The organism is Acinetobacter sp. ANC 4648 (genome assembly GCF_002135345.1).
In the GTDB taxonomy this organism is placed as follows: Bacteria; Pseudomonadota; Gammaproteobacteria; order Pseudomonadales; family Moraxellaceae; genus Acinetobacter.
The window spans coordinates 1-57027 of the sequence record NZ_NEGI01000004.1; the positions used below are offsets into that span (position 1 = coordinate 1).

Annotated in this window: 63 protein-coding genes and 4 pseudogenes (1 of these 67 only partly in view); 22 read left to right on the forward strand and 45 right to left on the reverse strand. The window is 36.3% G+C overall.

The genetic code is table 11. From position 1 onward, the window contains the following. Both B9T27_RS07710 and pcaD read left to right on the forward strand, forming a co-directional pair. Window positions 1–304: pseudogene (locus tag B9T27_RS07710) on the forward strand (acetyl-CoA C-acyltransferase); the annotation flags it as partial. Continuing rightward, entirely contained in the window at window positions 304–1080 is a 777-nt protein-coding gene (gene pcaD / locus B9T27_RS07715; RefSeq protein ID WP_086206269.1) for a 3-oxoadipate enol-lactonase, read from the forward strand. The pseudogene B9T27_RS07710 and the gene pcaD, both read left to right, overlap by 1 nt. 124 nt (window positions 1081–1204) lie before the next feature. Here pcaD and B9T27_RS07720 read toward each other — a convergent pair whose 3' ends face one another. Then, window positions 1205–1423 (reverse strand): hypothetical protein, encoded by a 219-nt coding sequence (locus B9T27_RS07720; RefSeq protein ID WP_086206270.1) that lies wholly within the window; start codon window positions 1421–1423, stop codon window positions 1205–1207. A gap of 109 nt (window positions 1424–1532) precedes the next feature. Here B9T27_RS07720 and B9T27_RS07725 point away from each other — a divergent pair, with 109 nt between their 5' ends. Further along, window positions 1533–2150 (forward strand): TetR/AcrR family transcriptional regulator, encoded by a 618-nt coding sequence (locus tag B9T27_RS07725; RefSeq protein ID WP_086206271.1) that lies wholly within the window; start codon window positions 1533–1535, stop codon window positions 2148–2150. A gap of 20 nt (window positions 2151–2170) precedes the next feature. On the opposite strand, the gene B9T27_RS07730 is transcribed toward B9T27_RS07725, so the two are convergent. The 9 genes from B9T27_RS07730 to hrpA all read right to left on the reverse strand — a co-directional run bounded on the left by B9T27_RS07730 (window position 2171) and on the right by hrpA (window position 16003). Then, a complete protein-coding gene (locus tag B9T27_RS07730; protein ID WP_086206272.1) occupies window positions 2171–3100 on the reverse strand; it encodes a LysR family transcriptional regulator in 930 nt (309 codons plus the stop codon). Between the two features lie 212 nt (window positions 3101–3312). Then, a complete protein-coding gene (locus B9T27_RS07735; RefSeq protein WP_086206273.1) occupies window positions 3313–4140 on the reverse strand; it encodes an SDR family oxidoreductase in 828 nt (275 codons plus the stop codon). A 316-nt stretch (window positions 4141–4456) separates the two neighbouring features. Further along, the gene (locus B9T27_RS07740) at window positions 4457–5293 is read right to left on the reverse strand and encodes an SDR family oxidoreductase (protein ID WP_086206274.1); all 837 of its coding nucleotides are present in this window, start codon (window positions 5291–5293) and stop codon (window positions 4457–4459) included. Between the two features lie 41 nt (window positions 5294–5334). Beyond that, window positions 5335–6849: a flavin-containing monooxygenase gene (locus tag B9T27_RS07745; protein WP_086206275.1), complete on the reverse strand. Its 1515-nt coding sequence runs from the start codon at window positions 6847–6849 to the stop codon at window positions 5335–5337. Window positions 6850–7221: 372 nt separating this feature from the next. After that, window positions 7222–9501 carry an Ig-like repeat protein Blp2 gene (blp2, locus tag B9T27_RS07750; RefSeq protein ID WP_086206276.1) on the reverse strand — a complete coding sequence of 760 codons (2280 nt, stop codon included), beginning with the start codon at window positions 9499–9501 and terminating at the stop codon, window positions 7222–7224. A 295-nt stretch (window positions 9502–9796) separates the two neighbouring features. Next, entirely contained in the window at window positions 9797–10195 is a 399-nt protein-coding gene (locus tag B9T27_RS07755; protein WP_086206277.1) for a GFA family protein, read from the reverse strand. Between the two features lie 8 nt (window positions 10196–10203). After that, entirely contained in the window at window positions 10204–10992 is a 789-nt protein-coding gene (locus tag B9T27_RS07760) for a 1-acyl-sn-glycerol-3-phosphate acyltransferase (protein ID WP_086206278.1), read from the reverse strand. Window positions 10993–11019: 27 nt separating this feature from the next. Beyond that, entirely contained in the window at window positions 11020–12135 is a 1116-nt protein-coding gene (locus B9T27_RS07765) for a beta-ketoacyl-ACP synthase III (protein ID WP_086206279.1), read from the reverse strand. 46 nt (window positions 12136–12181) lie between these two features. Then, the gene (gene hrpA / locus B9T27_RS07770; protein ID WP_416224396.1) at window positions 12182–16003 is read right to left on the reverse strand and encodes an ATP-dependent RNA helicase HrpA; all 3822 of its coding nucleotides are present in this window, start codon (window positions 16001–16003) and stop codon (window positions 12182–12184) included. Window positions 16004–16407: 404 nt separating this feature from the next. On the opposite strand from hrpA, the gene ahpC reads away from it, so the two are divergent. Further along, the gene (gene ahpC, locus B9T27_RS07775) at window positions 16408–16971 is read left to right on the forward strand and encodes an alkyl hydroperoxide reductase subunit C (RefSeq protein ID WP_086202749.1); all 564 of its coding nucleotides are present in this window, start codon (window positions 16408–16410) and stop codon (window positions 16969–16971) included. A gap of 90 nt (window positions 16972–17061) precedes the next feature. Here ahpC and B9T27_RS07780 read toward each other — a convergent pair whose 3' ends face one another. Continuing rightward, on the reverse strand, window positions 17062–17835 hold the full coding sequence (locus B9T27_RS07780; RefSeq protein WP_086206281.1) for a glucose 1-dehydrogenase: 774 nt from the start codon (window positions 17833–17835) through the stop codon (window positions 17062–17064). A 450-nt stretch (window positions 17836–18285) separates the two neighbouring features. Between B9T27_RS07780 and B9T27_RS07785 the strand changes: the two genes are divergently transcribed. After that, window positions 18286–18492 carry a KTSC domain-containing protein gene (locus B9T27_RS07785; RefSeq protein WP_086206282.1) on the forward strand — a complete coding sequence of 69 codons (207 nt, stop codon included), beginning with the start codon at window positions 18286–18288 and terminating at the stop codon, window positions 18490–18492. A 38-nt stretch (window positions 18493–18530) separates the two neighbouring features. On the opposite strand, the gene B9T27_RS07790 is transcribed toward B9T27_RS07785, so the two are convergent. The 5 genes from B9T27_RS07790 to dusB all read right to left on the reverse strand — a co-directional run bounded on the left by B9T27_RS07790 (window position 18531) and on the right by dusB (window position 22032). After that, window positions 18531–19124: an O-methyltransferase gene (locus B9T27_RS07790; RefSeq protein WP_086206283.1), complete on the reverse strand. Its 594-nt coding sequence runs from the start codon at window positions 19122–19124 to the stop codon at window positions 18531–18533. A 79-nt stretch (window positions 19125–19203) separates the two neighbouring features. Further along, window positions 19204–19422: a DUF1653 domain-containing protein gene (locus B9T27_RS07795; protein ID WP_086206284.1), complete on the reverse strand. Its 219-nt coding sequence runs from the start codon at window positions 19420–19422 to the stop codon at window positions 19204–19206. Window positions 19423–19529: 107 nt separating this feature from the next. Further along, window positions 19530–19886 carry a hypothetical protein gene (locus tag B9T27_RS07800; RefSeq protein WP_086206285.1) on the reverse strand — a complete coding sequence of 119 codons (357 nt, stop codon included), beginning with the start codon at window positions 19884–19886 and terminating at the stop codon, window positions 19530–19532. A gap of 389 nt (window positions 19887–20275) precedes the next feature. Continuing rightward, the gene (locus tag B9T27_RS07805) at window positions 20276–20683 is read right to left on the reverse strand and encodes a roadblock/LC7 domain-containing protein (RefSeq protein ID WP_086206286.1); all 408 of its coding nucleotides are present in this window, start codon (window positions 20681–20683) and stop codon (window positions 20276–20278) included. 329 nt (window positions 20684–21012) lie between these two features. Continuing rightward, window positions 21013–22032, reverse strand: coding sequence for a tRNA dihydrouridine synthase DusB (gene dusB, locus B9T27_RS07810; protein ID WP_265733418.1), 1020 nt, complete (start codon window positions 22030–22032; stop codon window positions 21013–21015). 147 nt (window positions 22033–22179) lie between these two features. Here dusB and B9T27_RS07815 point away from each other — a divergent pair, with 147 nt between their 5' ends. Next, entirely contained in the window at window positions 22180–23799 is a 1620-nt protein-coding gene (locus B9T27_RS07815; RefSeq protein ID WP_086206288.1) for a tyrosine-type recombinase/integrase, read from the forward strand. A 32-nt stretch (window positions 23800–23831) separates the two neighbouring features. After that, entirely contained in the window at window positions 23832–24098 is a 267-nt protein-coding gene (locus B9T27_RS07820; RefSeq protein WP_086206576.1) for a phage protein NinX family protein, read from the forward strand. A 238-nt stretch (window positions 24099–24336) separates the two neighbouring features. Here the strand turns inward: B9T27_RS07820 and B9T27_RS14865 are convergent, their stop codons facing one another. From B9T27_RS14865 to B9T27_RS14870, 21 genes and pseudogenes are all read right to left on the reverse strand, one after another. Next, the gene (locus tag B9T27_RS14865; protein WP_171263362.1) at window positions 24337–24474 is read right to left on the reverse strand and encodes a hypothetical protein; all 138 of its coding nucleotides are present in this window, start codon (window positions 24472–24474) and stop codon (window positions 24337–24339) included. 315 nt (window positions 24475–24789) lie between these two features. Then, window positions 24790–26106, reverse strand: coding sequence for a PQQ-dependent sugar dehydrogenase (locus B9T27_RS07825; RefSeq protein ID WP_086206289.1), 1317 nt, complete (start codon window positions 26104–26106; stop codon window positions 24790–24792). 313 nt (window positions 26107–26419) lie between these two features. Further along, complete coding sequence (locus tag B9T27_RS07830) at window positions 26420–27571, reverse strand: OmpW/AlkL family protein (protein ID WP_086206290.1); 1152 nt, start codon at window positions 27569–27571, stop codon at window positions 26420–26422. A 167-nt stretch (window positions 27572–27738) separates the two neighbouring features. Further along, complete coding sequence (locus B9T27_RS07835) at window positions 27739–27879, reverse strand: hypothetical protein (protein WP_322853572.1); 141 nt, start codon at window positions 27877–27879, stop codon at window positions 27739–27741. A gap of 4 nt (window positions 27880–27883) precedes the next feature. Next, window positions 27884–28252, reverse strand: coding sequence for a hypothetical protein (locus B9T27_RS07840; RefSeq protein WP_086206292.1), 369 nt, complete (start codon window positions 28250–28252; stop codon window positions 27884–27886). After that, window positions 28252–28761: a glycoside hydrolase family protein gene (locus B9T27_RS07845; RefSeq protein WP_086206293.1), complete on the reverse strand. Its 510-nt coding sequence runs from the start codon at window positions 28759–28761 to the stop codon at window positions 28252–28254. Before B9T27_RS07845 ends, B9T27_RS07840 begins: the two co-directional genes overlap by 1 nt. Continuing rightward, complete coding sequence (locus B9T27_RS07850) at window positions 28745–29026, reverse strand: hypothetical protein (RefSeq protein ID WP_086206294.1); 282 nt, start codon at window positions 29024–29026, stop codon at window positions 28745–28747. The genes B9T27_RS07845 and B9T27_RS07850 overlap by 17 nt, the downstream gene beginning before the upstream one ends. 83 nt (window positions 29027–29109) lie before the next feature. Further along, window positions 29110–29322, reverse strand: coding sequence for a hypothetical protein (locus B9T27_RS07855; RefSeq protein ID WP_416224394.1), 213 nt, complete (start codon window positions 29320–29322; stop codon window positions 29110–29112). Continuing rightward, the gene (locus tag B9T27_RS07860) at window positions 29315–31327 is read right to left on the reverse strand and encodes a hypothetical protein (RefSeq protein WP_086206295.1); all 2013 of its coding nucleotides are present in this window, start codon (window positions 31325–31327) and stop codon (window positions 29315–29317) included. Before B9T27_RS07860 ends, B9T27_RS07855 begins: the two co-directional genes overlap by 8 nt. A gap of 14 nt (window positions 31328–31341) precedes the next feature. Then, window positions 31342–31737: a hypothetical protein gene (locus B9T27_RS07865; RefSeq protein ID WP_086206296.1), complete on the reverse strand. Its 396-nt coding sequence runs from the start codon at window positions 31735–31737 to the stop codon at window positions 31342–31344. Further along, on the reverse strand, window positions 31734–32090 hold the full coding sequence (locus tag B9T27_RS07870; RefSeq protein WP_086206297.1) for a hypothetical protein: 357 nt from the start codon (window positions 32088–32090) through the stop codon (window positions 31734–31736). The genes B9T27_RS07865 and B9T27_RS07870 overlap by 4 nt, the downstream gene beginning before the upstream one ends. After that, the gene (locus B9T27_RS07875; RefSeq protein WP_086206298.1) at window positions 32080–33294 is read right to left on the reverse strand and encodes a hypothetical protein; all 1215 of its coding nucleotides are present in this window, start codon (window positions 33292–33294) and stop codon (window positions 32080–32082) included. Before B9T27_RS07875 ends, B9T27_RS07870 begins: the two co-directional genes overlap by 11 nt. Window positions 33295–33347: 53 nt before the next feature. After that, window positions 33348–34964 carry a hypothetical protein gene (locus tag B9T27_RS07880; protein ID WP_086206299.1) on the reverse strand — a complete coding sequence of 539 codons (1617 nt, stop codon included), beginning with the start codon at window positions 34962–34964 and terminating at the stop codon, window positions 33348–33350. A 3-nt stretch (window positions 34965–34967) separates the two neighbouring features. Then, on the reverse strand, window positions 34968–36938 hold the full coding sequence (locus tag B9T27_RS07885) for a hypothetical protein (RefSeq protein ID WP_086206300.1): 1971 nt from the start codon (window positions 36936–36938) through the stop codon (window positions 34968–34970). 127 nt (window positions 36939–37065) lie between these two features. Continuing rightward, window positions 37066–37269: pseudogene (locus B9T27_RS15200) on the reverse strand (hypothetical protein); the annotation flags it as partial. A gap of 11 nt (window positions 37270–37280) precedes the next feature. Beyond that, window positions 37281–38684 carry a phage terminase large subunit gene (terL, locus tag B9T27_RS07895; protein ID WP_086206301.1) on the reverse strand — a complete coding sequence of 468 codons (1404 nt, stop codon included), beginning with the start codon at window positions 38682–38684 and terminating at the stop codon, window positions 37281–37283. Beyond that, window positions 38674–39144 carry a DUF2280 domain-containing protein gene (locus B9T27_RS07900; protein WP_086206302.1) on the reverse strand — a complete coding sequence of 157 codons (471 nt, stop codon included), beginning with the start codon at window positions 39142–39144 and terminating at the stop codon, window positions 38674–38676. Before B9T27_RS07900 ends, terL begins: the two co-directional genes overlap by 11 nt. A 51-nt stretch (window positions 39145–39195) precedes the next feature. After that, the gene (locus B9T27_RS07905) at window positions 39196–39837 is read right to left on the reverse strand and encodes a putative metallopeptidase (protein WP_086206303.1); all 642 of its coding nucleotides are present in this window, start codon (window positions 39835–39837) and stop codon (window positions 39196–39198) included. After that, window positions 39797–40273 carry a hypothetical protein gene (locus B9T27_RS07910; RefSeq protein ID WP_086206304.1) on the reverse strand — a complete coding sequence of 159 codons (477 nt, stop codon included), beginning with the start codon at window positions 40271–40273 and terminating at the stop codon, window positions 39797–39799. Before B9T27_RS07910 ends, B9T27_RS07905 begins: the two co-directional genes overlap by 41 nt. A 60-nt stretch (window positions 40274–40333) precedes the next feature. After that, window positions 40334–40690 carry a hypothetical protein gene (locus B9T27_RS07915; protein ID WP_086206305.1) on the reverse strand — a complete coding sequence of 119 codons (357 nt, stop codon included), beginning with the start codon at window positions 40688–40690 and terminating at the stop codon, window positions 40334–40336. Between the two features lie 634 nt (window positions 40691–41324). Next, the gene (locus B9T27_RS14870; protein WP_171263363.1) at window positions 41325–41474 is read right to left on the reverse strand and encodes a hypothetical protein; all 150 of its coding nucleotides are present in this window, start codon (window positions 41472–41474) and stop codon (window positions 41325–41327) included. A gap of 386 nt (window positions 41475–41860) precedes the next feature. On the opposite strand from B9T27_RS14870, the gene B9T27_RS14875 reads away from it, so the two are divergent. Beyond that, window positions 41861–42022, forward strand: coding sequence for a hypothetical protein (locus B9T27_RS14875; RefSeq protein ID WP_171263364.1), 162 nt, complete (start codon window positions 41861–41863; stop codon window positions 42020–42022). Between the two features lie 349 nt (window positions 42023–42371). Next, on the forward strand, window positions 42372–42572 hold the full coding sequence (locus B9T27_RS07920; RefSeq protein ID WP_086206306.1) for a hypothetical protein: 201 nt from the start codon (window positions 42372–42374) through the stop codon (window positions 42570–42572). An 83-nt stretch (window positions 42573–42655) separates the two neighbouring features. On the opposite strand, the gene B9T27_RS07925 is transcribed toward B9T27_RS07920, so the two are convergent. Together B9T27_RS07925 and B9T27_RS07930 are read right to left on the reverse strand one after the other, a co-directional pair. Then, window positions 42656–43081 carry a hypothetical protein gene (locus B9T27_RS07925; protein ID WP_086206307.1) on the reverse strand — a complete coding sequence of 142 codons (426 nt, stop codon included), beginning with the start codon at window positions 43079–43081 and terminating at the stop codon, window positions 42656–42658. Between the two features lie 238 nt (window positions 43082–43319). After that, entirely contained in the window at window positions 43320–43589 is a 270-nt protein-coding gene (locus B9T27_RS07930; protein ID WP_086206308.1) for a hypothetical protein, read from the reverse strand. 356 nt (window positions 43590–43945) lie between these two features. On the opposite strand from B9T27_RS07930, the gene xseA reads away from it, so the two are divergent. Both xseA and xseB read left to right on the forward strand, forming a co-directional pair. Then, window positions 43946–45208 carry an exodeoxyribonuclease VII large subunit gene (xseA, locus tag B9T27_RS07935; RefSeq protein ID WP_086206309.1) on the forward strand — a complete coding sequence of 421 codons (1263 nt, stop codon included), beginning with the start codon at window positions 43946–43948 and terminating at the stop codon, window positions 45206–45208. After that, the gene (xseB, locus tag B9T27_RS07940; protein WP_086206310.1) at window positions 45201–45395 is read left to right on the forward strand and encodes an exodeoxyribonuclease VII small subunit; all 195 of its coding nucleotides are present in this window, start codon (window positions 45201–45203) and stop codon (window positions 45393–45395) included. Before xseA ends, xseB begins: the two co-directional genes overlap by 8 nt. 101 nt (window positions 45396–45496) lie before the next feature. On the opposite strand, the gene B9T27_RS07945 is transcribed toward xseB, so the two are convergent. Next, on the reverse strand, window positions 45497–46360 hold the full coding sequence (locus B9T27_RS07945) for a hypothetical protein (RefSeq protein ID WP_086206311.1): 864 nt from the start codon (window positions 46358–46360) through the stop codon (window positions 45497–45499). A gap of 315 nt (window positions 46361–46675) precedes the next feature. Between B9T27_RS07945 and B9T27_RS07950 the strand changes: the two genes are divergently transcribed. The 4 genes from B9T27_RS07950 (at window position 46676) to B9T27_RS07965 (ending at window position 49961) form a co-directional block, all read left to right on the forward strand. After that, window positions 46676–47233 carry a TetR/AcrR family transcriptional regulator gene (locus tag B9T27_RS07950; RefSeq protein ID WP_086206312.1) on the forward strand — a complete coding sequence of 186 codons (558 nt, stop codon included), beginning with the start codon at window positions 46676–46678 and terminating at the stop codon, window positions 47231–47233. 230 nt (window positions 47234–47463) lie between these two features. After that, complete coding sequence (locus B9T27_RS07955; RefSeq protein ID WP_086206313.1) at window positions 47464–48588, forward strand: HNH endonuclease; 1125 nt, start codon at window positions 47464–47466, stop codon at window positions 48586–48588. After that, complete coding sequence (locus B9T27_RS07960) at window positions 48578–48943, forward strand: MazG nucleotide pyrophosphohydrolase domain-containing protein (protein WP_171263365.1); 366 nt, start codon at window positions 48578–48580, stop codon at window positions 48941–48943. Before B9T27_RS07955 ends, B9T27_RS07960 begins: the two co-directional genes overlap by 11 nt. A 91-nt stretch (window positions 48944–49034) precedes the next feature. Next, window positions 49035–49961 carry a hypothetical protein gene (locus tag B9T27_RS07965; protein WP_086206315.1) on the forward strand — a complete coding sequence of 309 codons (927 nt, stop codon included), beginning with the start codon at window positions 49035–49037 and terminating at the stop codon, window positions 49959–49961. Between the two features lie 24 nt (window positions 49962–49985). Here the strand turns inward: B9T27_RS07965 and B9T27_RS07970 are convergent. Then, a pseudogene (locus tag B9T27_RS07970) lies at window positions 49986–50231 on the reverse strand (hypothetical protein); the annotation flags it as partial. A gap of 20 nt (window positions 50232–50251) precedes the next feature. Between B9T27_RS07970 and B9T27_RS15010 the strand changes: the two are divergent. Together B9T27_RS15010 and B9T27_RS07980 are read left to right on the forward strand one after the other, a co-directional pair. Then, window positions 50252–50812: pseudogene (locus B9T27_RS15010) on the forward strand (AAA family ATPase); the annotation flags it as partial. Window positions 50813–50980: 168 nt separating this feature from the next. Then, window positions 50981–51268, forward strand: a complete 288-nt coding sequence (locus tag B9T27_RS07980; protein ID WP_086206318.1) for an HTH domain-containing protein — start codon at window positions 50981–50983, stop codon at window positions 51266–51268. Here the strand turns inward: B9T27_RS07980 and B9T27_RS07985 are convergent. Continuing rightward, a complete protein-coding gene (locus B9T27_RS07985; RefSeq protein ID WP_086206319.1) occupies window positions 51265–52284 on the reverse strand; it encodes a tyrosine-type recombinase/integrase in 1020 nt (339 codons plus the stop codon). The two genes, B9T27_RS07980 and B9T27_RS07985, sit on opposite strands and share 4 nt — an antisense overlap. A gap of 281 nt (window positions 52285–52565) precedes the next feature. Between B9T27_RS07985 and tusD the strand changes: the two genes are divergently transcribed. The 4 genes from tusD to B9T27_RS08005 are packed head-to-tail and all read left to right on the forward strand — an operon-like array spanning window position 52566 to window position 54020. Further along, window positions 52566–52934, forward strand: a complete 369-nt coding sequence (gene tusD, locus B9T27_RS07990; protein WP_086206320.1) for a sulfurtransferase complex subunit TusD — start codon at window positions 52566–52568, stop codon at window positions 52932–52934. Window positions 52935–52977: 43 nt separating this feature from the next. Further along, window positions 52978–53328, forward strand: a complete 351-nt coding sequence (locus B9T27_RS07995; protein WP_086206321.1) for a hypothetical protein — start codon at window positions 52978–52980, stop codon at window positions 53326–53328. Window positions 53329–53340: 12 nt separating this feature from the next. Then, window positions 53341–53628: a DsrH/TusB family sulfur metabolism protein gene (locus tag B9T27_RS08000; RefSeq protein ID WP_086206322.1), complete on the forward strand. Its 288-nt coding sequence runs from the start codon at window positions 53341–53343 to the stop codon at window positions 53626–53628. Between the two features lie 56 nt (window positions 53629–53684). Beyond that, the gene (locus B9T27_RS08005) at window positions 53685–54020 is read left to right on the forward strand and encodes a TusE/DsrC/DsvC family sulfur relay protein (protein ID WP_086206323.1); all 336 of its coding nucleotides are present in this window, start codon (window positions 53685–53687) and stop codon (window positions 54018–54020) included. Between the two features lie 32 nt (window positions 54021–54052). Here B9T27_RS08005 and B9T27_RS08010 read toward each other — a convergent pair whose 3' ends face one another. The 3 genes from B9T27_RS08010 to B9T27_RS08020 all read right to left on the reverse strand — a co-directional run bounded on the left by B9T27_RS08010 (window position 54053) and on the right by B9T27_RS08020 (window position 55620). Then, complete coding sequence (locus B9T27_RS08010; protein WP_086206324.1) at window positions 54053–54532, reverse strand: winged helix-turn-helix transcriptional regulator; 480 nt, start codon at window positions 54530–54532, stop codon at window positions 54053–54055. A gap of 360 nt (window positions 54533–54892) precedes the next feature. Then, window positions 54893–55237: a hypothetical protein gene (locus B9T27_RS08015; protein ID WP_086206577.1), complete on the reverse strand. Its 345-nt coding sequence runs from the start codon at window positions 55235–55237 to the stop codon at window positions 54893–54895. Between the two features lie 44 nt (window positions 55238–55281). Beyond that, a complete protein-coding gene (locus tag B9T27_RS08020; RefSeq protein WP_086206325.1) occupies window positions 55282–55620 on the reverse strand; it encodes a hypothetical protein in 339 nt (112 codons plus the stop codon). Window positions 55621–56823: 1203 nt separating this feature from the next. On the opposite strand from B9T27_RS08020, the gene aroQ reads away from it, so the two are divergent. After that, a protein-coding gene (gene aroQ / locus B9T27_RS08025) for a type II 3-dehydroquinate dehydratase (RefSeq protein WP_086206326.1) crosses the window boundary here: on the forward strand, window positions 56824–57027 show its 5' portion. 252 nt of this gene lie beyond the right edge of the window; the window shows 204 of its 456 coding nt (coding positions 1–204); the start codon lies at window positions 56824–56826; the stop codon falls past the right edge of the window.

Consider the following 57027-nt stretch of genomic DNA (forward strand, 5'->3'; position numbering starts at 1 on the left):
AGCACAAACGAGTTTAACCCTTGAGCAAATGGATGTCATTGAACTAAATGAAGCCTTTGCAGCACAAGCGTTGGCAGTGACACGTGAATTGGGTATTAAAGATGGCTCAACACAAGTCAATCCCAATGGTGGAGCGATTGCTTTGGGTCATCCTTTAGGTGCATCGGGTGCACGTTTGGTCACGACAGCATTGAATCAGCTTGAAGCAACGGGTGGAAAATATGCATTGTGTTCGATGTGTATTGGTGTCGGGCAAGGGATTGCTTTGATTATTCAACGGGTGCAAAGTGAAGGATCTATCTAATGGCAACTTTTCAATCCAATGATGCGCTCATTCACTATCAAACTTTTGGTGATGTAACTAACCCTGCTCTCGTATTTTCCAATTCATTGGGTACTAACTTTGGCATGTGGCAAAAACAGTTTAATCATTTTAAGCATGATTTCTTTGTAATTTGCTATGACACTCGTGGTCATGGCTCGTCATCTGCACCACAAGGCCCTTATACGCTTGATCAATTGGGCCAAGATGTCGTGAATTTACTTGATCATTTAAATATTGAAAAGGCTGCATTCTGTGGTATTTCAATGGGTGGGCTCACTGGTCAATGGCTAGCGATTCATTACCCACAACGTTTTAATCAGGTGATTGTCTGTAACACTGCTGCCAAAATTGGTCAAGAACAAGCTTGGCTCGATCGTGCAGTTTTAGTTCGTACGCAAGGCTTAAGCTCAATTGCCGCGACCGCAGCATCACGCTGGTTTACCGATCCCTTTATCCAAAGCCAAACAACACTTGTGGAAACGCTGAGTAACGACCTCGCAGCTAGCAGCGCAGAAGGTTATGCAAGTTGTTGTGAAGCTTTGGCTAAAGCGGACCTCCGTGCACAGTTACAACAGATTACCGTACCTGTACTAATTATTGCGGGTCTACAAGATCCTGTCACCACTGTCACCGATGGACAATTTATGCAGGCTCAAATTTCAAATAGTTCTCTATTTGAAATTGATGCTTCACATATTTCGAATATTGAAGCTCCAGAAGCGTTTAATACCGTAGTAAAGCAGTTCTTAAGTTAAAACCAAACACACATCCTTAAAAGGAACTCCTTAGGAGTTCCTTTTTTATTAATACCCATCAATTTGATAAAAAATGTTAAAAATAACCTTGCTTTCCAAAAACAATTTTATCTCAATATTTAGCTCATCCTACGCTGCTTGATTTTTTGTTATACCAAACATTTTCTTGGCTATTCATTATTTTCGCCAAGACCAATGCCACAACACCACGGTATTTCAAACCTATCAAGCAAAAAAATTCTTTTAACTTCTGCATAAAAATTAAAATTAAAATTAAAATTTTTATCTTTAAATCGTATTTATGCAATATTTTTAAATCTTTTTCATGTGAATTAAGTTGCATTCTTAAGTCTTATTTATTGCTCAAATGGCTGACGTTTTATTCATTTTACTGATACGATACCTGATATAATTCAAGTGTTCTTTTATAGATATTTTATGGAACTTATAAAATGATTTCAGTACGCCAACAAAATTTTCTTTTACGTAAGGAGAAAATTTTAGCGATGGCAGAAACACTATTGCTTGATAACAACCAAGATATAACTTTAGGTGAACTTGCAACAGAACTCGATATTGCCAAGGGAACCATTTATAAACATTTTAAAAGTAAAAATCAGCTGTATTTAGAGCTAATTATTCTGAATGAACAACGCTTATTAGATATTTCAAAAATATATCATGATGATATTAAAACCTATGTTTCACAATACATGCTATATAACATGCTTAATTCTAATCGCACCATTCTGTTACATGTCATTGAAGAACGTTTGACAAATAATGAAAAAAAACTCAAAGACTTATTTGAAGAACTCTATCGAATTCGTGAAGCACGAATTATGGAACTTAAAGATATGTTTGGCGAACATCTAAAAGCATTAAATAGCACAATGTCAATTCGAGATTATTTGTCCTATATCTGGACGGTTACCTACGGCGCATCATTACTCTTAAATTCAACGCATTATCAAAAATCTATTGGTTCTAGAGAGCGTTTGATCAAACTATATGTGAATCAAGCCCTCATGACACCAGATAAACTGTCTGAACCTGAAAAACAGACTTAATTGGCTCAAGTGAATACTTTTTAAGTCGTAGGCGGATCAATTAAAATTGGCGTATTCACTTGACTAAAAATTTCATAAAACATATGTCTTAACCATTGGTGGCTAGTTTTATGATGGCAAGACATGTGCCAATATTGCTTGACTGCATAGGTTGGAAAAGCAATTGGCGCATCAAAGATTTGTAAATTACCTCGTGAAAGTAATACTTCACTTAAATAATAAGGCACCGTTGCAATCGCATCAGTCTCTTGCACCACTAAACCCACTCCCAAATAGCTAGGAATACGCATTAAAATATTACGTTGAAGCTCCAAATTTAACAGCTCATTTTCAATATGGTAATGCCCAAAGCCTGCATCAATATCAATATGTGACTCATTTAAATATTGTTCAATCGTCAAATTATTGCTTTGTAAGCGTGGATGATTCTTCGATGCAATTACCACATAGTACTGTTCAAATAACTTTTGCTGATAAAAACCATTTTCTAACTGTGGTAAAAAGCCAATGGCTAAATCAATTTCACCATTTGCCATCTGATAACTTGTTTCAGAGGTAATCGCACGTATATTCAGTTTAATATGAGGGGCATGTTTTTTTAAATACTGCGAAACTTTAGGTAACAGTACCAAATGTGAAACATCCGTCATAGCGACTGTGAACTGTTGATGAGATGCCATTTCATCAAAATTAATGGTGAAATTATTGATAATTTCAACTTTGTTTAGTGCTTCACTGACCAAAGGAAATAATTGTTTTGACAGTTCCGTAGGAACCATCTCATTGCCAATTCTTAAAAATAATGGGTCGTTATAGTGCTGTCTAATTTTATTCAGAATATTGCTAACCGTAGGCTGGCTCATAGCTAAATGATCAGCTGCCATCGAAACACTTTTAAACTTATAAATATAATAAAATATACTGAGCAGTTTACAGTCCAATTCAAACACGAATAAATTTCTCGCTTACTTTAAGGAGTGATTAATACAATATCATCTACTCTTTTCTTATTTTTTTCCAATGCTAAAGTAAACAAAGTGTTTAAAATTAAAACAAAAGCTTAATTAAATAAATATGTGTGGCATATAAATTTAACAGTAACTTTAAAAACAAGTAGATAAGCCAATCTTATCTACTTGTGAACATTTGATTAAAAATTATGTTACGCATCAACAAATAGATCAATCATCAGTTCTTCTTCAGAAGATCCTTCACGATATTGCTCAAAGTCTGTAACCCCCACTTCTCTTAAAATTTCTTCATCAATTAATAATCGACCAGAAATCTTACGCTTCTCACTAGTCAAAATACTATACGCAGCATCTGCCATAATACTTGGTTTTCTGGCACGGCTCAGTAATGCTCGCCCACCCAATGAGAATTCAATTGCGGCAGTCGCAATAATTGTTTTTGGCCAAAGTGAATTTACGCTAATTTTATAATGTTCAAATTCTTGACTCATCCCTATAGTGAGCATACTCATTCCATACTTGCTTATGGTATACGGCGCATAAGAAGCAAACCATTTTTCATTCAAATTTAAGGGTGGCGATAAACTTAAAATATGCGGATTTTCACTCTTTTTCAAATATGGTAAAGCGGCTTGACTACATACTAAAACTGCACGCGTATTCACTTGATACATTAAATCAAAACGTTGTGGATCTAATGTTTCCACACCAGATAATTTAATCGCACCCGCGTTATTAATCAGAATATCGATACCACCAAATTGATCAGCTGCTTGTTTCATTGCAGCTTGTACAGCCTGTTCATCTCTTACATCAAGTTGTATTGCTAAAGCCTGTCCACCTGCTGCTTTAATTTCTTTCGCAACTGAAAAAATTGTACCCTCAAGCTTTGAATGTTCAACCGCTGTTTTTGCTGCAATCACAACATTTGCACCATCTTGAGCTGCTTTCAGCGCAATTTCACGCCCAATGCCGCGACTTGCACCTGTAATGAAGAGTGTTTTACCTTTTAGTGACATAGTATCCTCTTTGTCTTTTATCCGCACCGCAACTCATTCTGAAAAACCAGAAGGCTTAAGTTCAATATTTTTTTAGTAATATCCTTAATTACTAAATGACCTACTCAATCAATATGTAAGTACACTTTTGAGTGTAATTGACTTAACTATGCATTGAACTAACATTTACAACACTGATGAGTCAGCCTCTTTATATTTAAAGATACCACGAAAAGATCAGACGTAATCTCAGCTGAAATTTGTATTAACCTTGCCTCATTTTATTTATAATATTAAAGATTCATACACTATCTAAATCTAAAAGATTACAACTAGTTTATTTAGTCAGATTATGAATCCGACTGGCATAACCTGAATGTGCTTGATGATCAAGTTTCGTTAAAATACCATCATCGCTTAAAATTCGGCGAGCAGCTATTTGCACCCATTGTGGTAAAAGACCATAAACACGATATACCGATTGTAAATAATCTGGAACGGCAATAAATAATCTTGGTTTAAGCAATGCGCTTACAACCGCCTGAGCAACCTGTTGTGATGTTACACTAGGAATAGCTTTACTTGCTTGATCTGTACCTGTAGTCAATTCCGTCAAGACTTTACTCGGTAGAATCGCTGTAAATTGAATTGCAGAATTTCGGTATTCCCCTGCAACTGCTTCTGTTAAGCCCAGTACAGCAAACTTAGTTCCCGAATAAACTGCCGAACCCGGTAAGGCAAAGCGTCCCGCAAGTGATGCAATATTCACGATATGACCTACACCATTTTTGAGTAATTCAGGTAATGCCAATTGCATCCCATAGATTACACCGCGAAAATTAATATCAATTTGTGCATCTGCCAATGCCGGATCTTCATCTAAGAATGTCCCCATCGGCATAATGCCTGCATTATTAATGAGTGAATACAAACTGCCATAATGTTGAATAGTGTTATGAATAAATTGCGCAAAAGAACTCCGATCCCTAACATCAACGTGAAATGCTTTTGCACCAATACGTCGTGCTTCTTTTTCAGCAAGCTCTAAATCAATATCACCGATACTGACTTCTGCACCTTGTGCAATAAGTTCTTCTGCTGTAGCTAAACCAATACCACGTGCAGCACCCGTAATTGCGATCACTTTACCTTGTAATTTTTGTTTTTTATGCATTGTAATATCCTTAATTTTTTCAATTATTTTTACGCAGAACTTTAGTTCTTCATCTCGATCTGTTCATCAATCAAATATTCTTTTAAATTGAAGCGTTTCATTTTTTCACGCAATTTAAATGTCGTCCACGGCCAAACCGTACTGTTTCTCCCGTTACGGTCGATGAAATAACTTTGACAACCACCTTTATTCCATACTGTAGTCTGTAATGCTGCCTGTACCTTCGCATTAAATTGCTGAGTAATTTCGGGGTTCGGTTCAATGGTTTGAATGCCCAGTTTTATTGCCTGCTTAAGTGCATCAATAATATAGTCCAATTGTGCTTCAATAATAATAAAAGCAGATGAACTCACCGCAACATTTGGCCCAAACATCAAGAATCCATTCGGGCAATTTTCAATCATAGTACCCATATAACCCTCTGGGCTACCTTGCCATACATCTGACATTTTTTGCCCAAAACGGTTATAAACACGTTGTGCAATAGGCGGTTCTGCAATTTCAAAACCTGTTCCGAGGATAATGACATCTGCTTCACAACTTTCACCATTTACTGCAATTAGGGTATTACCTTTAATTTCAGCTAAGGCACTTGCAAGCACTGCCACATTTTTTTGTGCCAAAGCTGGATACCAATTGTTAGATTGTAATATACGTTTACAACCAATGATGAAATTTGGGGTCAGCTTTTCACGTAAAATAGGATCTTTAATACGATAGTTCAGATGCCATTTGGCTAATTTTTGGAACTGTTTCATTGCTGTAGGACTTTGAATTCCCCCATTGATGGTTTCAAAAATGCCATAAACTGAACCACGCATCAGTTGCTGTGTCAGCGGTAATAATTTAAACATGGTGCGAATCGGTAAGGGTAAAGGCATATCCGATTTTGGTAAAATCCATTGAGCTGTACGTTGAAATACGGTCAATTGCTTTACCATCGGTTGAATTTGCGGAATGAACTGAATCGCAGAAGCACCAGTACCTACTACAGCGACTCGTTTTCCTATTAAATCAAAATCATGTCGCCATTGTGATGAATGAAAAATTTCACCTTTAAACTTTTCAATGCCTTTAATTTCTGGCAAGACGGGTTCATGCATCGGGCCACAAGCAAGAATGGCAAATTGAGATCTAAATTCACCTTGATTAGTATTAATGATCCAACAGTTTTCAGCATCTGACCACTTGGCTAGTAGAGCTTCATGCTTTAATCGTACATGTGGCATGACTTTATATTTATCCACTACATCAAATAAATACTTTTTAATTTCATTTTGTTCTGCAAATACTCTTGTCCATGAAGGATTTTGCTCAAATGAATAGGAATATAAAGCCGATGGAACATCACAAGCACATCCAGGATAGGTATTTTCACGCCATACTCCTCCCATTTCTGCAGCTTTTTCCAATAAAATAAAATCGTCAATGCCTGCTTCTTTCAACTTAATGGCTGCACCAAGACCGGCAAAACCGCCACCTACAACAATCACTTTATAAAAGTTTTTTGTGTTTGAATTTATTGATTTTTTCTGATTATTTTGCTGTTGTTTCATTTGGTCAATCGCTTACAATATGTACAATAGACGTACATTGTCAAAACTGGAATGCTTTGTCAATTTCCTTGTAGGACACTTTAGAACATAATTTTGGTATTTTCCTCTGACGAATAAACCAAGTAATCGACTCCATGCGAAATGCTAACCTCTTACAGCTCAAGGTGTAAATCAATGTTATTGATGTTGAAATGGTTCAACATATAAACTGCGTATGGTTGGCATACTCACGGTAAAGTATTTACAATATGTTTGGATTTAGATTGTTCCGTGAATATTTAGACTATAAAAATAAAGAATCTAATATTAATGGCATAAGTAAAAAAGACTCGATAAAGCACCCAAAGGTGCTTAAACATAATATTAGCAAAATTAAATCATTGAATAACTCAAACTTAGTGAATCAAGTAAATTATCTTTTTGACTCACTAAAGTTAAATCCATCAATATCTCAGAGCTGGCCATATTATTTATAGGAATTGATTCTACAAAAGTATCCTGCGGCTGATCTACTCTCTGATTGGCATGATCTACATTCAATATAGATTCAATGATTGCTTGATTGATAATCGTATCTATATTTTGCTCATGACTGATCTGACGCTCACTCATAATTTCTGAAATTGCAGGAATTTCATCATGGTCAGGCATAAATGCTGAATCACTTATGCCCTGAAAATGTGACTGCTCCAAGACATTTTCCAAAGAGTATGCAGTTATAGGAGTTGCCAAAGCACTGATTAAACCAGCCATTGGGTCTACTATAGCTGGCACAGGTTCTACAATGCTAAAATGAAATGGATCACTCACCAAACTGGTATTGCCTGCCTTATCCGTTTGAATGAGGGTAATAGTATGACTTCCCAGTCCTAAATCAACACTAGGTGTAAATGACCAATCAACGCTCGTTGTCGTACCACTTTTTACGGTGATAACCCCTAAAACTTTACCATTATCATAAATCGTTAAAATAGCATCTGGTTCAGCTTTTCCCGAAAACATCGGCTTTACATCATCAACTGTTCCGCCTGATGTAATTTCAACTGGCTTATTGTCTAAATTATTAAAATCATCGGTCACTTGTGTCAGTATAGCTTTGACTGGTGCCGTTATATCTTTAGTTCCCGTAATATTCATCACATCAGATTTATTACCTGCAGCATCAATTACATAAACATATCCTAGTTGCTTCTCAGTTAATGCTTTAGATAAGGTAATTGAATATTTACCTTCAGCATCAGCCATTGCTGTACCTAATAAATTATTATCTTTATCATACACAATCACTTTAGCATCAGCTTCAGCCTTACCTATAACGCTATTACCCTCTGCATTTAATTCTGCGGTGGCTTTTTCTGGTGCAAGGGTATCAAATCCTGCTTTTATTTCTACAGGCCTAGATTTATTGCCTGCTGCATCTTCAATAGTGATGGTTCCGAATTGATTTAGAGCCAATGCAGGAAAAATTGAAATACTGAAGTGACCATTTGCATCCACCATTCCTGAACCAATCACCTTACCAGTAGTATCTTGAATTTCGACTTTACTATTGGCTTCAGCTGTTCCTTTTACGAAAGTCCCTTCTTTATTCATCTCAAGTTTCGGTGCATCTGGGGCAGATGTATCTTTACCTGCGACAATCTCATGCGACGTCGATTTATTTCCAGCACTATCTTCTGAAACTACGGTTCCTATTTTACCCTTCGTTAAAGCAGGAGAGACTAAAATAGAAAATACACCTGCTTCATTGGCTTTAGCCGTACCAATTAATTTTCCATCAGTATCATAAACATGCAGTGTAGAATTTGCTTCGGCCTTCCCAGATACAACTGTACCATCATCACTTAACTGTGCCTGTGGTTCATCTGGCGCAATCGTGTCTTTGGTCCCAGTGATAACTGTATATTTGGAAGCATTTCCTGCACTATCAGTGGCATTCACAAACACTTTATGACCATCTGTTAATGCTGGAAATAATTCGATTTGATAATGGCCCGATTTATCAACTGTCGTTTTTGCTAAGACTTTTTTATTGCTATCCACCACATAAATGGTCGCTCCTATTTCTCCAGTTCCAGCAATTGTCATCCCAGAATCATTCAGTTTCGCAGTCGGTGCATCGGGAGCCAAAAAATCTGAATTTGGTGATGAGCGACTATCATTATTTCCATCCAACAGTAATAAACCCAAACCAATCGCAGAGATTAGGCCAGCTCCTGCTTTTACAGCACCTGAAGACCATAAATTTGCTAAGGAAAAATTATCCTGTGCTTTAGTTTGATAGGCTTCTAATCGGTTCACTGAATTCGTTACAGTATTGTTATAAGATAAAATTTCTAGCTGCGCTAAACCTGAATAATTAGTAAAAGTACCATGGTCATCAAAATGTGTCAGAGCAAAACTGCCATCTCTTTCAGGGAAGGTTAAAGAATTCTCAGTAATCCCCTTGGTTTGAAAGAAATTTTCTAATATTAGTTTTTCACCATTTTTTAAAGTGATAACAATATTATTGCCATCTTTAACAATAGATAAAACCTCTTCTTTTGTAATACCTACTTGAATAATAGAAGGTTGCGATAATATGACCACTTTTGACTGAGTATCTTGTAAAAGTATTTTATCTATTTTTGCAGCAACTATTATCCTTGTCATATTTCCCTCTATTCATCTTTAAATTTTGAAAATCACACAGTATCTGACTATATTAAAATCAATAAGTTAATTCCACTTAATTATTAAATTAAGATTTAAAATCATAACTATATATACTTATAATTAGATAAAAAATATCTATATTGAATAAACCCACATCCCGATAGTCTAAAGTTGAAATACTTTAAGTGACTCATTTTCTCAATCAGCACCAATGACAAAGACTGTACTAAATTTTATAGCTTGGATGACGATAAGAACAATAAACTACGTCCAAAATTTTCGAACCTAAATATTAGCTTAATCCTGCTGAAAATTTTGGATAATCATCTAAAATTTCAAACCATGCAGCCTTATTATCAGTATAAGCATGTGAACTAATTTCTGCATTTAAGGCTTCATTGATAATTCCCACACGAAGTCTAATGATATCTGGTCTATCTAAACGGGCACTAAAAAGTGGTGATGCACAGTTTTTACAAAAAACTCTTTTTTTATTTTCAGTTGCATAATATTCGCCAAACAATTCTTGCCCTTTTATCATTTTTAAATCTTTAGTTTGAATGACCGCAATAGCGACAAAGGCAGAACCTTGTGCTTTTTGGCATTGCTGACAATGGCACACAAATATCTTTGAAATTTTGGTATTAATTTGCAGATGAATAGCACCACAAAGACACGAAGCTGTATACATAAAGACCTCTAATCATTTTTTTTAGATTTTAAATCATCTTCTCGATACTGTTTTAATAGTTCAATTTCAGTATAAATTTGTTGTTGTAATTGCGCTCTGAACTCAATCAGATCCTCCATAGACTGCATATGATTCAAACTTAAACGGGGTAAAAACTTAAAATAAAAAGGTATTTTTTTAGGAATAATACTTTTAGGTATTGAGGGGATTATTTCCCCATGCCGTAGTACTTCAGAAATTTTAGGATAGCTTAACAGTTTTTTAAACCAATTTTGCTTTAGTAAACTATTTACATCCAACGCTAAGTCAAAAACTTCATCCCCACCTAAAGCAATAAAAGGCGCAATCTCATAATTAAATTCTTGAGCTAACTTTAAAAATCCATAGCGCTGTTTCCAAATTAGTTGATAGGCCTCACCTTTACGCTTAACCACCTCACGCCCACCGCCTGGAAATACTAAAATGGAGTAACCTTGCTGCATAGCTTGACGTGCATAAGCTTGTACACCATCTATGGCTCCCACTCTTTTGACCATTTCTCGCCACAGTGGAATATGAAAGTGCACATGATCGGCCAAACTCACTACTGCAATTTTGTGTTCATTGAATAAGTAATCGATAAGAATAGGTGAATCTAAAACCCCATAAAGCGTATGGTTTCCCACATACATGGCTGGTTGATTGGGCACAAGATTCTCCGTACCTAAATAGGTTGGAGAAAAATAAAAGCGCTGCAAACCACTTATAAGCCGAATTAATGTCGGGCTATGCATAATTTGCAACGTTTTTTGTTTCATCTTCTTTATCTCAATTAAGAAAAGACGTTAAATAACATGTTTTTGCACTAAAATTGAACCCACTGAATAACCCGCGCCAAATGAACACAGTACGCCATATTCACCATCATTCACTTGATCCGCAGTACGATGCAAAGCAATAATTACGCCAGCAGAAGACGTATTGGCAAACTCATTTAAAATAATCGGAACGAGTGCTGGATCTGCTTCAGCAAGCTGTTTACCCACGACTAATTTTAGAATTAACTCATTCATACTGGCATTGGCTTGATGCAACCAAAAGCGTTTAATATGGCTAGGTTGAATGCCATTCTTTTCTAATTGAGTCGTAATGATTTTTGCAACCAATGGACATACTTCTTTGAAGACTTTACGGCCATCTTGACGAAAAAGCTTATCATCTACGACTGCATCTTCACTACGATTTAAGAAACCAAAGTTATTACGAATATTGTTTGAAAATTGCGTAAATAAATGAGTATCTACAATTTCAAAGCCAGTTTTACTATCTGTCTCTTCAATAATTGAAGCCGTTGCCACATCACCGAAAATAAAATGACAATCACGTGAGCGATAATCAGTATGACCTGATGTAATTTCAACATTGACCAATAATACACGGCGTGCACCAGTTTTTATCGCATCATACGCCTGCTTTAAACCAAAGGTTGCTGCTGAACATGCAACATTCATATCATAAGCATAACCTTGAATACCCAAAGCTGTTTGGATTTCAATCGCAACTGCCGGATAAGCACGTTGCATATTTGAACATGCTAAAATTACTACATCGATATCTTCAGCAGTTACACCCGCATTTTCCATAGCTTGTTTTGCAGCAATAACGCCCCATTCTGCTTGAATAGAAAGCTCATCATTACTACGTTCTTTCAAATAAGGACGTAATCGCTCAGGATTCAAGACACCTGATTTTTCAATAACATAACGTTGCTGTACACCTGATGCTTTTTCAATAAATTCAGCACTTGAACCACGACGAGCTGTTAACTCACCAGCTGCAATCTTTTCAGCATTTTCACTATTAAATAGTTCTACATAAGCATTTAAACTATCAACCAACTCTTCATTGGTAATGACTTCTTGAGGGTGAAACAAGCCAGTACCAGTAATACGAATGCCCATGTAAAACTCCTTTTCCTAATCTATTCAAACTTAAATTTAACGTATTTTAACTGATTCCGAGACGATCCCATACTTTTTGTAATCTAGTTGGAGAAATTGGCATCTTTGTTTTCATCGGTTGAGAAAATAAGGAAATACGTAACTCTTCCAACATAAAGTACAACTCTTTCAAACGGACGTCATTTTTATACTTAAATAATTTATCCATCCATGGATCGACTTGTTTAATTGCATCATTATCTCTGTTTAGGTTATTCGGCAAACGCTCTAAACGCAACAATAAAGCTTTCAAATAACGTGGGAATTCTTGCCAGATATCGGCAGATTTGCTATATACAAAATTAGATAAATCCATTAAATCAAGCTGATCTTCCATATCATCAATATTTTTTCCAAATATTTCCTGATCCAACAGTAATAATTTTTGGCGAATTTCTTGCCATTGTATATAAATTTCACCCATCACTTTTAAAGCCTCTTGGCCATAGCTCAAGAAATTCTGTTTGACATGTATCAACAGTTTTTGAAACTCAGCTTCATCAATCGGCAAGTCTGTAATAGCCATTTGTAACGTCGCATATACCAGCATTTGTTCAAGTTGTGCTTTATCACCCAATGGGGCATAAGCTAAAGCCATGGATTTAGAAATTTGCTTTTTCAACTGCCGAATCAAATCACCCAATTGCATATGAACAAGACGAATCACCCCTTCACGATGTTGCTTAATTGCTTCGGTTTGATCATTAAAGGTTTGAATCACAATTCCAGATTCATCTTTTACATCCAGTTCTGCAAATACTTTGCTTGGGACAAGTGCTTGATATTGCTTAACCACTACCCCAGTGACTTTTTGCGATGCTTCAAAAACAAATGTTTCTGGGAAAGTCTTAAATTCACCTTTAAGCTGCCTCACTGGACTATGTGTTTCAGTTCGACAACGTGCCTTTAATTCTTCAAGATCACGGCCTTTTTCAATAACGCGACCTTTTTCATCAATCACGTGAATGAATGGCATCAAATATTGCTCAATACGCTCTACAGAAAAATCTTTCTCTGTAATTTGATCACCACGTAATTGAAACGCTAAATATTTAAAAATGTGCTCATTTAAATGGGTGGCATCAACACCTTGCATTAATTTACGCGCAGTATCAGGAATCGGTACTAAATTACGGCGCTTATCTTTCGGCAAGGACTTAAGTAAGGCTTCAATTAAATTTTGCCGCCAACCTGGAATGCCCCACGACCAAATATTTTCATCAACCTGAGGTAACGCTTGCACAGGAATTTTAACGGTTGCACCATCTTCATCATGACTAGGATCAAAACGATAACTTGCCGCTAAACGTAACTGACCATTATGTAAATAATCAGGGAATTGTTGCGTCGTAGGACGATCGTTCATCCACAAGGCATCATCATCTACAAATAAATAACGTGGATTTTTCGTTTCAATAGTTGCGCGCCAATCTTCAAAACTACGACGACTAGCAATTTCTGGTGGTACTTTAGCTGCATAGAACTGATAAATGGTTTCTTCATCAACCACTAAATCACGACGACGTAACTTATCTTCAACCCGCTCAACTTCGTCTAACTTCTGTAGATTATGTTTAAGAAATGGTGGTGTAATGCCTAAATTACCTGTGGTTAATGCATCACGCAGGAAAATTTCATGCGCAGCTTCAGGATCAACTTTTTCATAATTAATGGATTTTTTCGGCTCAATAATTAAACCAAATAACGAGATTTGATCATATGCATTCACAATGCCCGGCTTTTTCGCCCAATGTGGTTCAAAATAATGATGCTTGAGTAAATTTGGTGCTGCTAGCAAAATCCATTCAGGTTCAATTTTTGCCAAATTACGTAAATAGACTTGCGAGGTTTCGACCATTTCAAATGCCATAACCCAAGAAGCACTGGTTTTATGCAAAGTTGATGCTGGGAAAATTCGGGCTTTTTGCTGGCGTACCGCCATAAAGACATTACGTTCATCAGTCTTGTTGGCAATAAAAGACAATAATCCTGTAAGTAAAGCTCGATGTAAGTTTTCATAACTTGCAGGCTTGTCATTCAATGACAGTTTTAAGCCTTTGGCTAAATCTAGCAATTGTTCATGGGTTTTTTGCCATTCACGTAAACGTAGCCAGCTTAAAAAATGCTGCCGCGCAAAATTCCGGCGTTTACTTTCATTTAAATTTTTACGATTTTCTTCTAAAGTTTCCCACAGTTTGATATAGAACAAAAAGTCCGAATCACCTTCTTTAAACAAAGCATGTTTTTGATCAGCTTGACTTTGTTTATCGGCTGGGCGCTCACGCGGATCTTGTACTGCCAATGCCGCAACAATAATTAAAACTTCATTGAGCACACCAAAATGTGCGCCACCTAAAATCATCCGAGCTAGACGTGGGTCAATCGGCATTTTTGCCATTTGCGTGCCAATCTTAGTTAACTCATCTTTGTTTTCATAATAGGCACCAAGCTCAATCAAAAGCTTGCGACCATCATTTACCAATCGATGATCCGGTGGTTCAATAAAATCAAAGGACTCAACTGCACCAAAACCTAAACTTTGCATCTGTAAAATAACAGATGCTAAATTAGTTCGTTTAATTTCTGGTTCGGTAAACTCAGGCCGACCTTGAAAATCTTCTTCACTAAACAATCGGATACAAACACCCGGTGCAATACGACCACAGCGTCCTTTACGTTGATTAGCTGCCGCCTGAGAAATGGCTTCAATCGGTAAGCGTTGTACCCGAGAACGATAGTTATAGCGTGAAAGTCGTGCAAAACCACTGTCAATGACATAGCGAATATTTGGTACTGTGAGTGCCGTTTCAGCAACGTTGGTAGCAATAATGATCCGACGTCCACCACTACTTGCATTAAAAATCTTTTGTTGCTCTGAAATAGCTAAACGCGCATACAACGGTAAAATTTGCGTATGCCGTGGACCAAATTTTTGTAAGGTTTCTTGTAGTTCTCGAATTTCTTGCTCTGTACTAGAAAAAATCAGAATGTCTGCATGTTCAGGATGTCCTTTTGCTTCGGCATCTTTAAAACACTCTTCGACAGCTTGTACCACTGCACGCGGTAGATTCTCCTCAAAATCATCAAACTCATCATCATCGCTACCACCGACACTCATTTCAGAAATAGGACGGTAACGCACCTCTACTGGAAAACTACGTCCTTCAACTTCAAATATTGGGGCATTATAAAAATATTGACTAAAACGATTAACATCTAATGTTGCTGACGTAATGATAATTTTTAAATCTGGGCGCTTTTTCACCAGCTGTTTAAGATAGCCCATGATAAAGTCAATATTGAGTGAACGCTCATGTGCTTCATCAATAATAATGGTGTCATATTTATTTAAATAGCGATCATTGGTCAGTTCTGCAAGCAGAATACCATCTGTCATTAAACGAACAATTGAATCTTGTGAACCTTGCTCATTAAACCGAATTTTAAAACCAATTGATTCGCCGAGTGGTTCACCCACTTCTTCTGCAATTCGTTGTGATACAGTACGTGCTGCCAAACGACGTGGTTGGGTATGACCAATCATCCCCGTTAAACCACGCCCCGCAAGCATAGCAATTTGGGGTAATTGAGTAGTTTTACCAGAACCCGTTTCACCAGCCACAATAATAATTTGATGTTTCTGAATCGCTGCAATCAATTTATCTGCATATTGCGTTACAGGTAAATCTTGGTTGAGTTTAATATTTGGTAAGCGCTTTAAACGATCCCGAACTTTTAAATTCGACTGTTCAAACAACTCATTATATTGCTTTTGATCGGCATCACCACCTTTACGAAGTCGATTTAAACGATAGCGATCGCGAACCATAACCCATTGATCGACATTTAAATGACTTAACACAGATGATGTATCCCAAAATAAAAGAAATTGAACTGCGCATTTTACGCTGTAATGGCATGAAGAAAAAGGGATAGTCTTTTTATAAAGTTTCTATTTTTTCAATTTTGCCCTTGAAATATCAACACGAAGACTTCATGTTGTATAACGAGTTAAATAAAAGATTATTTTGTCATTTAAATATCATATTTTTCATCTATTAATGAGGAAAGATATGCGATGTACAAAATAATCGGAATTGATGAAATAGTGACTGGAGTCATACTAAATTCAATTTTCCGATTTTAGCGATGAAAAAATACTATTTCACCAATAACAAAAAGTTCTTTATGCTAGTTATATATTAGAAACACACCTCAATCATGGAGATAATGATGAGCTTAATTAATACTGAAGTTAAACCATTTAAAACCCAAGCATTCCATAACGGTCAATTCATTGAAGTAACTGAGGCTGATCTTAAAGGTAAATGGTCTGTTGTATTCTTTTACCCAGCTGACTTTACTTTTGTTTGCCCAACAGAACTTGGCGATCTTGCTGACAACTATGCAGAATTCAAAAAATTGGGCGTTGAAATCTATTCAGTTTCTACTGATACGCATTTCACACACAAAGCTTGGCACGATTCTTCTGAAGAAATCAAAAAAATTGAATACGTAATGGTTGGTGATCCGACTTGGACACTTGCTAAAAACTTCGAAGTATTGATCGAATCTGCTGGTCTTGCTGACCGTGGTACTTTCGTTATCGATCCAGAAGGTAAAATCCAAATCGTTGAAATCAACGCTGGTGGTATTGGTCGTGATGCGCAAGAACTTCTTCGTAAAGTTAAAGCAGCACAATACGTTCATGCTCACCCAGGTGAAGTTTGCCCTGCTAAATGGAAAGAAGGCGATGCAACTTTAGCTCCTTCAATTGATTTAGTTGGTAAAATCTAATTTTAGATTAAATTCAATTGATTCAAAAAACCACGCTTTAAGCGTGGTTTTTTATTTCTAAGGTGTTTTATTAATACACAAAAATAGCATTTAATCTAAAGTCTGAATCCCACCACCATTTACAAAAATTGTTTGTCCACTGACCCATGAAGAAATCGGTGAAGCTAAATACAACATTGCTCCAGCAATATCTTCAGCAGTTCCTAAGCGCTTAATTGGAGTATGCTCCAACATTTTTTCTTCAATTTCAGGTGTTAAGACACTCGCCAAAGCATCTGTTCGTGTTGCGCCTGGACCTACTGCATTTATTCGAACTTCTGGCCCAAAGTCAAACGCGAGGTTTGCAACCATATGATTGACTGAGGCTTTAGAGCCAGCATAACCACTCATATTCGGAGAGGTATTTTTACTCGACATAGAAGAGGTAATTACAATCGAGCCATAACCGGATTTTTTCATATGTGGCACACACAATTGACTTAAACGCCATGCGCTAAATACGTTTAATTCATAATCTCGTTTAATATCTTCAATGGTAATTTTAAAGGGATTCTCACGCCCCCCTCCACCGCCACCTGCATTATTGATGAGAATATTGACCGTACCAAATTTTTTGACAGTTAAATCAACCAAATCTACTAAACTTTGATCATTCAAAATATTACATTCAATCGCCAGTGCTTTTGTACCTATTTTTTCAATTTCTTCAGCGACCTTTTGAGCCTTCTCTAAATTTAAATCGGCAATAACAACATCTGCACCAGCTTCTGCCAACAGCAATGCTGTTGCTTTACCAATTCCATTTGCGCCACCTGTAACAATAGCAACCTTATTCTTTAGATTAAACAACGTATTAATCTGCATACTGTCTACCTTTTTATTAGTCAGTCATACTGTAAAATTAACTGGATTGAATAATCATATGTTCTTATAACAATTTATTTTGATTAGGTAACAAATAAGCATCTATAAATTACATTTTCTAATCAGAATTAAGCTGCTGGTATTTTAATAATTCAATTTATCCAGACATCATAATTTATATTTATTTTCCATACACTTACCTAATTAATAAACTTAAAATGGAAATACGATAAAACATAAATGTAAGCCACTTTTTTAATACTTAGAATATAGAACTAAAAATCGATTTTAGGGATCTTGGAGGGATGATTTTTATTAATTTATAAGTAGATAAATCAGAAAATAATTTTACAAATATGCTATATATTCCCCCCCTCATTTCAATTAATTTCAAATGAAGCAGAAGTATAAATTTTTTGCGAAATAATACATAAAATTAAGGGGTTGCTTATGGGAACTATGCTTGCCGTAACTTCTTGGAAGTACAATGCTTCCTCACGATATTTAAAAATTTTTTATAATAATGGTTCAGGCGAGCTCTACCACCCAGTACCTGAATTTATTTATAATAATTTACTTCGATGTAGTGATAAAACAGCTTTCGTACACAAATATCTAGAATATGATTTACATTTTACTCGTGTTTCAATCATTTAGCTCTCTAAAGATCAGAATTAAATTCTGATCTTTTCATATCAATCCTTGTAAACCACAATAAATAACCCTGCACCCAATGCAAGAATTGTCGTCATAAAACGTTGATCTTGCCTTACAGCCTCGATAAATTTTTTGACTTCGGCAGCATGTGAAATTACATTATCAACAATAAGTACACCACCCTTGGGATGAATCATCTTCTTTAAATATCCCCAATATTCAATATAGTTATTACGCTCAGCATCTAAAAAAATAAAATCATAGTATTGATTTGATACTGATAAAAAATCTTTTGCATCTCCAACCCAGAAATCAATTACGTCATCAACAGCCAACTCTTGGGCATACTGCTGTGCTTGCATTGTTCTTTTAGGGTCAATTTCTAAAGTTGTAATTTTCGCACCAACATTTTGTGCAGCTCCTGCAAGCCATAATGTTGAGTATCCTGTAGACGTACCGATTTCTAAAATATTTTTGGATTGCTGAATTCGAATTTGCATTGCCAAATACTGTGCAGATTCAGGTTCAATATTTCGATAACGATTCAAGCGATCGCACTGAGTCGCATCAAATTTTATAAAATTTTGATACAACTCATTAACGCGATGTAGAAATTGAGGACTTAAACTCATCTTTTATCTTCCATTAAATAGTTCAAACACGTCCATAATGCTGACTAAAGAGGTCATTCGAGTGACTATTTCTTATTTTTCAATCAGTTTCTTGCAACAGTTTAAACCTTGGAACAATTTCTCCACTTTCTAGTTGAACATTTTCTAGAAACATCTCTAAAGGTCGAGTCCACATCGAATAGTCTGCATATAAACATTGATATACAACTAATTTTTCTCTGGTTTCGCTATGTGTCGCCACATAAAAAATTTGATATAAATTCCCTTTATAATGTTGATATATTCCACGTTTCAGCATATTTACGACATTGATTAAATGAATTCTTCAATCTTAGAACATGCATATAAAAAAGAAAACTCTAGATATAAAAAAACTCGCCCTTAAGCGAGTTTTTAGGTATTAACTTAAGAAAAATCTAATTCTTTTTCAAATGCTTTTAATTCATGACGAGACATTGCTAAATTAGATTTAGCACGATCTAACACAAGGTAAAGGAAAAGATTATCATTAGAATCTAATGGACGAATTAAGTGATATTGTTTACCTAAAGTAATCAAAATATCTTCAATTTCATCGTCCAACTTTAAGGCTTTAGCAACCTTACGCTTAGCACGAATCACTTCTGTATTACCAGCAGCAGCTAATTCTAAGTCAATGCCAGTTCCAGCAGTCGCTAATGATAAACCACTTTCGCTATCTACTAATGCAGCACAAATAAAACCGTCAATATCTGTTAATTGATCTAAAGTAATACGAGCCATGAAATTCCCCGATTTATGTTAAGAATTGTTGTTTATTTCTAGCTAAACAAATTATTTTGCTAACCAGAACTATGATACTCATTTGATCATCGTCATAATTTACATTAATCCTATGATCCTTTTCTAAAAAACCCAAAGTTCAGTCTTATCAAAAAACTACTAATACCGTCCATTGATTTCTTCTAGTTTTATTCAGTTAACCTGAACCATATGAATAACTCAATAGCTAAATATTGCAAATTTTACTTGTCAGCTATCTAGACTAATATTTTATAAAAATGCCATATTTCCGTACCATTTTCAATCTACAATTCAACTATTCTTACATTTATTTCTGGGTATTTAAAAATCATTATTATAATAAATTACAATTATTTATAAAAACTAAATTAATACTTAACCAAAGCATCCACTGTTTCCTTAATTTCATACAACATACGCCCTAACAAAATATCTTTCGATGTTAAAACAACCATGACTAAAGGATATTTATCATTTGGAATCGATGTTAAAATTGCTTTTCCATTTTCTGCATCTAATGTAATGCTTTGACAGCCAATTAAATTAATTTCTGAGATAAATGCCGTCACCATTGCAAGAATAGAGCTACTAACTGCCGCAATTTTACCCGAATTCGTAATATTTTTTTTATTGGCCAATGCAATTTCAAAACCATCGGATGAACAAAGCATCACAAATTCCACACCTGATACAGCATTTAATAATTGTCTAATTTGATTTTCACCAAATTCAACATAATCATTGGGAATTTTTCTGGTGAAATTAATATTTAACATGCTCGAACCTATCTACGTCTTAACTCTAATTTGTTTAAACTTTTAAAAAGAATTAAAATAAATAGAAACTCCCTCCAAAGTGGCTCAAACAAAAACTATGATATTAATCATGCTTTATATCATATTTACACTAATATCTTTACTCCTTAGACCAATTATATTTATAGAGATATCAATTGGCTAACTATTCAGATCAGCTATTTTCATTTTACTTATTCTTGACTTTTAAAAGGCCATTTGGGCGCCTAAAATTATTTTACCTAGCCCTTAATTAAGTGAAAATTGACCGATAAAATAAGTTCATATATGAGACAACTTGCCTCTTTAAGCTAGTTAAGCTCAAGTAAATTTACTACTTCGAGCTGTACATCACTCATAATAGTGCCTTGATCAAGTAAATGATTAAAATAATTTTCGACAACTTGCGCTTGGTCAAGCGTGCTTTCAACTTTATACATGTTTTGGCGAAACTCATTACTTGAACGTAAGCCTTTGGTATACCAAGCAATATGTTTACGAGCAATACGACAACCCGAATATTCTCCATAAAATTGATACAGCTCAGATAAATGTCCAAGCAGCACATCTTTTACTTCTTGAATATTTGGCGCAACTAAATGCTCACCTGTTGCTAAATAATGTGAAATTTCACGAAAAATCCAAGGACGACCTTGTGCCGCACGTCCAATCATGACCGCATCAGCACCCGTATAATCCAATACATATTTAGCTTTCTCTGGACTATCGATATCACCATTTGCAATCACTGGGATTGACAACATCTGCTTAATTTCTTTAATTAAACTATAACGTGCGGTATTTAAATACATATCTTCACGAGTACGACCATGTAAAGCTATAGCAGCAATTCCCGCTTCTTCCGCACGTCGTGCAACACGGAGAATATTTTCCTCACCATTTAAAAAACCTAAACGAGTTTTTAGTGTTACTGGAACATCTACTGCAGCAACAACGGTATCTAAAATTCGTGCAACTAAATCTTCATCTTTGAGTAAGGCAGAACCCGCTAATTTATTGCAGACTTTTTTAGCAGGGCAACCCATATTAATATCAACAATTTGTGCACCATTGGCCACTTGATAACGTGCTGCTTCTGCCAACTGTTCTGGTTCAGAGCCAGCAATTTGCGCAGAGATAGGTGCAAGTTCACCCTCAAAATTAGCTCGATATAGACTTTTTTTGCTCATTCGTAAAGTCTGATCAGATGTCATCATTTCACTAACTGCATGTCCTGCGCCAAAGTACTTGCAGAGTGTCCTAAAGGGACGATCAGTAACACCCGCCATCGGTGCGACAAAAATAGGCGTAGTCTTTGTTTTATCAAACAATTCTGCAATTACGTTGTTTTTACTCAATTTCTACTTTCCCATATTCTCAAAGGTTTTACATCATTTTCAATCATTCTTAACTATTCTTTACGCCTTATTTACGCCATAATCGCCCTTATGGCGTAAATCTAATTTCATGGCGTAAATATGGGAACAATTGCAGAACGAACCACAGCTGATGGTAAGACTCGATACAGAGCTCAAATACGAATAACTCGCAAAGGATTACCAACATTTATTAAAACAAGAACTTTCGCAAAAGAGTCATTAGCCAAGGAATGGATTAAACGACTTGAAGCAGAGATTCTTATTAACCCTGCTATTCTAAATCCTCAAGCCGAGGTTGTGTCAAAAACTTTAGAACAATTCATCATTCAATACCTGGATGAAATTAGTGATGAGTTTGCGGATACTAAGACGGCAGCACTAAAGAATATTTGTAATTACGATATTACCCATAAAGATGTTTATACCCTCTCACGACAAGATTTTTCATCATTTGCTATTGAACGACGTAAAGGCAATCCAATCGAAATGATAGATGGCGTTGCTCCTTCAACTGCGTTAAAAGATTTATCCCATATTTCATCAGTCTTAAATCATGCAGAACTTGTATGGGGTGAAGATATCGCTCATGCCAAGAATGAATTATCACACTCACTCATTGGTCTTAAAAAAGCTCGTATTGTTACTAAATCAAAAGAACGTGATCGTTTAATCACGCCAGAAGAACTTCATATTCTGACCAATCACTTTTATAAAGGATGGAAACGTGTTCGTAATGCTATTCCAATGCATCTGGTCATGTGGCTTGCGATCTATGCAGGTCGTCGTGAAGGTGAACTATGTGAAATGCGTTTAGATGATTTTGACAAGAAGAATAGCCAATGGAAAATCAGAGACGTTAAAAATCCAGATGGATCCAAAGGAAATCATAAGTTTGCCCATTTAGAGCCTAATGCCCTTCTCATTATTGAAGAATTACTTGAGCCTTCTACTCGAAAAAGAATGCTGGAGCTCGGTTATAGTGATGCGCTTCTTTTACCTGTCAATGTACAAACAGTCAGTGATTATTTTCGCAGAGCATGTCGCTTAAATGGAATTGAAGATTTAAGGTTCCATGATTTACGCCACGAAGCAGCGACACGCTATGCGGAAGATGGTTTTACAATACCTCAACTGCAAACGATTACACTACATTCGTCATGGAATAGTCTTAAGCGGTACGTAAACCTAAGAAAACGTGGTGAGCGTTTAGATTATCAGACAGCTATTCAATTTGCTCGACAACAATATGACGATAATTATTCTAAATTTGCTTTAAAACAAAGATATGTATCAGCAGCTGATATTGCAGATGCAGAGGAAGCTTATTCTCAAGTTCAAACACCTGACGTTATAAATACTGAATTTTCTTTTACTAAAGAGCAGATGGAAAGATTCATGAAATCATTCCGCCCAACTAAAAGTGTTAAAGATATGTATAAAGAGAAATCTAATATACAGAACATATTTGCATGGAACGATGTGCAGCAGTCTTTTGTAGTTCCATACATACAAAATGCTTGGGAGAATTGGTTTAATGATAATGGTGGAGTTATTGATTGGAAACAGCTACCAGATGACACGACTCACTTTAGCATCGAAGGGTTAGATGTATTAAAAATTGAAGGTGAACGTGTGTACAAATGGGAAACAGACATTGAGAAATGGATAGATATTTCGAAATACTGTAATTTGGATCAATCGAAACTCATCAAAAAATAATGTCTTTCTCTAATGTATGGTTAGGTAAAAAAATGAAAGTATCTGAGCTAAATGCAAACCAACTCCCTGCCGTTCTTGCTAATGCAATGAAAGTTAAAAATGTACCAGAACTTAATTGGGATTTGTGTGGAAAGCTAATTGAGAAAGAGAAAATTAGTTTAGTACGATCTTATTCGAGATGGACAGCATTTTATGTTGGTCCACGTTCAGATAGTAAAGAAGTTGAGCAAACAGCTGATACTGCTATAGAAGCGATTGTGAAATGCTATATTGAGAAAAAATTGGGAAATGAGATTTAGGTGAGGTATTCAACTTGCAGAAATGCGCAAGTTTGCATAAATCGCTAGAAAATGGGTGCGTCCAGTTTTAAGCATACCTTCGGTTAAAGTTTTTCTATCAAAATTCCGACTAAGTTAAAGTAGGTGGTTTTGGTTGACAAATATTGACGTCTGCAATAAATCTTAGTAGACGAGTTATAATTTCAGCAGTTAAGCCCTTAATTGAGGGCTTAACTGCTGAAATCAAATATTACTTCTGTTATTTTTGAGGGCTTTCAGGTTGCGCATGTGGCTGGTTTTTGTGATCTGATTGCGGAGTTTGGTGCTTCTGATCCTTTTGTTGATCGGATTGATTCTGTTTTTGATCATTCTGTTGATCTGATTGTTGATTAGCCATTTTAATTTCCATCCTATAGTATCAATATACTGCTTCAGTAGCAGTCCCATCAAGCTACTCTTTAAATCTAGTTATTTCCCACTATATCTGTATCAAGATGCGTTAATGTAAGTTGAATAAATATAGTCGGCTGATCCTTAACAGAACTATTCAAATCACATTAACAATTCTTACTAAAAACACTTCCAATATCACATTTTCGTACATGTAGATTTTATAAAAAATACAACTCCCCTCAGGCAACGAAAGATTACTTAGGGCGCGGTTGATTAAGAAGTTTAGCTATTAAAAGTAAGAGCTTTAATTTTCAATTAGTTATTTAGTTGGTGATACGCGCCAAATCTTACCTCCAACATCATCAGCAACTAAAATAGCACCTGACGAATCAACCGCAACTCCAACAGGTCGCCCAAATGCATCACCTTTATCACTTAAAAAGCCAGTCAATACATCTTGTGGTTTACCTGAAGGTTGACCATTTTGAAACGGTACAAAAATGACTTTATAGCCGCTATGTGGTTTACGATTCCATGAGCCATGCTGACCAATTAGCGCACCACCACGGTATTGTGGCATTAATTCAGCAGCATAAAATGCCAAGCCTAACGATGCTGTATGGTTACCCAATGCATAATCAGGTTTAATAGCGCGTGCGACCAACTCAGGGTTTTGTGGTTTTACCCGCATGTCCACATGGTGGCCATAATAACTATACGGCCAGCCATAAAAGGCACCGTCTTTGACTGAGGTCATATAATCGGGCACCAAGTCATTGCCAAGCTCATCGCGCTCATTCACTACTGTCCAAAGTGCACCGCTCTGTGGTTGCCAGTCCATGCCATTTGGGTTGCGTAACCCTGTCGCAAATGTTCGCGCTTTGCCACTGGTAATATCGAACTCCATAATCAGCGCACGACCAACTTCTTTGTTAAACCCATTTTCAGCCACATTACTGTTTGAACCCACAGTGATATAGAGTTTGGTGCCGGCAGGGTTGGCAATGACGTTTTTAGTCCAATGGTGGTTTAACGTACCACCCGGTAAATCTAATACTTTGATACCTTTTGTTGTAATTTTACTTGCACCTTTTGGGTAAGAAAAGCGCATTAGAGAGTCCGTAGTGGCCACGTACAGCATATTACCGACCAATGCCATGCCAAATGGAGAGTTTAAATCTTGGAGAAATATGGTTTTTTGATCAGCTAAACCATCGCCATCAACGTCACGGAGTAAGCTAATACGGTTGGCACTCGAATGTGATGACCCTGCACGCTTCATCACTAGTTTCATGACTTTTCCTTGAATACCCTTGCTGTCATCAGGCTTATATGGCGCATCGGTTTCGGCTACTAACACAGCCCCATTAGGCAACACATACAGCCACCGTGGATGCTCAAGTCCTGTTGCAAAGGCTTGTACTTTTAAACCCGCAGCAGGAATTGGCGTAGCATCCACAGGCCAGCCTTTGGCAGGGGCAATATTAACTATAGGTAGTAAACTTTTTTGAGGCTCAGGGAGGTATGGTTTAGGGCCATAGCTATCCATACCAGAGGACTGAGATACTGAATTGCATCCCGTTAGTGCCAATACAATGGTAGAGACTGCTATAAGCAGTGAGAATCGAGTAGACATCTTTTATCTCCCGTTTATCTTTTATCGCAATAAACACAAAGAATAGTTCTTTGAATAATTTCTTTATATGAGTCCTTTGTATGATAAAGATACTGCCTTCCTATTAAACACATTAATTTTCTGTAATTAGCCCTCATTTGAGGATCTTTCCAAACAATTATTTTTCAACTTTACGTCGATTTACTGATTCCTGTATGGTTTTACCACCAATCCTCACTCATACTTCCAATCGCTTTTAGTTGGAGGAATTTATGTCAAGTAACCATAATTAGGAATATTTCAGTTTGTGAAATACCCCTAATTAATCATATTATTAGAAACGATACCCTACACCAACGAATGTAATTAAAGGATCAATATCAATTTTTGTTGTGCCACGAATTAAGCGATTTCCAGTTTTAGAATCTATTACATCTATCGTTGTCTTATTATTTAATTTTGCATAAGACACTGATGCTACTCCATACCAATTTTCAGTAATATCATATGTTGCCCCGAGACTGACAATTGGTGCAAACGCATCATCTGCTTTTACTTTTACATAAGGATTTGCCGATGATTTTTTACCATCTAATGCTGCCCCCGCCTGATTATCTAAAATATTTTGAACCATATGACCTGCTGCCACTAAATCTCTATTCACTTGTGAATCTAATTTAATGCCAGTAAAGCGTGCATACATTACCCCAGCACCTACATACGGTCTAAATTTGTTAACACCTGCTTTACCAAATTGATATTGAGCTTCAAGTGCTGGTGTCCATGCACGCACAGTCGCAGCTTTAGATTTATTATCTAAATTAGTAATTGGGATATCTTGAGCAATATCCAAACCATTAGGAAATAAAGGTGCAAGCATCTCACCAGGCGAAGCTAGACCTGTCATATTTGCAACAATTTCCCCCTTGCCTTTAATATCAACTTTAGGTGGTATCCCACCCATTACTTGCAATGACACATTATCATTGACGTAATAATTAAGCATTAAACCAAAAGTATCTACATTGTCAGCTTCTAAGCCTGTACCTTGTGCTGTCCATTGCTCAATCCCATTGAGCTGTGCATCACCAGTTATTGCACTAGATACATCTGAATCTACATCATCATTATCAACCAAGAATCCCAATGACTGCGCCACACTGCTGCCCTCCGAGTTTTTTTCAAATACACTAATTAAAAATGGTTTGGCTAGCATTGTATTTCCAATACCCTGACCATCATCCATTACAGCAGTATCAGGAATTGAATTTAGAAATCCAGCTTGAGAAATATCACCAATACCATAATTCTTTTTAGAGTCCACTGCGGTATTGATATTAAAAGGATTGGCTTTCCCTTGTGGCATAACATGCATCCAACCTGCAGAAACCGAGAACCGTTTAAATTCTGCTGCATAACCCATATTTGCTATAACGAGAAATGAAGTGGCTACAGTTAATTTTTTTAATACGTGATTTATAATCATTATTTTTTCCTTTTAAATGTACCGGTCTTACATGACCAAGCTCCTTTACTGTACAAAAATAAAACTAAAAATAGGGAAAAATCCGATAAAAAGCATGTGATTTTTACATATGAAAAAAGAATAGTTAAATAAGTAGGTGAATATAGCTGCTTATATAGTGCATATTATTAGAGGGCTTTTCCAACTTCTATCCATGCATCAACTTGAGCCGAACACTTATTATATTTAGCTACAGTATCCACGGCCCAAGGCAAAACTGTTTTCCCCTGTCCCGACCCCAATATCTGAAGTTCAGGACAAGGCTGCATTAAATTAGCTGGAATCACTGGTGATAAGTGAGTTGAGCTGCTGCACCCCATCATCATCAAAACAATGATTGAGATACACAGGACGCTCAATGATCTTTTGCACTTCACGTGTAACTGTTTCGACTTTGACTCGTTGTTCTGATTTGACTTGTTCATAGTCTGCACTCACTTGATTGATTTGATTTTGTTTGGCTGCTAATGCCTTTAATTGCTTTTGTTCCATTGCCTGAATGGTGGCTTTGCACTTGGCATCAGCTGCTTTGAGCTTTCCACTTAGATGATTGGTATATGCAATTTGCGACACCCATAAAATAAAAAAGACCGCTATTGCGATCCATGTTTTAAATTTCCATAATATTTGAAGTATTGGCATTAATTTGCTCCTAGACATTTTGAGTGACGTTCAACTTGTCGTATCCACACCCCATAACAACCATTGGATCGGATGGAGCAATCACGCTTGGCCACGTATTTCCATTTCAGCAATGCATCGCAGGCTTGTTTGTAATTACCTTGCTTTAAGTGACTCAGCATTGAAGATGTTGACCAAGCGGTGGTACCAAACTGATAAGAAAAATCTAAATAGGTATCATATTCAGCTTGGGATAATTTCACACCGGTTAAAGTTTTTTTAAATGCCACTTCACGTTTAGACACATCATGACGTAGCCATTGATCTGCTGTTGCCCGTGTGATTGGTGGATCGGTCATTTTCACCTTAGTACCATCGGGTTTTATGGTGGCACCATGCCCTTGTGTCGGTACATCACCAGGAACAGGGATAACGGGATATGCGGTATATCCCTCTTTGACCTTGAGCCCTGTAAAAAATACAGCCGATGCAGTGAGTGCTGCGACGATCATTTTATTCTTTGCTGACATCACATTGCCCCTGTAATTGTTTTTTAGTAAGTTCATGGATTTCTTCTTCACGCTTATCTTTCTTGCGCTGAAATTTAAGATTGGTGATGTAGTTGCAAAGGCTAATCAATAAGCCGATTAAACCAATCCCCACACCAATCCAAAAACCCCAATCGATTGCTGTCGCCCATGATGCAATGGTTACCCCTGCACCTGTTGCCGTTGTAACTTTTCCTGCAATTGCTGATGTTGTTGCTTCCACTGCACTGACTGCGGTTTCAGACATTTCGCCCCCTTATTTTTGGCAATAAAAAAGCACCTTTCGGTGCCTGATTTTTTGTTAAGACTTAAACTTCGATTTGTACGACTTCACCTGTCTGTCGGTGCTAAACGCTTGATTTCATTTTCCGAAACAAATACTCGATCTCCAACTGAATACTTGCTGTTGCTACTACACAGGACCAATCCGCTACCATCAACCACTAGAACCTTGTAATTGGGATGGTCTTCACTGGTAATGGTTCCAATAAACTCTGGTGCTTTAGGTATGAGATCCAATAAGCGTTTTAATGCATTACTCATCCCGATTCACCCGTTCAACCTTGATGGTTTGATTCACCACTGCATGAGTAAAGGACACACTGACACTGTCCACGATTCCCCACCATTCAGCATTAAATGCAATTAATTCACCTGGTACACATTCACCAATTTGTTCACTAATCGGCATAACCAAACTATGGGTTTCCACCATGCCTGCTTTGGCCAATGCCGTTTTTCCAAAAGCTCCCATGCTTTCAATGGTAAATAATGGACTATTCGTGGTTTCAAGCAATGTGTCTGCTGCAGTACCAGTTCGCTTGACTTGCCCTGTTAATCCATCACGGTCATTGCTTAAAGTCATTCCGTTGTAATCTGGATAAAGCTCATAGTCCGTAGATAGATCTGTGACGATGCTTTCAGGAATTAAACAGTCATAATCTAAAATCGCTAAAGAATCCCAAAAGGTCTTTTTATATTTAGGCTTGATGCTGAGGTGATTCCCTGATTTTTCACTGTAAATAAAACCGCCAGCACTCTCTACAATCAATTTGATCGCTGAAATTGGGGTAAGGTTGGAATAACTCAGGCTATTACTTGGAACAATCCAACCCAGCTCATCGATTAATTTCCAATTTAATTGAGCATGACTATTCACACGATCTAGTTCAGCTTGCACCAATTGAACTGATGTTCTTTCATTCTCCTGTAGATAGGTTCGTGTTGATGAATATGGCGTATCAAGCAATGCCGATTGGCTGCGACCTGTCACGGTATAAGTGGTTTGTGCAAACTTTCGGGATCTACTCCGGTTTTCAAGTAACATATGATGCTCATTGCCATTCACCATAATTTTAAGAATGACTGGTTGCCCAGCAATCGGTTCAAGCTTAATCACCTCACTTGCAGGTACAGTCAAGCTATAGGACCAGCACCATCGGCTTCGATCAGTGCTATAGCTACCATCCAACACTTGAATACTGGTTCCAGTATCTAAGCGGCTTACAGATATTTCATTCACGATATACCACCAATTCTTATTCGGTAGTGCTGGAATACAGTCATCTACCCCAAAGTTTAAAATAACGTTGTGCGCATCAATGTCATGACATAGGCAATTAAAATTCAGATCTGTCGAACCGATATATTCAGGAGTTTCAGGCTTTGGCCATGGTTCAATTGAATGCTTGCGATAATGAATCGACTTGGCTTGATTCCAAGCAATGCGACTTGAAGTGACAAGCTCTAAGCCTTTATCCCATGCAAAAGAGAAGTGTTTTTCAAAGACTTCTGCAACGTCGTGCGAATAGGTAAATTGCTTACGCTTACGCACCAACTCAAGCCAGTCACACTCTCGATTGATTCTTAACTTGTTAGATTCTTCAAAAACTAAACTTCGAGAAATAAGCAGCCTGTCATTGTCTTGCCATACTAAATAGCAGTCACTTTGTAAACCCGTTGCTTGCTCATGAATAACTTGAACAGATCTACGCAATACAACTGATTTTTCAAACCCAACCCACACTTGATTGCTTAAACTCAAAACTCGCTCAAAATAAAAGGCACTGTGATGTGCCCTAAAGATTGGTTTTGAATATTCAAAAAYATGRTTTTTGATGATCTGATCAGCAGTTTGATAGATCGTATTGAGTTCAGCAAAGACTCCAACATTAAAATTAATATCAAACTGAGCGTTTAACTTTGATTCAAATCCAGTATAGATAACAGAGCTTAAAGTACAGAACTGATCAATCACCACTGCATTAATCTGAGCAATAAATGATATTGAAATATTCGACTCGAGCTGTGTCGTTAAGCCAGATACAGCATTGAGCTCAGCTTCAAAATCTGTCTGTATTTCTGTGTTTAAATCATTATAAGTGAAGCTTTCCGCACCAATTTCAGCGTGAAATGCAAGATCAACTATCACATTGAGTGACGCTGTCTGAATCTCATCTGCACCAAAATTTAGATCAGTAGAATCTGTCACCAGATCCTTAAAATTCAAGATTACATGATGACCATCAGGTGGCGTATAGTTCGACACATGCTCACCTCATATTATGCGCTCGGCTTAAAGACGATTGAATTCAACATTAGTGTACTTCCTAGTACCAACGTTGGATTAGCCAATGTGATATCAGAGCCCACCGCAAAATCTACTACCGCCTTACCCTCACCATTAAATAGTCGTGCCCACATTGCAGTACCCGCTTTAGTCACCAATGCTGCATCAGTTTGATTCAGTTCAATACCATCAGCATTTAACTTTTTAAAGCATGGTTTAGGGAGTGTCAGTGTGACCAGTTTTTTACTGTCATCCGCAGCAACTGTAGTATTTAAAGGCTTTGTATCACTATAAAAAACAAAGGTAGCATTTACGCTACCTTGATCAATGTATGTGGCCAGTGCTTGCAATTGTGCAAGTCCAGCACTTAAGGAAGGAATTACACTCATTTAGCTTTTACTCCATCTGCAATCACAGCATTGTAATCTCGTGCAGGATCAAATCCTGTAATAAAGCATTCTAAACCGACTGCAATATTACGGAATGCATAAGAGCCATCCGCTTTAGATACTGTAGACCACAATAATTGCTTATTGCTGCGCTTAAAAACACATACTTCAACACCAGGATAAATCACATTTAGCTTTTTGGTGCTTCCCTTGATTTGTCCGAAACCCTGATCAGAAGACATTATGGAAATTATAGGGCGTGGTAACTTTACAATGACGTACCCTTTTTCTTTAAGTTTTTGGTAATTTGGTTTATATCCACCAGAAAAAATTCTTAAAATTTTAAGTGCCAATTTTTATTTCCTCGATGGGTATAGCAAAAAAAATAGCATCTTGTTGCTGAGAGGCTCGAAAAACAGGATGTATCATAATTTTACTATTTAAATCAATATCACTACTCACACTGGGCGTTAAGTCACGGGTAACAGGAGGTGTATTAGTTGCATCATAAGCACAAACATACATCCCCATTGTGAAACCTATAAATTGATCTGTATTAAACTCATACAACCGCATTGGTTCAGCACATGTCGTATTAAAAGCATCAAGAGAAGTAAAGGAACTATAAGCTCTAGGCGTTGTGGGGAAATAGCTCGTTGTTGCGGAAGAGGCAGATCTAATCGGATCACCCATTGCTTTTATATTACCAACATATGCTCTAAGTCGCGGTAGACCATATGCATCACCATTGGAAGTAAGTGCCCTAGTATCATCCTCCACCAATAAGCATGGATAATTTAATTGAGCATAATTCAAGCATGATGTAGGTAAAAACCCTGAAATCCGACCACCCCCACCACTATTAGAAGACGAATATAAAAAGAGTAAATGATATAAGCTTCCCACTACACACCCTTTACCATAGAGTGAGAGTCCAGCCCCATAGGTAGAGTCGTTATACGTCGCTTCAGCAGCGTAGGTAAACCCCCAATTGTTATTTGGTAAAGCTGTTAGCCTTGTTTTGGTATCAGCAAGTGCATAGATGTCAGTAATAAAGCCTGTATTGATATCTATCGTTTTTCCAATGCAGGGTGCAACCACATTTCGCTGCATTGCATTTGTTTGAAAACACAATCTGAGATATAAATCAGACTCATCCAATGATTTAAATTTATACACATGGATATTGGCTTGCTCGTACACCAATTGCATACCAAGTGGGGCTACATAAGTGCTAAAACCACCAGCAACTGTACCGAGTGGCTGATCTATCGTGAGTTTCACTGTATTACTGGTTACACTATCAATAATGAACTCACCACTTAAATTGACCGCATTCAATTGCAATACTCGACCTGCCACGTAGCCATGATTCATACCATATGTCAGTGTGACTTGATTACCCGTAATAGAGACACTGCTTACTGTTTGGGTATTAAAACCCGTAGCTAACATCTTTTTAAATACTTCAGGAAATTTGTTCTTAGATCCTGCACAAAAATCTAAACCCACATCCGAGAAATCAAACATCTTAGTTTGCGTCTGCTTCATCGCCATTTTCTATACCCATAAAAAAAGACCACATATAGCGGTCATATTTGATTTAGTTGTTAAGTAATACGATCAATATCACCACGCAACATGATTTGGAACTGATCTGATAAAACAGTGGGTTCGGATTGCTTGACGGTACGAATCACCCAGACCGGAAAGGTTGCTGCAATACTATTTAAACGCAGTACGTTGCCATTTGCCCAACCACTGCCCCAACCTTCTTTTTTCACAGTGAAATAAGCTGCATTGGTGACTGGATTGATGGGCGAAAAGTCAAAATTAACCGTACCAGTCCCGATTTGCCCAGAATACTCACCGATGCAGCGAAAATTCGTATTGTCGGTAAATACCAGTGCCCAACGTTCCTGAATCGCACCCTTATTGGTGACTTGAATCGGATACAGCGCATCGTTGTAATTCGCTGAAATCGCACCACCTACCGCCTCATCTGCCCAGACATTCGACCAAGTCGGCTGTACAAATTTTTTGGTATAGCGTGACTGCATATCATTGATGACTAAACCTGATCCAACAATGGTATTTTCAGCAGTGTAATGATGTGTCAGTGGCTTGGTAAAAGTCAGTTGCCCATTGATTTGAACATCATTAATCAAGCCCATATCTTGATAACGATATTTTGCAGTCAGTGGTGGTACCAAAGTATTTAAAGCAAAATCACCATTTAATGTGAACTTGCCATAGTCATAATCAACGCTATACATATCAAATGAGGCTTTCTTGCCTTGGCTGTCTTCAAGTTCACACCATGAAATACGTTGATCAGCCAATTCATAAGTTTTACCCGCAATATGATCAGGCATTTCATGACTTTTAAAAGCACTAACGATGCCAATATCTCCAACTCGGAAAATTGGCACTCGACCATCAGGTGGTAAGCGCGTGGCTGATAATCCTAAAATATCAGCATCAAGCGGAATATAGGTATAAGCCACAGCATTGTAGCGTACGCTATCCGCTGCAATCCAAAAGGGAATATTGATGTAGCTATCAGTTCCCTCAGTATATTCAAGCTGTGGTAAGTACCATTCCTGACCCTCAATAGTTGGTCGATTCACTGCAGTAATTTTGGTTTTGGTATAAAAGAAAATATCCACAAAACCTGTTTCATAATTAATTGAGCCGTGCGCTTGTGCTGTTTCAATAATGCCTGCCTCATTAGCAGTTAATGTCAACTGACCGCCACTGATTGCCCCGACAACCACAGTCAGCGATCCGGGGCGAATAGGTACTGTTGGTGTACGAAAACTCACATGATGAATAGGCAATAAATCTGTAGTAGTGGTGAGCGATTGTAAGGCAAGATTGTTGTCTGCTCCGGGTGTCCAACTCTCCACCTCTACAATACCGGTACCATATTGAATAGTGCCGCTTTGAGTTGCACTACCCGTTGCAGGATCAACATTGCGATAGATTAAACCTGTGCGATCAATAAACGTATCTGCACCTGCTTTAAAACGTACAGATCCTGTCAATATTTGTTCATCAAAACCCTGTGTTAAATCGAAATTGAGTTTTGCAACAGTGATTTGTTTGGTTGAAGAGGTACTACTCGCCTTATCTCGATACTTCGCTGAAACAACAGTATCGCCATAAGCTTTATAGGTTTTTGGTGTTACCGTAACTTCTTCAACTTGTGGTAAATAAAAACTCATGTTTTACCCCGTAGCTGCATAATAGGTTTGTGGTATGTAGTTTTTGATGTAAATCATCCGCTTAATTTGCGGTGTGATTTCAACAGCACCTGTGGCGTAAACGATACTCCCCATCACCAGACCTTGACGATCAACAAGGTTGCCAGTCGTAGTATTGATTGGTACATCAGTAACCGTAATCGAACCACCCATCACTAAAAATTCATCGGTTAATGGGATATCCAGCTCAACACTATTCGGTTGGATTGCTGCTCCAGTACCAATACTAAAAAGCAACTTATTGTTTGAGTCTGGAATAACCCCACCTATTGATTGCGCTTCCGACTCGCCATAATCAAAGCTAAGGTTAAAGATCGTGCCTTTTTGAGGTAGCTTGGTTGGAATTAACTTTCCAGTCCCTGCAGCATAATTAATACTTCCAATGGCATCCCCTGAAAATTGACCTTGCGCATTACTCATCGCGGTCTTTTCAATACCGTCTAACATCCATTTAGCAATCACACTGCCTGACTTGATCCCTTGTTGATTCAGATTAAATTCAATTGCTGCAGGCAATACTGCTAAATCTGCACGTGCAAAAGTAGTAATCGGTGAACCCCACTGCAACAATATCGGTGTACCAACATCAGGCAATGCACCTGTAGTCAATAACCATGACCCTGTTTGATAATTTACTGTGCCACTGCCGACTGAATTACTCGCCCCAAGCAAGCGCCCTGTACCATTGTCGGCCAGCACATAAAACTTGCCTTGTGACATATAAGAAATTGATAAAGCACCAGGTGCAGGAATTGGCAGTAATACACCAGTCCAATTGGTTCCCTGATTATTCTGCGTGACAGGTAAAGCATAAGATTCAAAGGGCTGTTTTGGTGCGACTGCAGGAGTGAAAGAAATATTTAAAACCTGATTGCCTGAACCAATCGAATTACTCCAAATGATGTGACCAGTTTGATAGTCAATTGTTCCCACCTGTACACCAGCACTCGTTTTTAAGGTTCCACCTATATCGGTAATGGCTTGACTAAATAAAGTAAACAATACGCTACCCGGCATCACACTTGAGCCGAGGTGTAAGCTTTGAGCCGTATTTACATTGGTGGAGTACTGCACCGTGATATTGCCGTGATGACCAGCAATTAAGGCGGTATTTTCACTGACCGCATTGAGATCAAGTAATGGGGTTTCAACCTGAGAGGATGGAATCAATTGTGAAAAAATATTGGCAGCATTCACGGAAAAGCTACCCACACTCACATCTTCCACCAAATCTGTACTAGCATAGTAACGGCCACTATCCGCAACGATAGTTTCTCTAATCAAGGTTGAGGGTTTAGCATTGTTGTACCACTGCAGTGCGGAAATGCCGATAAAATCTCGACTGAGCGCATCATTAAATGAGTAAGTCGCAATCTTGTATTCAACATTTACATTATTGACTCGTACCGTTCCAATACGAGTTTCAACGGCAGTTAATCTTACAAATTGTGAGGTTTCATTGACAGTAGCTTCATTCACCACCAGTACCAAGGTATCGCCGATGCTATTTTCAGTTTCCGTCTTATCCATGGCAACTTGAATAGACTTCATACCGGTATAAGCTGCATCTAATAATGAACCCACTGCCTGGGCACCTTTGGCTAAATAGTTTTCAACACGGTTTTGTGCAGCTTTACGTTCATCTGTCCAAGATTTAGTACTAAATAACAAAGCTGAGACATTGGGGTCTTTGGGATTCTGTGAAATAAAGACTGTAGCACCCATCAACTTATCGGTATCTGCTGTGGTCACTGCAGGAAAGATTTTACGCATGGAGACATCACCCATGGTTCGATCCAATTCTGAGATATCATCAAAAAGGTTATTACTCTGTCCATCCACAATAATTTGTCCTGAATATTTACCGCCACCATCATCGGTATCGGATAAACGCTCAGGTTTGTAAATCACTAGATTCTTTGGTTCAATCGGCATCACTTATCTCCAAAAATCGTAATGTCACGTTGTAGAGGTCATCTTCAGAAACGGTCGGATGTTCAAGTACCGGTTGTGCTTCAATGGCCTTGTCTTGATGATTAAAAATCACATTAAATGAGCGTTGGCGTGTCTCCATTGCTTGAGAAATTTCATCATCAAACAACAAAACAGATAAACGCTGACGAGAAACACCTGCTTGTTTTAAAACCTCATCAATATCAGCTGACCGCCCCATAGCAAATGCAAGATTTTCGACTGCTACTTCAGTTAATAAACCTGCTGATTTTGGCTTAGCTTTTTCAGCCTTAGTTTTACTCACCTTTGCCATAATATTTCCCGTTAATAGGTTCTTGATCCTCCAGTGCTAGGTTTAGCTCTTGGTGGTTCATTTACTTCATCAAATGCATCACTACCAGCATCGACTTGGTCATCATGCTTACCATTTGGAAAGTTGCGGAGCTCTTCAATAAAATCTTTGTTCCAATCACCACGAAGCATTTTCACATTGCCCACATTGACCTGAGCAGCAAATGGCTGCGCTCTGGTAATCTTGTCACCAGAAACAGGCTCAGCCTTAACATTGAAGCCAGATAACATCGTGATGAAATTCTTCGCTTGTGATTTTCCTGCTTGACCAGGATCTTGCGGCAATCGAATGGCAACTGATTTCCCATCAATCTGAGCTGTTTGTTTAATTCGTTTTTCAACACCATCAGGACCTAGTTGTGCACGTTGCACATCGACAATATAAATATAACCATCTCGCCCTTTTGCCTCCCTTACACCTGCAGTGAAATCACCTTCATTTTCAGAAGATGCCAAATCCCATGCGCGTGCTTGGTGCAAAATATCTGCAGGTAAAGCATCTACAATTTCAATATTGTCAGGTTTAAAAAAACCACCCGCAGGTGGTGATGGTCTTTGTCGGTATTGCCCAGCAAATACATAAGGTGCTGCAAGCTCCATTCGATTTAAAACCTGAATTGAGTGCTTTGCAGGCCATAATGCCGTGCCATCGGGTTGAATAGCTGAAAGCTCTAAATGCTCCCATTCTTCCCCATTACCACCATCAAGCAACCATCCCGCCAAATCTTCTTCATGCAATCGCTGCATAATGACAATGATTGGTGTATCAGGTGAGTTGGTTCGTGATTCAAGGGTATTCTGAAACCATTCAATTACGTTTTTACGGATCGTGTCTGATCTAGCTTCACTGGCTTTATGTGGGTCATCGATAATGATTGCACCGCCAAATGTATCTCGAAATTTACCTGCACCAAAACCAGTAATTGTTCCACCAGTACCCTGCGAGTAGCAAACACCATTCTCAGCAGTTCGCCAATCATCCTTAGCTTTACTGTCATCACGTAGCCTAAACTCGGGAAATACCTTTTTATAAGCTTCTTCCTGAACTAAATTACGAGTTTGAAAGGCGTTGTTTGCTGCAAGTGTGGCTGAATAGCTCACATGAATAAATTCACTATCAGGCACCTTACCAAAGCACCATGCCATGAAATTAATAACAGCTAATTCTGTTTTAGAGTATCGAGGTGGAATGTTAATAATGAGCCGTTTGGTTTCGCCACGGAACACTTTCATTAATGCATCACAGACCACACGGTGATGCCAATTATCCAACCACTTGTACTTACGACGCTCTTTAAACATATAGCGAGAGAAGAAATATAAATCCTCTTGGGCTTCAATTTGAATGGCTAGATCACGTTCAGCTTTAGTACTCATCTAAAACCTGCTCCCTAGCTTGCAGATAGCGCTCCTTGGAAACGGTTGTTTGCACGGTTTCTAATGGACCACCATCTTTACCAGTGATTTCAATCTTTTTCTCGTAAAAGCCCTTAACAATTTTTTGCATCTGATCCGATAGCTTGATTGCGTCACGCGTATTGTTTTGCTTTTTAATAAATAAGGTACTCAATACCCTAAGCTGAACAATATCGTTAGCGCCCTCAATATTGTAAATCGGCTGATCAATATATTTCTTACGCGCATCATGGAATAAATCAATGAATTCTTGCGATAAGTCAGCGCCCGCTACCTTGGTGGGGTCATAGCATTCAACCTGTTGTCGAGATACATCAATCTTGAAATTTTCCTTGACAGCCTCTACCACTTGGGATGGTTCCATAAATTGTGCAAGTGACCGTACAATAAAGGCTTTTTCGTGTTTTTTAAGTCTTGCCATAAGTCACAATCCGTCAAGGTACGTCAAGGAAGGTGGGCAAAAAAATTGAAGCTAACCTATTACACATTTCCCACAACACGCTGAAATATTAGTTTCTGAAACAAATGGTGCATTCTTGGCAATTTCTAAAAGTCGTTTAACTGACTCATCAGCACCCCATCGTTTTGTCTCACCGAAGAACACTTCCACATCATGGCCAGCCAAATAATGTTTAGGTAAGCCTGTATGGTCGCTATAGATAATTTCACCATCTTCATCTCGCTCTACGCCGATGTGATATAGCTCATGCTCGATGAGTCGGCAGAATTCGCGGTCAGTCGTATTCTCACAGTAACTCGCATCAATGGTAATGAGATAAACAGGTACACAGCCAAACCAGTCACGCATCTGTTGTTCCTGACGCGCTTTCTTCCAACCACCCTGATTAAACATCACCTTTTCACATTGGCCTAACACCATGCGTTTTTTAGCCATAGCAGCAGATGAAGCCCAAGCGAATGCAAGAAAGGTTTCATCATCGTGAATTAGCTCAGCAATATGATCATGGTCGGGATTATGAAGCTCACCACCAATGGTCAGCCAATTCTTAACAACCCATTCCTTTAGATCCACGGCGGGTGCAAGCAGAATTGCCTCTTGCTCTTCTGCTCGATCAATCAGTTCTGTCGGTGGGAATGGTCTGATCTGTTCCATTGAAAATATGCCTTTTTAAATTCCTAAGCCACTGTGATGCCAAGTGAGCCTTTATTTGCAATGGCCCTGACTCAATATCTTTAAACGATGGTGCAGACTCTAATCGAACAACTGTAAAACCCATTGCTTCAGCATCATCGTAATGATCCAAGCTCCAAGCCTTGTTTTTAAGCTTGCCACCTCGCCCACCTGACCAAGGGCCACCAGATATTTCTACTAAAATTCGATGCTCAATAAGATGGAAATCAAAACGCCAATGCTTGGTAGATTTAAACTGAAATTTCTTCTCGTATTTAATTTCAAGAACAATAAGTGATTGCTCAAAATCCTCTTCAGCTTCTAAGTATTTTTCTTTAGCCTTGGGTAATGGTTTGGTGCGTGGCTTGGTTTTGGGTGGGCGTTTCTTGGTTTTCCAAAAGTATTCATCTGTATCCATGAATTACACCCATTAAAAAAAGCACCTTATTGGTACTTTTTAAGTTTGTATTGTTTAATTTTAAGAAAAATCTAATTCTTTTTCAAAATGTTTTAATTCATGACGAGCCATAGCCAAATTCGCCTTTTGACGATCCAATACTAAATAAAGGAATAAAGACTCATTTGACTCTAATGGGCGAATCAAATGATATTGCTTACCTAAAGTAATCAATATGTCTTCAATCTGATCTCCTAAGCCTAAAGACTTTACTGTCTTGCGTTTGGAGCGAATCACATCTGTATTTCCAGCTGCAGCAAGTTCCAAATCTAAACCTTCACCAAAAGTTGCTAAGGACAAACCACTTTCACTATCAACAAGCGCGCCAACAACAAAACCATCTATATCATTTAAAGATTCTAAACTTAATTTAGCCATAACTTCTTCTCAATAATAAAGGTGATAATTTATATCATCATAAACCTAACATTCGTATATTTCATAAGTATTATCAACAGTAAAAAATTATCATTTATTTTAAAAATCTTTTTATAAATTTTCTTTGATAAAATTTAAAGGCAAATTTCTATATTCAACAAGAAAAGAAAACCCCACCAAATGGTGAGGTTTTATATACAGTTATACGTTCAAGAAGCATGGCAATTAGAGCATTTTATCCTATTAAAAACCACCCTGGGTGCTCTAATATTTTATCCTCTGTTTGTAACCTTAGTAATAAAATCTTTCATTTCAAGCAAACTTGAGAATTGCAAAAATACTTTATGATCATTTGAATAATAAACTGTGATGTCGTGGTTTTTTTCATCTATCTGCATATGTGTAATTTGCGATAGATTCATCACTATGTCCTTGTGAGCAACAAACATTTTTATACCCTATTAATTATTAATTTTAGAGATTAACTTATAGCACACATGCTTATGAGGTTCTTAATATCTGTATAGGAGTAGATAAGAGGTACTGCTTTTACGTTTATTACCCTCATAAAAAAACCACTTGTCGTGGTGGTTTTTTATGAATGCTGAATCATCAAATTAATGTTGACTTAAAATTACTCTTTAACAGAGTCATCATTTCCTTTGCTTGATTTCCCATTTTTATCTAAATTTTTCTCTTTAGATTTTTGAGGATCCTTTTGGTAAAACTGATAGCAACGTCCGATTGCTATTCCAGTTCCTATTAGTGCTACAGCTTTTAACATGATAGGTATCTCATTTAATTAAAACATTGCAAACTAGGTATAACACTTATAGCTACTACATACTGACCCACTTATAATGAGTTTTGTTATTTTTATGTCATACACATAGAACTGAACCTAATATAAAATTTTTACAACTTAATTGTTGTTTAATATTGTTTGTTGTAAACAGGTATCGAGTAAATATTTACCAAATTAATAAAATCTCCTTATTGTGATACAAATCAGAAGACTGTGAGGTTTTAAAAAAAATTCTTGAAATATAAATAAGATATAAACATTTTAATCGTACATTTATCCACATCTCTCTCCCACAACTACCTTAGTGTTAATGGATTAAAAGCCCAGTATGGGTATTCCACCAATACAAACTAAAGAAGATTAAAATGTCCGATTATAAAGATTTTTCTCAAAAAGCACATTCAGCACAAACACTGAATGCGAGTCAACAACCCGCTGAACAAACTCCGCCCAAAACAACTCCCCAACCGAAACAAGATCAAAAAGACAAAGGCGTTCAGCCTAGCCACAACACTCCAAAAACCTAATCAATTGTAAAAACCTGCAAATGAAAAAGCCTACCTGAATATGGTAGGCTTTTTTCATCATTATTTATTCTTAATAAATATCCCAAATAACAAACTTCTCTTCTTTAATTAATAAGAACTCAAAATGTATGTTTTATGTACACAAAATTTATATTTAGATTATTTAAATAATCAATAAATCGATTATTTACAATAAGCTTAAATCTTTCTGTAATTATTCTTGAAATATTCAGTCGATCTTTATAAGCCGATTCATACATATTTCCACAGATAGTACCCAAAACTACATAAGTTTAAATAAATTTAAAGCTTATCGTAGGTATTCTGATATAAAGATAAAGAGATAGGAATGTCTGATTACAACGGTGACTCTCACAAGGCAAAACGCCATCACGCTAATAAACAAATGGCGTATGGGTCAAATTCACACACCACCCCAGTAGAAAACCCTCCCAAACCCGCTCAACACGAACAGACTCGTCCTAAAGATGTTCCAAGCGCACCAGATAAAAAAGAAAAAATAATTGAGAAAGAGCCAATTTCACAATAATAATATTGCAAGCAGAAAATCCACGTATATATGTGGATTTTCTAATTAAAAATTTGAATTTAGATTACTTATTATTTAGTTTATCACAGAATAGTCGTATTAGTGATTCGTTCAATTTCTGCTATTTTCCTATAACTTAGAGAGCTATAACTAAAATTTTGTATACATTCAAAAATCTCATCCATTTGTTCTGTCAGATAAATATTATTGATTATTGTTGTATCTCTACAATCTTCTACCATTAAGTGCATGAACTTAAATGTAAAATCCCCCTGATTCCCTGGCGAAAATCTATAAAGCTTTATGTAATCATTTTTTTCAATTCCTGCATCATTTTCGATACGAATTAACGTTCCATCAACACATCGTGCAAAGTTTATAAAATCTCCTTCATAGTCATATGCCATGTCAAACATATCAATTAGCACACCCTTTTCATCTTTAATAGTTATTGCATTTTGTGTAGTTCTTAGTGTTACTTGATATAGCAACGCATTGGATATTTTCATAGTAAATTCTTTTTTATTAGTTGCTTAGCTATATTTTAAAACAATTGATCTGCATATATCATCAGACCTATGTCTTATTAATTTTTACAGATTAATCATAAAAGTCCAAAGTCTGCGCGGGGCTAGACGCTACTCAACACTATTCACATTTCAAAGTTAGCTATTGAATCTGATTTTTTGTCTTTCGTTTTTATATTTAAAATGCTCAGCTAAAGGTGACCTTTTAAAATAATTAGACTTATAGATTTACGTGTTTATGTACCCAGTCAATGAAATCTTTCTTATCATCAAAATCAGGCACAAACTTTAAACTTAATACTCGGTTAGGGCCAAATTTACCAATAATCTTATCAGGTGCTTCAAACTTAAAATTTGAGGTCTCGCCCTCATGTAAATGTTTTAAATATTCTACAATTCTTTCAAATTTAGTTTTTACTAAGAATTCTGGATTCTCTTTTAAAAATTCATAAATTTGTTCAAGTACTGGGAAAGCGTTATTTATTGTCATGTTGCCTCTCTAAATTTTTATAATTACTAATGAAATATTTTTTTATATATTATAAATAAATTTTTATGTTTGTATAGAGTAAGTAATTTTTAAGTTTAAAAAGTTCTATTCCTTGACCAAACATGACTATTAATCTGGTGGTGGACTTCAATTTAAACCACGAAGAATAAAGAAATCCACCGTTAAAAAAAGCCCATCCAATGATGAGCTTCTTAATTAATCTAGTGCTTTAACATACACTTCGTCCACTATAGCTGAAATATGCCATATACCTTGCGCAAGGTCAATAGAATCACATTGCCTTTAACCTATTGGTTCTATACTATTTTCCGTATCCATTTTATTTCTTATCTTTTATGTCAGAGTTCCAGCTTTCTTTAAGTGAGTACCTATCTACAGTGCAGGAAGTTATACGTATAACTTTTGAAGATCCTGTATGGGTAAAAGCTGAGATTCGTAATCTAAGTATCAAAGGTGGGCACTATTATTTAGAGCTCGCGGAAAAAGAAGAAAATACAGATAAAGTCATAGTAAGCTGTAAAGCCACGATCTGGAAATTCTCTGCAGCCAAAATGGTTCTTAAATTTGAACGTGAAAGTGGAATTGAACTCTCCAAAGATCTAAATGTCCTGATTAAAGTAAAAGCTAAGTTTGATCCTCAGTATGACTTTTCAGTCAACGTAGAAGATATTGATTCAAGTTACACCATTGGTGATATTGCACGGCGTTATATGCAGATCGTTGAACGTCTGAGTAATGAAGGTCTCATCAATAAGAATAAATCACTACCAATACCATTTGATCTTCAAAATGTTTTGGTGATTGCTCCTGAAAATGCTGCTGGTCTTGGTGACTTCAAAAAAGATGCAGATGCACTAGACAAAGCAGGTGTTTGCCATTTCGTTTATCACACAGCAACTTTCCAAGGTAATATAGCTGCAGCAAGCATTACTGAATCACTCAGTACAGCATTAAGACAATGGGCTTCCAGTTTTAAAACAGCACCTGATCTAATCGTCATTATTCGTGGCGGTGGTGCGGTAAATGATCTCGCGTATTTAAATGACTATGATTTAGCGGCCCTTCTCTGTAAGCGCTCGGTTCCCATTTGGGTCGGTATTGGCCATGAAAAAGATCGCACAATTTTAGATGAAGTAGCTAACCGGTCTTTCGATACTCCGAGCAAAGTTATAGGTGGTATCCGTAATTTAATTGTTGAGCGTGTGCAGGAAGTATTGGAATCATTACAGACCATTAAGCTTTTATCTCAGCATCAAATCACGGCTTATCAAAGCCAAAATGATCAATACATCAAACTGATTAAAACACTTGCTCATGGTCAGATCCATGAAACCAATAAAACCTTAGATTTAATGAAAGGTACGACCCATTATTTAGCTCAACAACAAATCAAGGTAGCATCTACTCAAGTTGAATCATTGATGCGTGAAACCCTTCTACAAAATCCTAAACATGTAATGGCCAAAGGTTTTGGTATTATTCGAAGCCAAGGCAAAGCAATACGCTCAGTTAAACAAATTTCAGGTGATAGAATCCAAGTAGAATTACTGGATGGAACTATCGATGCCAATGTTACGCAGGTAAAAAGTAATGACTAAGAAAGAATTAACATTTAAAGAAGGCTATGAAGTTCTTAAGAAAAATGCTGACTTACTTGAATCTCAAGAAGAGCCTGATATTGATAATTTGATGAAAATCGTTGAAGAATCTATGTCTGCATACAAAGCCTGTAAAACACGTGTAGATGCTGTGCAACAGGCTTTGAATGAAACTTTTAAGGATTAACCCTAGTCGAATATTACCAACCAAGGGTAATAACAAGTTGGACACCCCCCAATAAGAGAGTTGCCACTTTTATTCATACATAGAATTTTTCTGTGGTTAAATTAACATGCTTGTAGAGATGGAATATTATTTAAATCAGAAATTTGAGTGTTCCAGAAATCATTCCATAATTCACAATATTCAAGACACAAATTACTAAGGTTTTCATAATCATTTACAGTAATAGCTTGTGCTAATGCATACCAAAGGTCATCTTGATGATCATCATCTGCGGCTTCAGCAGTTTCATCACTAGATACACCATGAACATGATAGTAACCGTCACCATCAACTTTAATTCCAACAGCTTTAGTTGCTTGACGTAAAGGAGGACTAAATAAAATCACTTCTTCCTCAGCGACAGCTAAAAGAGCCAATACTTTAATATAACTATTATATGATCCTTCTAAATACTTTCTAACATCATCAGAAATTTTTGTTGGCTGATAAGCTTTACGTTCAGACTCATCTACTCCATATTGAGTTAATAAATCTTCAAATAATGGATAATGTGCATAAATAGGATTGCCTTGATAGTAATTATTTTTATCAAAGCCCGGACGAAAACCAAATTCATCAAGTATGTTTAAGCCCAATAAAAAACGAGGGAACATTTTTGCCCCAGAATGAAGTTTTGGCTCCAACTGTTTTGTTTGAAATTGAGCCATCAATAATGCATCAGTAAAGATCTGTACAATTGCATGTCGATATTCGAGATGGATTTGTTTCAATATTTCTTTATTTAGCACACCGCTATTTAGGATCTGGATCGCTGGATGCGTAGAAACCGGATGAGCAGCTATAGTTTCCCGCAAGTTCTTAAGGAACAATAAGTTATTATCCCATTGATCAGCAGGAATACTTGTTTTAATTGCAGCTAGTGCATTTTCACGAGGATTATCATAATGTTCAAATTTTTTAAGCATAACCATTCTCAATTACATTGTTTATTAATGAGCTAAGCTCTGAGCTTTTGGTATCAATGCCTCAATATTTTGCTGCCAAATGACAATTTTGCCCATTCCTTAACAAATTGATTTTATGTGCATAGTTTTAATAAATCAATTGTAGCTGAAATATTATTTATGTAAAAAATGATAGTAAATTTCGGATAAATAATGAGATTTAAAAAAAATAATCAATTGCATCAATAAATATTTTTGATTACTCTAGCAAACTATTTTTTCTTAGTTATTTTTTATAAATAGTTGATTGTAATATCCGCTATGGGGAATTCATTAATGTCTAAAAAAGATACTATAATAAATGTTGCAACCACTCTCTTTAACAAATATAGCTACAATGCAGTTGGTATTGATAAAATTATATCGGAGTCAAATGTTGCTAAAATGACTTTTTACAAATACTTTCAATCAAAAGAAAATTTGATAGAAGCGTGTCTAGCCAAACGAAACCTTGATATACAAAGTGCTATTGAGATGAAAATCGTAGATAGCGACACTCCTATCCAAAAATTAAATAATATTTATAATTGGTTTATTGATTGGATGCTTTCGGATGACTTTAATGGCTGCATGTTCAATAAAGCATCTCTAGAAGTATTACACACTTATCCTTCTGCTAGAAAGCCAATTGATGATTATCGAAATTGGTTAGCTTGCTTAATACAAGGTTTGTTTATTGAACTAAAAATTAAAAATTACCAAGATTCAACTAGCTTATTTATTAGTATTTTAGATGGTCTTATTGTTGGTTTAACTATCGGTAGAAAAAACATTTCACCATCTGAAACATGGTCTTATGTTTTGAAATTTATTGAAATAGAAGAAAAATTATGAGAATGAATCTTTGCCTGTAATAATCAGGCTTTGTTATATAAATCTATCAGTAACAGCTTATTCAGCAATATCATTCTTAAATGAATAAGCCCTTTTAAAATTTATAGTATAAGCATATTAATCATCTTACAAGTAAGCCTTAATTTTTAGAATACAGTTAAAACTCTTTCAAAAAGTAAATTTTTTAACTAGCGATATTAACCAACCAATTTAATGATATTAAGTACTTTATGAACAACACCACTCTGCACTGTATTTATGTTGCTGACCCTAGCCAAAATAATTTTCTAACTGGATTAAACAACGGAATTTGGGGACTAAAAAAACTTAACGCTAATAGTGGAGAATTTAAAATTGGTGACTATCTAATATTTGCACATAAAATATTAGGTAAAGTTAGACAAAGTTTTAATGGGCAACTGAATCAATATGTTTTGGCCAAAATTACTTCTAATACTTATTCTGTAACAGAAAAGCAAGATGAACTAAATCCCAAGGTATGGGATGACGAAATTGATAAAAATTTGTATTTATTTAGATTTAACTTTGAAATATTAAATAGCTATCCAGCTTTAAAAATTAAGAGTGGATCATATCAATTAAATAATGGTTCCTTCACAGCTGGTGATGATATTGAATCAATTAGGGTATATGAAGCTTTAAGGTATTCCTCATGTGTTCAAGGTACTAATGGATCCATAGATTCAGTTACCTTAAAAATCGATGAAAATCAGATTACAGATGCTCTATTAAAAAAACCAAGTGAAATCTTTAATTTAAGTGATGCCATTTTTATTCGCAGTAGTGATTCTCCTAAGTTTTTTGAAAAATTCAAACCTGATTCACAGGTTACTTTACTTGAGCAAGAGGCTGAATCTGAAGTTGTCGACGATATAGATAATATCCAACAAAGTCGTATTCTTGATGAAACTGAAAAGACCCAATTGGTTTTATCTCGTATCGGTCAAGGTCAATTTCGCAAAGATTTACTTAAAAACTTTAAAGAAACTTGTCTTCTAACCGGTATTAAACATGTTTCTCTATTAGTTGCCAGTCATATCAAACCCTGGAAAGATTGTGATAATAAAGAAAGATTAGATGCTAAAAATGGGCTTTTACTATCCAGTTTGATGGATAGATTATTCGATCGCTATTTCATTACATTTGATCCTGAAACTTTAAGACTAATCACTTGTCACGACCCTCTAATCTCTAAAATTATAGTTAATCACCAACTAGTCGATTTTATTATCAAGGTACCATATAAAGGTAAAAACTTAACGACCTTCAAAAACTACTTGAATTGCCACTTTACCAAATTCAAAGAAATAAATGAGAAGCGCTATGGAAAATAATAAACTAAGACAAGCTGAAGAAATTCAAAATCTCTTAATCGCAAAAGGCTTTACATGGAACTCTCATGAACAAGCTAAAGAAAAAATTTTAGAAGAAATTGATGAGTTATTTGTAGAAATCAACGCACCTAAAATTGACCAAAATCGTTTAGAAGATGAGTTTGGTGATTGCCTATTTTCTTTGATCAATCTAGCTTGTAGATTAAACCTAGATTCAAATAAATGCCTTGGTTTAGCTATTTCAAAATTTGAAAAGCGGATATCTCTAGTTGAAGAGCAAGCTAAAAAAGAAAATCTGACACTTGAGAAAGTAAATCTTCAGCAAATGTTGGAGTGGTGGAAAGAAGCAAAGTAAATCTAGATCCGCATACAAAGCCTCTAAATCATGTAAAACATTTAGAGGCTTTGTATTAAATTTTTAAGGAATAATTAACAAGTTTAAAATTATGAAAAATAGAATAAGTTTTGACTTTGCTGTTGTAAGTACACTACTTTCAGGTTTTATATTCTTATGTGGATTTTTTTACCTCGATAGTTATGTAGGTTTTTTTGATTACCATCAATCCGCACTTGGTTTTAATTTTCAAGATTACTTAATGTATGGTTGGATAAATAGTTTAACTGCTTTATCACTATGCTTTATTGCATTTATAGTTATATCGCTTGTAAATACATTATATCAAAAAGATTTGTATAAAAGCTTCATCAAAGGATTAGTTCGAATACTCACTTTCCCATTTGTATTTTTATATAACTTATTTATAAAGTGGTTACTTATTAGGCTCATCTATTTACTAAAAATATTTTTCGAGATATTGTTTTATATTGCTTTATTACCTCTAAAGTGCAAGTTAATCTATAAAATTAGTGCCTATTTAGGTTCTGGTATTAAGTTTTTTCTCAACTTTATCGTGTTTAATCGCTTAAAATCTGCATTCAACAAAACATTAGTTGAAACTGGAAAATTTACGGAATGGAAGGAAACAGAAGATAACCAAAATATGGATCTCATTGCAAAAGATGTGATTATTCACTACTTCTATTTGATTTTATTTTATTTACTTTTATTAGTTGGTTTATATTTTTTAATAAATATCGGGAAAAATGCTCAAAAACAAGCCATTACCGAATTCAACAATGATAAATACAGCCTGTTAATTATTAAAGATGAATTAATTGAAACTTGGTTAACTAATAAAAACTACAAGATCAATTATCCAATAAAAATTAAAATAATTTTGTGTGGATCTCAGAAATGCTTAATTGCAATTCCATTTTCAGAAATAAAAAATCCAAATCCAAGTCAAATTATATTGAAAACAAATTTTCTAGTTAAAACTATAGATCCAAATAATTATATAGTGATTAAATAGAGCACCCAAGGGTGCTTTTATACACTATTCAAACCAGATAAACCCATACCGACTATGCAGCGCAGCCAACCCACATTTCACATCTGATCGTGCATCATTTTGTGTACGATCATCACGAACCATCTCAGACCATGAAGAATTATAGAAATATCGGCTAATGATGGCATCCATCCAGTCATCTAGTACTTCCGACTGTCCTTTAATATCTAAAATTAAGCGCTGTACTGCTCGAGCTTCATTATCATCAATTTCACAAATAGTTTTGGCTTTACGTGGTTTAGGCGGCTCGGCTTAAAGCTGAACAGCGTGATGGTATCGAATATGAATTCACGACTGTTTTAGATATTACCCATGGTGATTACTATGCTATCGCCACAAAAGACCGTACTGGTCTATTTCTGCAGCCTGAGCAAATCACGGAACAAACTGGCATCAAGCTCAATCAATGGCTTTCGTCAGGATCTGCAGATGCAGCGATCAATGGTAATCAATATTTAGAACTTGAAGCACTCATGACACAGGCAGGTGTAGATATTGAAAAATATTGCATCAAGCGGAAACTCAATAGCCTTCAAGATGTACGCCAACAAGTCTTTGAAGAAACCTGCAGTAGCATTCGAAAAATCATTGATCGTAATACGCAGTCAAACAAAGAATCAGAGCAGCAGCTGCAGCAAGAACAAGATGCACTTTTAGATGATGATTATCAAAAGGCACTGGCTGCAATTGAAAATGCACAGAATGAAAATGACCTTCAATACCCCGCTGGATATTTCAAAGGCAGTAAGTACGAAATAAATATTCTGAATGCATGTCAGGCAAAAATGGATATGGAAGGATGGGCAGCATGAAATTCCACTACTCCACCATCACCCGGACACTCAATGTGTTCGGGCAGAAGATGACCCACGTATTTTCCAATGTCAGTAGCGGTGAGATCGAAGCTCTGGTGATCGATGCAAAACTTAAAGAAGCGATTTGGAGGAAGTGATGAAAATTCAAAATTTGAAGGAGGTGTCATGACTAGGTTATCTAAATACATGGTTATGATTGAAAGCAATACACCGCTCAATATTATTCTCGGTCAAAATATTGGTGGTGGCGTTGTCAAAGAGTTAAAAGAGATCGAAATTGAACTTGTTTCTGCTTCTCAATTGGCTCAAAAATATAACCTATCAACGACAACAATTAGAGAGCACCTTGTATCAATTAATCAAGGTACTCAAGGCAAGGCTTTATACCATCCTAGCCTAGCCCATGACATACTCACCACAAAAAACAAAAGAGGCAGACCGAGAGCTAATTAGCTCTCACTGTCATTAAACATCTCTACTAAGTCCTGAGCATCAGGATTGTAGTAAGTGTTAATCAAAATCCCAATTGTCTTATGCCCTGTTATTTTTGCTAAAACCTCAACGGGCAATTTCCGAACTTTAACCATTCTTGTGATTGCCTCATGCCGCGAATCATGAAAGTTGATTTGAGGAAGATTTACTCTTTTTTTAGCTCTAACCCAAGTTCCGCAACACATAACCTTGTCAATCGGAACTAGCTCGTCACTATCTACTGGTAATAATGAAAGAAGTCGCTTAGCTTCTTTCGATAAAGGAACATTCCGAGATTCACCATTTTTCGTTATAGGTAGATGAACAAAACCATCCTTCAAGTCTGCCCTACGCATTGCCAATATTTCACCCTGTCTCATTGCTGTTTCAATTGCGAATAGAAATGCCCACGCTACAAAGTGCTTAGAATTCTCAGGAGTAGTTGCACCATCCCAATCTAGTGATTTCAGCAATAATTCCTGCTGTTCAGGTGTAATACGCTGATTTCGTGATTTTTCTTTACTTGGCATAGTTACGGTATGCCAAACATTTGACTCAATTAAAAACAGCTCTTTCATTGCATAAGTAAAAACAGCTGAATAAATAGCATGCTCATTTCTTAAAGTTGCTACCTTAACAACTTTTTTTCGATCATTACGCCACAATGCAATATCAGTAGGCTTGAAGTCATAAATAGATTTATCAGCGATATTGGGTGCAATACGGTCAAGATTTTTGATCTTGAACATGATTGTTCTAGCTGATCGCATGTGTCGACCATGCTCTTGGTAATATTTATCGCATAATTTACGAAATGGGTATGGGGGCTTTATCCCTTGCTCAAGATCAACTTTACCAGTTTTAAGCTCGAGTAATTTTATTGATGCCCAGTGCTCACACTCTTTGGCGGTATCTCTAGTTGCTGAGTATCGCTTGTTTTCAAATGTGACTGTAATACGCCAACTTGAACCGCGTTGTATTGGTTTTGGTATTTTCATTTTTTTGGTGCAGATCTGGTGCAGATTATCTTTTATTCTATCGATAAAGCAGAAAAAAGAAAGAAAATGAGGGCGATTTGATGCAGGGGAAAAATGTATTTATTACTATTTAAATTTTACAATAATTATAAGTTATTGTTTCAAAACAATTAATATCAATTACTTTTTAATAAAAAGTGCTAAGTTCTTTAGATGCCACCTAAAATCATTGTATACTACCTATAATGTTATCAACTTTGAATCACGCATGTTTTAGCATGCATTCATCAAGTGAAGTCTCAATGAGTACCCTATTATTAATTACCTCTACACCGAGTTCTATCCATGCTTGGCATGCTTTAGGGCTTGCACAAGCTTTAAAAGCAAAAAATGAAGCTTTCCGTGTGTTCTTTTATCAAGATGCGGTTACTGTTGCGAATAGCTTTCAATGGGTTCCTGATGATCAGCGCAATTTAACTGTAGAATGGCAGAAACTATCTGTCCGTCTTCCTGTCTGTGTCAGTGCTGCTTTAGCACGAGGTATTACAGATCAAGAAAATGCACAACGTCATCAAATTAACAGCCATAATCTTGCGCAAGGTTTTGAGCTGGTTGGTTTAGGTGAACTGGCTGATGCCGTTCAATCTACTGAGCGTCTCATTCAATTCTAAGTCGTTATTCTAGTTATATTTTTGCAATTCAAAGGTAAATTGTGTGAGAACTATACTCGTTATTTTAACTCAGGCCAATTTGACTAGCTTACAAGTACATGAGAGCTTATCTGCCACCATGGTACTTGCAACATTTGGAAGTGAGGTTAAAGTCTTATTGAAAGATGCTGGATTGAGTTTATTAAAATCTGAGCTCGCTTTTGATCATTTAAAACAAGCATTTAAAGTCGCATCAAATATGGTCGATAGTTTTGAATTCTATGATTTAACGCCAATTCTTATCGAAAACAAGTATAAAAGCTCTGACTTTGTGACAGAGTCTCAACAGGAACTTGAATTTATCGAGTTCAATAATGAATTCGTTCAATCCTTTGATCATGTTTTGTATTGGTAATTTGAGTAAATTATGAAGCCTAATCAAACCTTATATTTAATCCAATCAACCTTTGCACATACCGATGCAATACTCAACACGCTAGAACAAATACATGCTATGCATGATGCTATCGTACTTATGGGTGATGCTGTTCTTTTTTCTGCCGATCAAAGGTTAGAGCATTTAGAAAATATTTATATATTAATCAATGATGCTGAACTTTTAGTGAGTAAGCTTCCTCCGCATATACAACTTATTAACTACATACAATTTGCAGATTTAGTCCTGAATTTTACGCGTAGTGTAAGTTTAAAATAGAACTGATTTTGATCTTTAGTTTTTAACTTAAATAGAATTTTTACTTAGGCTAATTTATGAATATAGAACAAAACTTAACAGATCTTCTTGAGCTCGATCAGGATGGTCATTTAGTCGATTACACTATTTGGAATAAAGAGGTTGCTCAAACTTTAGCAAAAAGTTTAACAATAGAACTGACCCCATGGCATTTTGAAATCTTACTGGCTGTCCGTCAATTTTATGCTCAATTTGGGCATGCCCCTGCAACACGTCCACTCATTAAATTTTTAATAAAATCAGTGAATCCTGAAATTAATAATGCTGTATTGCAAGAAAAGTTTAATACCGGTTTAGTGGCACGTCATTTAAGCCGTTTGGCTGGCATACCAAAGCCGGCGAATTGCTTATAACAAGCTTAGATGAAGTTATCTATATATAAATGCTAAGCCTGTCTTTTTCGCTCTAAATAGTTAAAATACGCTGGAGTGAGTTGTGGTTTGACTTGTTTAGCATGTACTTCTTCACCACATTCTGAACAACTTAATGTAGGTTTAAAGGTATGACCACAACTTTTATGCACATAGTTCACAGGCTGTCCGAAGCCTTCATCCATCCACTTATCTGCCCATGTACCCATAGAAAGTAAAATTGGATACAGCTCTAAACCCTTATCAGTAAGCTTATATTCAAAACGTTCTTGGCGATCGGTATATGGTATTTTGACCAAAATCTCATGTTCAACCAAGCGTTTTAAGCGTTCAGAAAGTACATGTCGAGTCACACCTAAGTTATGTTGAAAATCATCAAAACGGCGCATACCCATAAAAGCATTGCGTAGAATAAGCATGGTCCATCTATCCCCCATTACCGATAATGTACGGGCGATTGAACATGGTTGATTGCCTATTTCATCCCATTTCATTGAAGTTATAACTCTAAAATCTGAATATGTTTAATGTACCGATATCAAGATATTTTTTAAAGGTTTATTTATAAAGACCATGCTTAAGCCTATATTGATTAAGAGGCGCAACAAAATTCCTGCTAATGAAATACAACTTTTCAAACACTGTGTTCTTCAAGCATTAAAAAACCCGCCTTTAACAGCGGGTTTAAGATTTTATCAAGCAGAACTTGATCATTAAAACATTAATGAATATTCAATCAGGGAAAGTCAAATACCACTTTGTTTTAACACGCTTATTATTCCTAATTTGAGCAAAAATACCGTATCATTTTCTACCATTTTCATGTCATTTCCCGACAATTGGTATTTTCAAGTTTAATTTTCTACTTTAGATAGCGCACAAAATACTTGTTCCGTCATTCCAGAATCAATAAAGCTTTGTTTTTGTCGCTCTAAAAAACTGTTTGCTGCCATCAACATAATACTTGCACTTTCCAACGTAATATTGGCTTTAGACATATCAGCAATCTGCTGATAAGCCGTTAAACGAGTGCAAAATGCTTGTTTTTGTGTCGCTGCATCGAATTTTACTTTCGGATCATCTAAAATCTTTTTAGTTTCATTGACCTGTGCGGTATATTGTTGAAGCAACTGATTATATTGATCTTGGCTCAATGTTTGAACTAATTCAGCATAGCTTAGATTACTCATCACAAGCATGAGTAATCCGAAACTTATTTGCGATATTAAATTTTTTTCAATTTTTAGCATGCATCTGCTTTCCAGACGTCCTCATATTCGTCAGCATCAATCATAAAACGAAAACCTTCTTCAAGCGCCAAATACACAAGTGCATCTGGAAAAATTTCCTCAAGTTCCTTGACTGTGACAATATCAAAAAAATCAGCACCCTCTTCTAGCTCACCACCATAAATAAACCAAGCCACGTTGTCAGCATCTGGTTTTTTACGTAAACCAACAATAGGCTCTTTATTCAGTGTTTGTTTTGCGATAGCCACTAAATCATCTTCATTGACTTTAATATACTTAGACTCAAACTCTTCACAGAGGAGTTTTTGTTCTTCAATAAAATCTTGTAACATGAGTGATTCCAGCATCTTTAAAAATTGAAGTGCTGATTCTAAGCCGATGAGGTTATAGACACAATAAAACTAATAAAAGATTTTTTTAAAAAAGTATGTATTTTGTTAATCTTGAATGAGTTCCATATTTAAGATTTGATCTATGAGTCAACAGCGGCAAGCATACCAACACTAAGCAAATGTCAAATATTATGCAGTTCCAAAAGCTATTCCACTAAAAACATCACAGAAATGTGGGACGTTGCTGGTAAAACCAGCGAACCATTCAAACTTTATAAAGTTGATACCTACTTCGAATTAACTTTTGCCAATGATAGGTATCTTTCAATATAGTGTTCTGTGCTCATCTCACACTCCATTTATGAACTAAATGGTCAATCCTGCAATCATTTAGATGATCCATGAATTCCATCAAAACCTATACTTTCATTGCAAAGTTTTACTTCCACATTCAACAATAAAGAAACCCTCAAATAAGCTGTCATTTTTCTTACATATTTCCACCTCGTCGACACCACTAGCTCTGTTGCTACGCATATACTTCTATTTATAAACACACTACTTAAATAGCCGATAAAAGATAGATTACACATACTTTAAGATCAACATAAAAAATTAAAAATCCACTATAAATCAATAAATGAAAATTAAATTAAATATATGTTTTACTTAATTAATATCTATATATTTTAAAGTTTTAATGTGGTTTTCAGCCTTACATTCTAATAATCAATATATAGATAATTTACAGTAACCTCTACTTCTTATTTAGCAGTGTGACTATTTCATGTAAACACTGGATATGATGCAAGACCATTAAGATTCAGACTATATGTCAGCTGATTAGTATTTTAGAAGTTTTACCTAGTAAATACGTGAGCAATTTCACTCACCTCGTTATATGACTTGTTGTAAACAAATTCTTACGATTGATGATTTACATATTGTTGTTACACAAAACAAATCAACAGTTTTGGTCAATTCGGTTTACAATGCAAAAAATCAAATACCAATAAAAAAATGTCATATTTTAACATTGCTAATTCATCGCAAAGTTTACAATATATAGCCCTATCAGGGCACCCGTTTTCTACAACAATTAAAACAAATTACAAAGGTTTTGTAGAAAAACATGCCATAATATGCAAACTTTGCAGACATCTTGCAAAAAATTATTGCAACTTTCATATTGGAGCAGGCTCAATGAGTTCGACCATTTTGGTCATACATGGACCAAATTTAAATTTACTAGGCAAGCGCGAACCTGAGGTCTATGGTCACCTCACCCTAGAAAATATTAACCAACAACTCATTGCTCAAGCTCAGCAATCTCAAATTTCGTTAGAAACTTTCCAAAGTAATTGGGAAGGTGCGGTGGTCGATCGTATTCACCAAGCACAACAAGAT

Excerpts from the sequence above, each read along its gene's own strand:
- B9T27_RS07980 (WP_086206318.1), top strand. The coding sequence starts at position 50,981 with ATGACTAGGTTATCTAAATACATGGTTATGATTGAAAGCAATACACCG.
- B9T27_RS07950 (WP_086206312.1), top strand. The coding sequence starts at position 46,676 with ATGTCTAAAAAAGATACTATAATAAATGTTGCAACCACTCTCTTTAAC.
- B9T27_RS07805 (WP_086206286.1), bottom strand. The coding sequence starts at position 20,683 with ATGTTAAATATTAATTTCACCAGAAAAATTCCCAATGATTATGTTGAA.
- B9T27_RS07885 (WP_086206300.1), bottom strand. The coding sequence starts at position 36,938 with ATGCCGATTGAACCAAAGAATCTAGTGATTTACAAACCTGAGCGTTTA.
- B9T27_RS07920 (WP_086206306.1), top strand. The coding sequence starts at position 42,372 with ATGTCTGATTACAACGGTGACTCTCACAAGGCAAAACGCCATCACGCT.
- B9T27_RS07850 (WP_086206294.1), bottom strand. The coding sequence starts at position 29,026 with ATGTCTGAAACCGCAGTCAGTGCAGTGGAAGCAACAACATCAGCAATT.
- B9T27_RS07955 (WP_086206313.1), top strand. The coding sequence starts at position 47,464 with ATGAACAACACCACTCTGCACTGTATTTATGTTGCTGACCCTAGCCAA.
- ahpC (WP_086202749.1), top strand. The coding sequence starts at position 16,408 with ATGAGCTTAATTAATACTGAAGTTAAACCATTTAAAACCCAAGCATTC.
- B9T27_RS07880 (WP_086206299.1), bottom strand. The coding sequence starts at position 34,964 with ATGAGTTTTTATTTACCACAAGTTGAAGAAGTTACGGTAACACCAAAA.
- B9T27_RS14865 (WP_171263362.1), bottom strand. The coding sequence starts at position 24,474 with ATGGCTAATCAACAATCAGATCAACAGAATGATCAAAAACAGAATCAA.
- B9T27_RS07835 (WP_322853572.1), bottom strand. The coding sequence starts at position 27,879 with ATGCAGCCTTGTCCTGAACTTCAGATATTGGGGTCGGGACAGGGGAAA.
- pcaD (WP_086206269.1), top strand. The coding sequence starts at position 304 with ATGGCAACTTTTCAATCCAATGATGCGCTCATTCACTATCAAACTTTT.
- xseA (WP_086206309.1), top strand. The coding sequence starts at position 43,946 with ATGTCAGAGTTCCAGCTTTCTTTAAGTGAGTACCTATCTACAGTGCAG.
- B9T27_RS07855 (WP_416224394.1), bottom strand. The coding sequence starts at position 29,322 with ATGAGTAATGCATTAAAACGCTTATTGGATCTCATACCTAAAGCACCA.
- B9T27_RS08000 (WP_086206322.1), top strand. The coding sequence starts at position 53,341 with ATGAAGCCTAATCAAACCTTATATTTAATCCAATCAACCTTTGCACAT.
- tusD (WP_086206320.1), top strand. The coding sequence starts at position 52,566 with ATGAGTACCCTATTATTAATTACCTCTACACCGAGTTCTATCCATGCT.
- blp2 (WP_086206276.1), bottom strand. The coding sequence starts at position 9,501 with ATGACAAGGATAATAGTTGCTGCAAAAATAGATAAAATACTTTTACAA.
- B9T27_RS14870 (WP_171263363.1), bottom strand. The coding sequence starts at position 41,474 with ATGTTAAAAGCTGTAGCACTAATAGGAACTGGAATAGCAATCGGACGT.
- B9T27_RS07845 (WP_086206293.1), bottom strand. The coding sequence starts at position 28,761 with ATGTCAGCAAAGAATAAAATGATCGTCGCAGCACTCACTGCATCGGCT.
- B9T27_RS07765 (WP_086206279.1), bottom strand. The coding sequence starts at position 12,135 with ATGGGCATTCGTATTACTGGTACTGGCTTGTTTCACCCTCAAGAAGTC.
- B9T27_RS07960 (WP_171263365.1), top strand. The coding sequence starts at position 48,578 with ATGGAAAATAATAAACTAAGACAAGCTGAAGAAATTCAAAATCTCTTA.
- B9T27_RS07820 (WP_086206576.1), top strand. The coding sequence starts at position 23,832 with ATGAAAGTATCTGAGCTAAATGCAAACCAACTCCCTGCCGTTCTTGCT.
- B9T27_RS07875 (WP_086206298.1), bottom strand. The coding sequence starts at position 33,294 with ATGGCGATGAAGCAGACGCAAACTAAGATGTTTGATTTCTCGGATGTG.
- B9T27_RS08010 (WP_086206324.1), bottom strand. The coding sequence starts at position 54,532 with ATGAAATGGGATGAAATAGGCAATCAACCATGTTCAATCGCCCGTACA.
- B9T27_RS07965 (WP_086206315.1), top strand. The coding sequence starts at position 49,035 with ATGAAAAATAGAATAAGTTTTGACTTTGCTGTTGTAAGTACACTACTT.
- B9T27_RS14875 (WP_171263364.1), top strand. The coding sequence starts at position 41,861 with ATGTCCGATTATAAAGATTTTTCTCAAAAAGCACATTCAGCACAAACA.
- B9T27_RS07735 (WP_086206273.1), bottom strand. The coding sequence starts at position 4,140 with ATGTCACTAAAAGGTAAAACACTCTTCATTACAGGTGCAAGTCGCGGC.
- B9T27_RS07795 (WP_086206284.1), bottom strand. The coding sequence starts at position 19,422 with ATGCTGAAACGTGGAATATATCAACATTATAAAGGGAATTTATATCAA.
- B9T27_RS07755 (WP_086206277.1), bottom strand. The coding sequence starts at position 10,195 with ATGTATACAGCTTCGTGTCTTTGTGGTGCTATTCATCTGCAAATTAAT.
- B9T27_RS07790 (WP_086206283.1), bottom strand. The coding sequence starts at position 19,124 with ATGAGTTTAAGTCCTCAATTTCTACATCGCGTTAATGAGTTGTATCAA.
- B9T27_RS08005 (WP_086206323.1), top strand. The coding sequence starts at position 53,685 with ATGAATATAGAACAAAACTTAACAGATCTTCTTGAGCTCGATCAGGAT.
- B9T27_RS07760 (WP_086206278.1), bottom strand. The coding sequence starts at position 10,992 with ATGAAACAAAAAACGTTGCAAATTATGCATAGCCCGACATTAATTCGG.
- terL (WP_086206301.1), bottom strand. The coding sequence starts at position 38,684 with ATGAGTACTAAAGCTGAACGTGATCTAGCCATTCAAATTGAAGCCCAA.
- B9T27_RS07740 (WP_086206274.1), bottom strand. The coding sequence starts at position 5,293 with ATGCATAAAAAACAAAAATTACAAGGTAAAGTGATCGCAATTACGGGT.
- B9T27_RS08015 (WP_086206577.1), bottom strand. The coding sequence starts at position 55,237 with ATGCTTGTGATGAGTAATCTAAGCTATGCTGAATTAGTTCAAACATTG.
- B9T27_RS07900 (WP_086206302.1), bottom strand. The coding sequence starts at position 39,144 with ATGGCAAGACTTAAAAAACACGAAAAAGCCTTTATTGTACGGTCACTT.
- B9T27_RS07830 (WP_086206290.1), bottom strand. The coding sequence starts at position 27,571 with ATGATTATAAATCACGTATTAAAAAAATTAACTGTAGCCACTTCATTT.
- B9T27_RS07785 (WP_086206282.1), top strand. The coding sequence starts at position 18,286 with ATGGGAACTATGCTTGCCGTAACTTCTTGGAAGTACAATGCTTCCTCA.
- B9T27_RS07725 (WP_086206271.1), top strand. The coding sequence starts at position 1,533 with ATGATTTCAGTACGCCAACAAAATTTTCTTTTACGTAAGGAGAAAATT.
- B9T27_RS07840 (WP_086206292.1), bottom strand. The coding sequence starts at position 28,252 with ATGCCAATACTTCAAATATTATGGAAATTTAAAACATGGATCGCAATA.
- B9T27_RS07925 (WP_086206307.1), bottom strand. The coding sequence starts at position 43,081 with ATGAAAATATCCAATGCGTTGCTATATCAAGTAACACTAAGAACTACA.
- B9T27_RS07865 (WP_086206296.1), bottom strand. The coding sequence starts at position 31,737 with ATGAGTGTAATTCCTTCCTTAAGTGCTGGACTTGCACAATTGCAAGCA.
- B9T27_RS07930 (WP_086206308.1), bottom strand. The coding sequence starts at position 43,589 with ATGACAATAAATAACGCTTTCCCAGTACTTGAACAAATTTATGAATTT.
- B9T27_RS07815 (WP_086206288.1), top strand. The coding sequence starts at position 22,180 with ATGGGAACAATTGCAGAACGAACCACAGCTGATGGTAAGACTCGATAC.
- B9T27_RS07720 (WP_086206270.1), bottom strand. The coding sequence starts at position 1,423 with ATGCAACTTAATTCACATGAAAAAGATTTAAAAATATTGCATAAATAC.
- B9T27_RS08020 (WP_086206325.1), bottom strand. The coding sequence starts at position 55,620 with ATGTTACAAGATTTTATTGAAGAACAAAAACTCCTCTGTGAAGAGTTT.
- B9T27_RS07825 (WP_086206289.1), bottom strand. The coding sequence starts at position 26,106 with ATGTCTACTCGATTCTCACTGCTTATAGCAGTCTCTACCATTGTATTG.
- B9T27_RS07915 (WP_086206305.1), bottom strand. The coding sequence starts at position 40,690 with ATGGCTAAATTAAGTTTAGAATCTTTAAATGATATAGATGGTTTTGTT.
- B9T27_RS07945 (WP_086206311.1), bottom strand. The coding sequence starts at position 46,360 with ATGCTTAAAAAATTTGAACATTATGATAATCCTCGTGAAAATGCACTA.
- B9T27_RS07800 (WP_086206285.1), bottom strand. The coding sequence starts at position 19,886 with ATGGCTCGTATTACTTTAGATCAATTAACAGATATTGACGGTTTTATT.
- B9T27_RS07905 (WP_086206303.1), bottom strand. The coding sequence starts at position 39,837 with ATGGAACAGATCAGACCATTCCCACCGACAGAACTGATTGATCGAGCA.
- hrpA (WP_416224396.1), bottom strand. The coding sequence starts at position 16,003 with ATGGTTCGCGATCGCTATCGTTTAAATCGACTTCGTAAAGGTGGTGAT.
- B9T27_RS07985 (WP_086206319.1), bottom strand. The coding sequence starts at position 52,284 with ATGAAAATACCAAAACCAATACAACGCGGTTCAAGTTGGCGTATTACA.
- xseB (WP_086206310.1), top strand. The coding sequence starts at position 45,201 with ATGACTAAGAAAGAATTAACATTTAAAGAAGGCTATGAAGTTCTTAAG.
- B9T27_RS07745 (WP_086206275.1), bottom strand. The coding sequence starts at position 6,849 with ATGAAACAACAGCAAAATAATCAGAAAAAATCAATAAATTCAAACACA.
- B9T27_RS07910 (WP_086206304.1), bottom strand. The coding sequence starts at position 40,273 with ATGGATACAGATGAATACTTTTGGAAAACCAAGAAACGCCCACCCAAA.
- B9T27_RS07780 (WP_086206281.1), bottom strand. The coding sequence starts at position 17,835 with ATGCAGATTAATACGTTGTTTAATCTAAAGAATAAGGTTGCTATTGTT.